We start from the raw sequence: 56,817 nt of genomic DNA, 5'->3' as shown, positions 1-56,817 counted from the left end.
CTGCGGGTCGCCGTCCGAAATCGCGCCGCCCTCGCCGACTCCGCCGGCATCGTCGGGTGCGCCCGGCCCCGTCCAGCCCGCGGCCATCGCCAGGGCCCGGGCCGATCTGCCTGCCGGGTACGAGGTGACCGATCTCGTCGAACCGGTTGCGCCGGCATCCTTTTGGGGTTTCACCTCCGGGTGGGCGGCGGTGCCGGAGCACTGCGGTGAACTCGCCGATCCCGGCGCCGGCACCCCGGTGCGGGGTTGGTCGGCGTCGGGTCCGGGTGGGATCGTCTACGCCATCGTCGCCGGGCCAGGCGCACGGGTGGGCGCTCCGGACGGCTGCGCGGCGTGGTCGCTGACGGGCGGGCACACGAGTGCGGCGGTGACGCTCGCACCCGCCCCGGCGATCCCGGACACGCCGACCGTGGCGATGAGTGCCGTGGCGACCACCACCGTCGAAGGCGGCACCGTGACCCGGATGCATGCCGACACGGTCACCGCGTACCTGGCCGGGGCGTACATCGCCTCCGTCACCGTGATCACCGACCCCGGATCCGCCCAGCAGAAGCTACCCGGCGACACCACGTCACACCTGCTGGCACAGGTGGTTTCGGCGGTCACCAGGTGACGCCGGTAGATTTGGCGTCGATGCTCACTCCACGAGCGGCCGCCCTCGTGGCCTGTGCTGCCGCACTCACCGCGTGCTCCGCCGCCAAGCCGGCCGCCCAGCCCGATATCGCGCACATCGTCGACCTGAAGTCGCAGTTCGGGCCGGAGTTCCACGTGACCACCGTGGCCCCGACCGGTATCGACTCGAAGATGCTCGCCGCCCAGCCGTTGCCGCCGGGTGTCACGATCACACCCCCGGACTGTGCGAAGTTGGCCACCGGGCTGGCCGTGCCACCGGGGGTGAAGGGCAATATGGCGGCGACGACGGCCGAGGGCAACGGCAATCGGTTCATCGTCATCGCGATGGAGACCTCCGACGCCATCGGCTTCAACGATCCCGGACCGGCTTGTCAGAAGGTGGACTACGCCGGCGCCGGCGTCGCCGGGCAGGTGCAGGTGGTCGAATCCCCGAAGATCGACGATGCGCGGGTGTTGGGCACTCATCGGGTGCTACGGACGATGGTGAACGGGGCGCCGCGCACCGGGGAACTGTTCAACTATGTGGCCAGTTTCGGCACGTTTGTGGTGATGGTGACCGCAAATCCGCTGGTGGAGCCGAATAAGCCGGTCGTGCCGGTGGACACCGGCAGGGCGCGGGATCTGCTCACCAAGGCCGTGGCCGACGTGCGCGGCTGACCGCTACCGCACGTCGCGCGGCCGGAACTGGATGCTGATCCGGGGGCCGACGGGCCGGGCCGTCTTGGGCACGGAATGCTCCCACGTGCGCTGACAGGACCCGCCCATCACCAACAGGTCACCGTGGGCCTGCGGCAACCGCAGGCTGCGTCCGCCGGTGCGCGGTCGCATCGCGAAAACCCTTCGCGCACCCAGGCTGACGATTGCCACCATGGTGTCGGCCGTACTGCTGCGACCGATGGTGTCCCCATGCCAGGCCACGCTGTCGTCACCGTCGCGATACAGGCACAGTCCGGCGGTGGTGAAGCGCTCACCCAGTTCACCGGCGTAGATGTCGTTGAGCCGGACCCGTAGCTTGGCGATGCCGGGGTGTGGTGCGGTTTCGGTGGTGAGATCGTGGAAGCTCACCAGCCGGGGGACATCGAGCACCCGTTCGTACATCTGCCGGCGTTCGGCCCGCCACGGGATGGCCGTGAGCAGCTCGTCGAAGAAGCTGTCCTCGCCTTCCGGTGACCCGTTGAGCCAACCGGCCCGGACGTCGATCCAGGCGCCGTCGCCCAGGTAGCGACGCTCCGAGTGGTCGAAAAGCGACCCCTGAACGGCCAGAGACACACGTCGATGTTATCGCACAAGCGTTCGATTGCTAGAGCTTGGCGGCACCCGGTCCGTGTTGGGAGAGCATGTCGCCCGGATTGGACAGGAGGCAGGTCTTCAGGCTCAGGCAGCCGCAGCCGATGCAATCGGCCAGGTTGTCGCGCAGGCGTTCCAGGTGCATGATCCGTTCGTCGAGGTCGCGACGCCAGCCGGCCGAGAGTTTGGCCCAGTCCTTACTGGTGGGCACCCGGTCCGACGGTAACGAGGCCAGCGCCTCGCGGATCCGGACCAGGGGGATGCCCAGTCGCTGGGACATCCGGATGAACGCCACCCGGCGCAGCGTCTCGCGCGGGTAGCGGCGCTGATTACCGCTGGTGCGCCGCGATCCGATGAGTCCCTCGCGCTCGTAGAAGTGCAGCGCCGACACCGCCACACCGCTGCGGTGTGCCAGCTCACCCGGCGTCAGCTCATGGGATTCCATACACCTCAACCATAGTTGAGATAACGTCTGCGGTGTGGAATCGGGTCAAGTGTTGGGATGTAATTCGGAAGTCGGCACCCTCAAGGTTGTCATCCTGCACCGTCCTGGTGCCGAGTTGCAGCGACTGACGCCACGCAACAACGACAGTCTGTTGTTCGACGGTCTACCGTGGGTGGCCAAGGCGCAGGAGGAGCATGACGCCTTCGCTGCCGTGCTGGCCGACCGCGGCGTGGAGGTGCTGCTGCTGGCCGATCTGCTCACCGAGGCGCTGGCCTCGGGCGCGGCCAGGATGCACGGCATCTCCGCTGCCGTCGATGCCCGGCGGCTGGGCATTCCGCTGGCGCAAGAACTTTCGTCCTACTTGCGCACGCTGGACGCCGCGACGTTGGCGCACGTGCTGATCGCCGGGATGACGTTCACCGAGTTGCCGTTCGCGGGCAGTGAGCTGTCACTGGTGCGCCGTATGCACCACGGCGCGGACTTCGTGATCGACCCCTTGCCGAATCTGATGTTCACCAGGGACTCGTCCTTCTGGATCGGGCCGAGAATGGCGATCACCTCGTTGGCACTACCGGCCCGGTCGCGGGAATCGTCGTTGACCGATTTGATCTACGCGCACCATCCCCGCTTCCTCGGGGTGCGACGGGCCTACGAGTCGCGTTCCGCGCCGGTCGAAGGCGGCGACGTGCTGCTGCTGCGGCCGGGAGTGGTGGCGGTCGGGGTGGGGGAGCGCACCACCCCGGCGGGTGCAGAAGCCTTGGCGCGCAGCCTGTTCGAGGACGATCTGGCGCATACGGTGCTGGCGGTACCGATCGCCCAGCAGCGCGCCCAGATGCACCTGGACACGGTCTGCACCATGGTCGACACCGATGCCGTGGTGATGTACCCGAATATCGTCGACTCCCTGTCGGCGTTCACCATGCACCGCACCCCCGAGGGCGGGGTGCAGATCGACGACGAGCGTCCCTTCGTCCGGGCCGCGGCCGATGCCATGGAAATCGACACGTTGCGCGTCATCGACACCGGCCTGGACCCGGTGACCGCCGAACGTGAGCAGTGGGACGACGGCAACAACACCTTGGCGCTGGCCCCCGGGGTGGTGGTGGCCTACGAACGCAACACCGAAACCAATGCCCGCCTTGTCGATTCGGGAATCGAGGTGCTCACCATCGCGGCCTCGGAGCTGGGCAGCGGTCGGGGTGGGCCGCGGTGCATGTCCTGTCCGGCGGCGCGCGACCCGCTGTAACGTCGCCGGTATGCCTACGTTGCTGTGGTTTCGGCGCGATCTGCGCTTGCACGACCTGCCGGCGCTGCTGGACGCCGCAGAACCCGACGGCGAGGTGCTGGCCTGCTACGTCCTGGATCCCCGGCTGAAGGCCAGTTCCGGCCAGCGCCGGCTGCAGTACCTGTACGACGCGCTGCGTGACCTGAACGACCAACTCGACGGCCGGCTGCTGGTGACCCAGGGCCGGCCCGAGAAGCGGATCCCGGCCCTGGTCGAGAAGATCGGCGCCGCCGCGGTGCACGTGTCAGGGGACTACTCGCCGTTCGGTAAGCGCCGCGACGCCGCGGTGCGCGAGGCCTTGGGCGAGGTGCCGCTGGAAGAGTCGGGCTCACCGTATCTGGTGTCCCCGGGACGCGTCACCAAGGACGACGGCGCCCCGTACAAGGTGTTCACCCCGTTCTTCCGGGCGTGGACCGCGCACGGGTGGCGGGCGCCGGCCAAGACCGGACCGTCGTCGGCCCGCTGGATCGACCCGGCAGACGTGGGCGGTGGCGTGGACATCCCGGCCGGCACCGCCGAGCTCGAGCTGCCGGCCGGGGAGACGGCGGCGCGCGCGGCGTGGAAGCGCTTCGTGGGCGACGGGCTGGCCGATTATGCCGATGACCGCAACCGCCCGGATCGCGACGCCAGCAGTCGCATGTCGGCGCACCTCAAATTCGGCACCATCCATCCCCGCAGCATGGCCGCAGATCTCGGGAAAGGCGAAGGGGCGCAAGCCTATCTACGCGAGCTGGCGTTCCGGGACTTCTACGCCGACGTGCTGCACCACTGGCCGCGCAGCGCGTGGTGGAACTGGAACGCCAACTTCGACGCGATCGCCGTCGACGAGGACGCCGAGGCGCGCGAGCGGTTCGAGCTGTGGAAAGCGGGAGAGACCGGATTCCCGATCGTCGACGCCGGGATGCGTCAGCTTGCCGCAACCGGATTCATGCACAACAGGGTGCGGATGATCACCGCGTCGTTCCTGGTGAAGGATCTGCACCTGCCGTGGCAATGGGGCGCGCGATGGTTCCTGGATCAGCTGGTGGACGGCGATATGGCCAGCAATCAGCACGGCTGGCAGTGGGCGGCCGGGTGCGGCACCGACGCCGCCCCGTACTTCCGGGTGTTCAACCCCGACACCCAGGGCAAGAAGTTCGACCCCGACGAGGTATACGTGCGGCGTTGGGTGCCGGAGTACGGCAGCCCCGATTACCCGGCGCCGATGGTGGACCACAAGGCCGAGCGGGCCGAGGCGTTGCGGCGGTACGACGCGATTCGGTAGCGCCGAGATCGACGAAATGCCGAAAACTACTCGGGCGGATTCATACGGCCCAGGCCCACCCTGGACCTCGATACCCCAGCCCAACGTCTTGCCGCCCTCATTAGCCAAACAGCCTGAATGTTTCCCCAACCACTTGACATTGCCTCGCACAAACTGACCCAAACGTGCATTTGGGCGGGGGTTGGGCTCAGCGCCAGCTGGGCAACCAGATCTGCATATTCCACGTCGCCTGCGAAATGGGCAGCCCGGTGAGTATCGGGTACATCCAGGCGAAGTTCGTGATCACCAGCGCCACATAACAACTCACCGCGATCAGCCCGAGCGTCCGTCGTTCGGCATTCTGATTGGGTTGGTGCAGCACATCGCCCAGGATCAGCGCGATCGCCATGATCAGGAACGGCGCCATGGTGGTGGCGTAGAAGAAGTACATCTGCCGGTCGATATCGGCGAACCACGGTAGGAAGCCGGCGAAGTATCCCGTCAGCACCACCGCGTAGCGCCAGTCGCGGCGCACGAACGCCCGCCACAGCGCCCAGCCCAGCACCGGGACGGCGATGAACCACATCGCCGGCGTGCCGACCAGCATCACGGCCTTCACACACGACTGCGCCCCGCACCCGGGCACGTTCTGTTGATCGATGGCGTAGAGCACCGGCCGCAACGACATCGGCCACGTCCACGGCTTGGACTCCCACGGATGGTGGTTGCCTGCGGCGTTGGTAAGCGTGGAATGGAAGTGATAGGCCTGATACGTGTAGTGCCACAGCGACCGCAGGGCGTCGGGCATCCAACTGTCCAGGCCGATCGAGCGACCTTCCTCGTGCCGGTCCACGGCGGTCTCGGAGGCGAACCATGGCGCGTAGGTACCCAGGTACACCAGGAACGGGATGATCCAGAACACGTAGATCGACGGACCCAGGTCGCGGCGCAGGGTGCCCAGCCAAGGCCGCGGCACCCGGTACTGGCGCCGGGCGACGACGTCGAAGGCCAGCGTCATGACACCGAAGAAGACGATGAAGTACAGGCCGGACCATTTCGTCGCACACGCCAGGCCCAGCAGCACCCCGGCGCCGAACCGCCACCAGCGCACGCCCAGCCGCGGTCCCCACGGGGTCTGGGCGATCCGTCCTTCCATCAACGCGGTGTGCATCCGGGACCGCACGTCGTCGCGGTCCACGATCAGTGCCCCGAAGGCGGCCACCACCCACAGCACCAGGAACACGTCGATCAGCGCGGTGCGTGACGAGACGAAGCTGACCCCGTCGGCGATCAGCAGCAGCCCGGCGATGCCGCCGACCAGCGTGGAGCGGGTGATCCGCCGCACGATGCGCGCGGTCAGCACGATGATGATGACGCCGCAGACGGCCGACGAGAACCGCCAGCCCAGCCCGTTGTAGCCGAAGATCCACTCGCCGATCGACATCAGCTGTTTGGACACCGGCGGGTGCACCACCAGCCCGTAGCCGGGGTTGTCCTCGACGCCGTGGTTGCTCAGCATCTGCCAGGCCTGCGGCGCGTAGTGCTTCTCGTCGAAGATCGGGGTGCCCGCGTCGGTGGGCGAACCGAGTCGCAGGAAGCGCGTCAGAGCGGCCAGCGCGCCGATGATGACGGTCATCACCCAGCCCTGCAGGCGATCCGTCGGCCCGAAATCCGGCACGGGAACCAGGGGGCCGGGGCTGATCACGGGAACGGCGCGCTCCGGCTGCACGGTATGGGGAGCGGTCATCACCGACGATCGTAGGCTGTCCTGTTGTGGAACCCCCGGTCACTCCGCTTCTGCCCGCCGAAATGGATGGTGGCCGACTACTGCTGGCGGCCACCCCGCTGGGTCAGCCCGCGGATGCGTCCAGCCGCCTGGTCGACGCCCTGGCGACCGCCGACGTGATCGCCGCCGAGGACACCCGCCGGGCCCGCGCGCTGACTTCGGCGCTGGGTGTCACCCCGGCCGGGCGGCTGCTCAGCGTGTTCGACCAGAACGAGGCCACCCGGGTGCCGGCCCTGCTCGACGAGATCCGCGGCGGCGCGACGGTGGTACTGATCAGCGACGCCGGCATGCCCCTGATCAACGACCCGGGCTACCGGCTGGTGACCGGTTGTATCGAGGCCGGCCTGACGGTCAGCTGCCTGCCCGGCCCATCGGCGGTGACGACGGCGCTGGCGGTCTCCGGCCTGGGCGCCGACAGGTTCTGTTTCGAGGGTTTCGCGCCGCGTAAGCAGGCGGCGCGGCGCACCTGGTTGACGACGCTGGCCACCGAGCAGCGCACCGCGGTGTTCTTCGAATCGCCGCGTCGGCTGGCCGACACCCTGCGCGACGCGGTGGACGTGCTCGGCGCCGAGCGGCGCGCGGTGGTGTGCCGCGAGTTGACCAAGACCCACGAGGAGATCAAGCGCGGCAGCCTCGGGGCGCTCGCGGACTGGGCGGCCGACGGGGTGCTGGGGGAGATCACCGTGGTGCTGGCCGGCGCGGTGCCCAAGGCCGATCTGGCGACACTGGTAGCCGAGGTCCTGGAGCTGGTGGCCGACGGCGCCCGGGTCAAGGACGCGTGTGCGCAGGTGATCGCCGCGCATTCGGGAGCGCCGTCCCGGCGAGAGCTCTACGATGCGGTGTTGAAGGCACGCGACTGAGAGAGCTGACGCACGATCGAGGCGGCTTTGTCGAGGCATTCCTGCCACTCCCGGTCCGGATCCGAGTCGGCGGTGATCCCGCCGCCCACCCCGAGCACAGCCCGTCCGTGCGGGTCGAACTCGACGGTGCGGATCGCCACGTTGAGCTCCGTTCCCGCCGCGGGCGAGGCCAATCCAACTGTCCCGCAATACACTCCACGACTATCCAGTTCCCAGTGCGACAGCAGCTGGCGCGCCCTTCCCTTCGGTGTGCCGGTCACCGACGCTGGCGGGAACGTCGCCTCGAGCACCGTGGCCATCGGCGTCTCGGCCGGGATCGCGGCCGCCACCGTCGACACCAGGTGCCACACCCCGGGCGCGCGGCGCACCCGCAGCAGCTCGGGGACGGTCACCGAACCGATATCGGCGAGCCGGCCCAGGTCATTGCGGACCAGGTCGACGATCATGATGTTCTCGGCGACATCCTTGACCGAGGATCGTAACGCCGACGGTGAATCGGTAAGAGGCAGTGTGCCTTTGATGGGGCTGGAGATCACTCGTCGGCCGTGTCTGCTGAGGAACAGCTCCGGGGATAACGATGCCACCGCGCCCCAATCCCCGGCGATATAGGCGGCCCGCGCCGGTGCGGTGCGGGCCACGGCATCGACGAAGAAGTCCAGGGGGTCGCCGCTGATCCGGCCGGTGAACTGGGTGCAGACGCAGGCCTGGTACACCTCGCCCGCGGCGATCGCTTCCAGGCAGGCCAGCACCCCGGCGCGGTGCGCCGCACGATCGGGAGCGCGCCAGTCGATGGTGTAGGCGCCGGCCGGGGCGGCGGTGATATCGGTCAGCCAGGCGGGGACCGGTGCACCGGAAAGGCTTTCGTACCACCAGTGTCCGTCACTGTCCTGGCGAAGCACGCAGTCCGACCAACCTCCTGCGGCGGCGGGGATGCGGGGCGCCCCGTCGGGGTAGCCCAGGTAGCCGAACCAGCCACCGCCGACATGCGGGCCGTGCCCCGGCCGCACGTCGAACATCCGCTCGCATGGGGTGGCGGTCACGGTGGGTGCGATCACGGCCCGCGAGGCGAACCAGTCACCGATCAGCGCGGCCGGCGGTGGCAACCCGCACCGGCGGCCGGCGTCGGCAACGGCACGCAGCACCCCGGGGGCGTCGCCCAAGTCGGCCAACCGCTCGATCCGCACCGGCCAAGCCTGACAGAAGCTACCTCGTGATCGCGCGGGGGATCGTGACGGCGGCGAGCTTGTCCGGGTTGCGCATGGCGTAGAAGTGGCTGATCTTGCCGTCGGTGATCTCCACGGTGATCACGCCTTCCAACTGCTCGCCCAGGTAGAGCGCGAGGGCGGGGGCGTTGTTGTACGTCGCCAGGTCGACGCGTGCCTCGGCGCGTTCGGCGGCTCCGCGCATCAGGCCCAGCACCAGGCGGGCCACCTTGTCGGCGCCGGTCACCGGCCGGCGCGCCGCGCTGACCTTGCCCGCGCTGTCGGCCGTCCACACCACATCGGGGGCCAGCAGCTCGATCAGTGCGGCCACGTCACCGGTCGCGGCGGTGGTGAAGAACTGTGCGGTGATCTGTTCGCCGACGGTGGCGTCGACGTGGTCGAACCGCTTGCGCCTGGCCTGCACGTGCTCCCGGGCGCGGTGCGCCATCTGGCGCACCGCGGCCGGGGAGCGGCCCACCGCCGCGGCGATCTCGTCATGGCTGAAGCCGAACACCTCACGCAGGACGAAGATCGCGCGCTCGTCGGGGGTGAGCGTCTCCAGCACCACCATCATCGCCATCGACACCGATTCGGCCAGCACCAGATCGGCCGAAGCATCCTCTACCAGAACGGGTTCCGGAAGCCACGGCCCGACGTACTCCTCGCGACGTCGGGCCGCGGCGCGCAGCGCGTTGAGCGACTGCCGGGTCACCAGCTGGGCCAGGTAGGCCTTGGTGTCCGCCACGGTGTCCAGGTCCACCTCGGCCCACCGCAGGTAGCTCTCCTGCAACACGTCATCGGATTCGGTTGCCGAACCGAGGATCTCGTAGGCGATGGTGAACAGCAGGGGCCGCAGCGCGGTGAACCGCTCGGCGTGCTCGCTCACGCGTGCACCGAGTGCACTAGCTCGGCGCGCTTACCGCCCCGCATCCACACGTAGGAACCAGGTTTGGCGGCCTCCCGGCGCAACTGCCACAGCGTGCCCTTGCACACCATCTCCTTGATGGACGCGGCCACCCGGCCACCGATGTAGAACCGGGTCGGCCTGTCGTCGGTGTGCGCGAGCTGGATGGTGCCGTAGGAGCGGCCGATGCTGATGCACTGACCGGCGAACGCCTGGTTCACCGGGACCGGCTCGGTGCCCGCGATCCGGGCCAGCACGGTCCGCGCGGCCTGGGCGGCCAGCGGGATCGCGGCCTGGCAGCTCATCCGCAGCGGCACGCCCGACGGGGCCACCGCGTCACCGGCACCGACGACTCGGTCGTCGTCGATGCTGGTGAGCGTTTCGTCGGTGAGCAGCCGACCCAGTTCATCGGTGCGCAGGCCACTGGCGGCGGCCAGCTCGGGCACCCCGAACCCGGCCGTCCACACGGTGACGGCGCTGGGCAGCGTCCGCCCGTCGGACAGCGTGACGTCTTGTTCACCGACGGTGGTCACCGTCGGGCCCTCGATCACCGTGACGTTCAGCTTGGCCAGTTGCTTGGCCACCGACCGGCGGGCCTGCGCACCCAACGACGGGCCGAGCAACGGGCCGGCGACGAGCGTGACCGGGCGCCCCGACTCGGCGAATTCCGAGGCCGCCTCGATACCCGTCAACCCGCCGCCGACCACCACCACGGGTGCGGTCGCCGGCACGTCCTGCAGCCGCGCGCGCAGCCGGCGCGCACCCTCCAATTCGCTGATCGCGTAGGCCGATTCGGGAGTGGCCCCGGCCGTGCTGCCGACCGCGTAGATCAGGTAGTCGTAGTCCAGCGCGGCGCCGGAGGCCAGTTCGACCCGGCGGGCCGCGGTGTCGATGCGCTCGGCGCGGTCGACCACCAGGCGCACGCCCTCGCCGAGCAGGGTGTCATAACCGGTGGTGGCATCATGTGTCCCCGCCGCGAGTTGGTGCAGCCGGATCCGTTCGACGAAATCGGGCCGGGCGTTGACCAGGGTGACGCTGACCCCTGGGCGCTGCAACAGGTGGTTGGCAGCGTGGACGCCGGCGTAGCCGCCGCCGAGGACGATGACGTGGTGGGAGGTGTTGTTCTCAGTCATGCCCTCAAGACACCGCCCACCCCAGAAGTGTGACAGGACGTGACGCGCATCACGCAGTTGCTGGGACGTCGATATCTACACCAGGGTCGTGAATTCGGCGGATGCGCAGCCCTCACGTAGAAATCGGCGAGCCGCGGCGTGGACCGTGGCTCCACAAATCAGGCCTCGGGTGCCTGGTAGCGCGGGAACACGCCCTCGGGTTTCGGCAGGGCCGTCCCCGGCGCCAGCCGGGTGCCGATGGCGGTGAAATCGCGTTGATCAGCCGGCTGCCCGAGCAGGTCCAGCATCTTGGCCATCGACTCGGGCATCACCGGCTGGCTCAGCAACGCCGCGATTCGCACCGTCTCCAGCGTGGTGTACAGCACGGTCGCGAACCGCTCATCGGCCTCCGGGGTGCCCGCCTTGCGCAGCACCCACGGTTCCTGCGCCGAGAAGTACCTGTTGGCCGCGCCGAGCACCGACCAGATGGCGTCCAGCGCAAGGTGCATCGCCTGCTCGTCGAAGTGGCCGCGTACCCGCTCCAGCAGACCGTCGGCGGCTTGCAGCAGCTCGGTGTCCTCGGCGGTGAAGGCGCCCGGCTGCGGCACCACGCCGTCGAGGTTCTTGTTCACCATCGACAGCGACCGTTGCGCCAGGTTGCCCAGCTCGTTGGCCAGGTCGGCGTTGATGCGGCCGATGATGGCCTCTTCGCTGTAGCTGCCGTCCTGGCCGAACGGCACCTCGCGCAGGAAGAAGTAGCGCACCTGGTCGAGGCCGAACTCGTCGATCAGCACCAGCGGATCGACCACGTTGCCCAACGACTTGCTCATCTTCTCGCCCTTGACGTTGATGAACCCGTGCGCGAAAACCCGTTTGGGCAGCTCGATCCCGGCCGACATCAGGAAGGCCGGCCAGTACACCGTGTGGAACCGGATGATGTCCTTGCCGATCATGTGCAGGCTCGCCGGCCAGTACTTGTCGAAGGCCTCCGACGCGGTGTCCGGGAACCCGACCCCGGTCAGATAGTTGGTCAGCGCGTCCACCCAGACGTACATGACGTGATCGGGGTGGTCGGGGACCGGCACTCCCCAGTCGAACGTGGTCCGCGAGATGGACAGATCGCGGAGCCCGCCGGAGACGAAGCTGACGATCTCGTTGCGCCGGACGTCGGGCCCGATGAACTCCGGGTGCTCGCGGTAGAGCGCCAGCAGTCGGTCGGCGTAGGCGGACAGCCGGAAGAAGTAGGTCTGCTCCTCGGTCCAGGTGACCTCCGTGCCGGTCTCGATCGCGAACCGGGCGCCATCACGCTCCTGGGTCTCGTCCTCGGTGAAGAAGCGCTCGTCACGCACCGAATACCAGCCCTGATAGCTGCCCAGGTAGATGTCACCGGCCTCGTTCATGCGGCGCCAGATCTCTTTGGACGCCTCGTAATGATCGGCATCGGAGGTCCGGATGAACCGGTCGTAGGACACGCCAAGGCGTTCCTGCATCCGCTCGAACACGTCGGAGTTGCGCTTGGCCAGCTCGGGGGCGGTGATGCCGAGCTTGGCGGCCGTCTCGGCCATCTTCAGACCGTGCACATCGGTACCGGTCAGGTAGCGCACGTCGAAACCGTCGAGGCGCTTGAACCGGGCGATCGCGTCGGTGGCGATGTACTCGTAGGCGTGCCCGATATGCGGGTCGCCGTTCGGGTACGCGATGGCGGTGGTGATGTAGAACGGGGCGCCTGGGGTGCGCGTCCCGGCGCCGGGGGAAGACCCAGGAGAAGACGTAGTCATTTGGCTCTCACCTTAAGGTGTACCGGTGAGCTCGAAGCGACAGAAGCCGCCCGCTCCGGAGCCGCTCGCCCCCTTGATCGACGCCCACACCCACCTGGATGCCTGCGGCGCCGAGACCGCGGACGACGTCGCGGACATCCTGGACCGGGCCGGTGCCGTCGGTGTGCAGGCGGTGGTCACCATCGCCGACGACCTGGATGCCGCGCGCTGGGCCGCGCAGGCCGCCGGCTGGGACGACCGGGTGTACGCCGCGGTGGCGCTGCACCCCACCCGCGCCAATGCCCTCGATGACGCCGCCAAAGCCGAACTCGAAACCCTGGCCGCGCAGCAGCGCGTGGTGGCGATCGGGGAGACCGGGATGGACATGTACTGGCCGGGCAAGCTGGATGGCTGCGCGGAGCCTGCCCAGCAGCGCGACGCCTTCGCCTGGCATATCGACCTGGCCAAGCGGACCGGCAAGCCGCTGATGATCCACAATCGCGACGCCGACGCCGAGGTGCTCGACGTGCTGGCCGCCGAGGGTGCCCCGGAGACGGTGATCTTCCACTGCTTCTCCTCCGACACCGCGATGGCCAGGACCTGCGTGGCCAACGGCTGGCTGCTGAGCCTGTCGGGCACGGTCAGCTTCCGCAACGCGCGCGCACTGCGCGAGGCCGCCGGTGCCATCCCGGACGATCTGTTGCTCGTCGAGACCGACGCGCCGTTTCTCACCCCCCACCCGTTCCGGGGCGCCCCCAACGAGCCGTACTGCCTGCCCTACACGGTGCGGGCGCTGGCCGAGCTGACCGGCCGGTCGGCGGCCGAACTGGCCGAGGTGAGCACGGCCAACGCTCGACGCACCTACCGGCTGTCGGCGGCCTAGATTGGCGCCGACCACCGATCTTCGTTACCTTTCTGTGATAGAACGCGGGCGGCCAGCCGGGCCGCGAGTTCCGCGGGCCCGCATGGGTCGAGAGCCGGGGACAACAGACTCTTGAGTGTTTTGAACAGAATCCATGAGGAGCGTTCGCCTGCTTTTCGGCTGCTCGTCGGCGCGCTTTTATTGACGCTCGCGTTTGCTGGCGGCATGGCGGTGGCCTCCCACAAGACCGTGACGCTGACCGTCGACGGGGCGCCCGTCACGGTGACGACGATGAAGTCCAAGGTCATCGACGTGGTCCAGGAGAACGGTTTCACCGTCGGTGACCGCGACGACCTCTACCCGTCCGCCGACACCCCGGTGCACGACGCCGACACCATCGTGTTGAGCCGCAGCCGCCCCGTGCAAATCTCCCTGGACGGTCAGAACAGCAAAGAAGTGTGGACCACCGCGTCCACCGTCCAGGACGCCCTGGCGCAGCTGGCGTTGACCGACACCGCCCCCGCCGCGGCCTCCCGCGGCACCCGCGTGCCCCTGGCCGGGATGTCATTACCCGTGGTCAGCGCGAAAACGGTGCAGATCGATGACGGCGGAGTGAAGAGCACCGTGCATCTCGCCGCTCCCAACGTCGCCGGCCTGCTCGATGCCGCCGGGGCCCCGCTGCAACAGCGCGACACCGTCAACCCGCCCGCGTCGGCGCCCGTCGTCGACGGCATGCAGATCCAGGTGACGCGCGTCCGGATCGAGAAGGTGACCGAGCAGCTGCCGCTGCCGCCGGCCAGTCGGCGCATCGAGGACGCGACGATGAACATGAGCCGGCAGGTCGTCGAAGATCCCGGGACGCCCGGTGTCCAGGACGTCACGTTCGCTGTGGCGAAGGTGAACGGGATCGAGACGGGCAGGTTGCCAGTAGCCAATGTCGTTATCTCCCCGGCGCGCGATGCCGTGCTGCGGGTCGGCGCCAAGCCGGGCACCGAGGTGCCTCCGGTGTCCAACGGCAGCGCCTGGGACGCCATCGCCTCGTGCGAATCGGGAGGTAATTGGGCCATCAACACCGGCAACGGATATTTCGGCGGTGTTCAATTTGACCAAAACACATGGGAGCGGCAGGGCGGTCTGCGGTATGCTCAGCGGGCTGATCTGGCCACCCGTGAGGAACAGATCGCGATTGCTGAAGTAACGAGGGCACGTCAAGGATGGGGTGCCTGGCCGGTGTGTAGTGGGAGGGTCCGATGACAATCCGACTCCTTGGGCGGACTGAGATACGACACCTGGCGCGGGAGATCGACTTCCGGCCACGTAAGGCGTTCGGGCAGAACTTTGTCCACGACGCCAATACAGTGCGCCGCATCGTGTCGGCGTCCGGCATCCATAGACAGGACTGTGTCCTGGAGGTGGGTCCCGGCCTCGGCTCCCTGACGCTCGGACTGCTGGACCGGGGCGCGCGGGTCACCGCCGTCGAGATCGATCCGGTGTTGGCCCACCAGCTGCCCAAGACCATCGCCAACCACTCGCACAGCGAGATCAGCCGGCTGACGGTGCTCAACCGCGACATCCTCACCATCACCTCTGGTGACCTCGATGAGCAGCCCACTGCACTTGTGGCGAATCTGCCGTACAACATCGCGGTCCCCGCGCTCATCCACCTGCTCTCCGAGTTCCCGTCGATCAAGACCGTGATGGTCATGGTCCAGGCGGAGGTCGCCGAGCGGCTGGCCGCCGAGCCCGGCGGTAAGGAATACGGCGTACCCAGCGCCAAGATCCGTTTCTTCGGCAATGTGCGCCGGTACGGCATGGTGTCGCCGACGGTGTTCTGGCCCATCCCGCGGGTGTACTCCGGTCTGGTCCGCATCGACCGGTACGAGACTTCACCATGGCCGACCGACGAGTCGTTCCGCCAGCAGGTGTTCGAGCTCATCGACATCGGTTTCGCGCAGCGCCGCAAGACCTCGCGCAACGCCTTCGCCGAGTGGGCCGGGTCCGGCAACGAGTCGGCCGAACGGCTGCTGGCCGCCAGCATCGATCCGGCCCGACGCGGTGAAACGCTGTCGATCACCGATTTCGTCCGGCTGCTGCAGCGTTCCGGTGAGCTCGCGGCGGAGACGCCGGAGCGACTCGAGTCGGTCGACGACGCCGAGCCGTCGCTCAGCTGAGCGGAGCAGGCCGGACCGTTCTCGTCGTCTTCACCGGCGGCACGATCGGTTCACGACGCTCCGGTGACGTCATCGGGCTGGTGCCCGGTCAGACCCGCCTGCTGTTGGACGCGTACGGGGATGCCGACGGATTCGACGTCCTCGAACCGTTGTCGCTGCTCAGCGAGAACGCCCGTCCCGCGGACTGGACGGCGATAGCCGCCGCCGTCACCTCGGCGGTCGGCCCACAGCACTCCGGCGTGGTCGTCACGCACGGCACCGACACGCTGTCCTACGGTGCCACCGCCCTGGCGTTCGCGCTGACCCAGCTGGATGTGCCCGTGGTCGTAGTCGCCAGCAACCGACCGTTGGATCATCCGGAAGCCAACGGGCACAGCAATTTTCGTGACGCTCTTGAGGTCATCGACACGGTCCCCGGCGGGGTGTACGTGACGTTCCGCAACCCCGACGGTGCGCGGTTGGTGCACGCGGCCGCGCGGCTGCAACCGTCGACACCGCTGCGCCATTACGTACACAGCGACGGCGAGATGCCGATCAGCGGCGTGGACGGGCTGCCGCGCCCGCGGTTCGAGCCGCCGCCCTGGCCAGCCGGCCCCGTCACGTTCGGGGCGCGCGTGCTGTACCTGCGCCCCTATCCCGGCCTCGACTACGCGGCGATCGACCCGGCCGGCTTCGACGCCGTGGTGCACGAGACGTATCACTCCGGCACCGCCTGCACGGTGGGAGAGCCGACCAGCGTCCTGGAATTCGCGCGCCGGTGTGCCGCCGCCGCGGTGCCGGTGTTCCTCGGGCCCGTTCCCGACGACGTCGCCGCCTATGAATCCGTGACCGGGTTTTCCGCGGCCGGGTTGATCCCGTTCCGTTGGATGCGTGCCGAAACCGCTTACGTGAAGGTATCCCTGGGCACCGGTATGGGGTTGACGGGCGACGCGCTCACCGAATTCGTCTGCCGTCGGGAGATTGCCGGCGAGTTCACCCGGTAACCAGGTTGTTGGCCGCAGCCGGTGCCGAGCGAATAAGGTCGTCCCGTGCGCTCATCAGACGGAAACACCGCGTCCGAATGGGTGCCCACCGGTTCGGTCACCGTGCGGGTGCCGGGCAAGGTGAACCTCTATCTCGGCGTCGGCGATCTCCGCGAGGACCGCTACCACGAGCTGACCACCCTCTTCCACGCTGTGTCACTGTTCGACGAGGTGACCGTGCGCAACGCCGACCTGCTGTCGGTGCACATGACGGGGGAGGGGGTGGCCGGGCTGCCCACCGACAGCCGCAACCTGGCCTGGCGAGCCGCCGAACTGATGGCCGACCACGTCGGCCGGGCGCCCGACGTCGCGATCTCGATCGCCAAGTCCATCCCGGTGGCCGGCGGGATGGCCGGCGGCAGCGCCGACGCGGCCGCGGTGCTGGTCGCCATGAACACGCTGTGGGAGCTGGGCGTCGCCCGGCGCGATCTGCACGCGCTGGCCGCCAAGCTGGGCAGCGATGTGCCCTTTGCGCTGCACGGCGGGACCGCGCTGGGCACCGGTCGTGGCGAGCAGCTGGCCACGGTGCTGGCCCGCAGTACGTTTCACTGGGTGCTGGCCTTCGCCGACAAGGGGCTTTCCACACCCGAGGTGTTCGGCGAGATCGACCGGCTGCGCGCGGCGCCGGACCGGGAGGCTCCGGCCCGGCTCGACGATGTCGAGCCGGTGCTGGAGGCGCTGGCCGCCGGTGATCCGCGCGAGTTGGCGGCGCTGCTCGGCAACGACCTGCAGCCGGCCGCGCTGAGCCTGCGCCCGGATCTGCGTCGCACGCTGCGTGCCGGTACCGAGGCGGGAGCACTGGCCGGCATCGTCTCCGGTTCCGGGCCGACCTGCGCGTTCCTGTGCGCGTCGGCGGAATCCGCGGTCGAGATCGGCGCCGCGCTGTCCGGGGCCGGGGTATGCCGCACGGTGCGGGTGGCCAGCGGGCCGGTGCCGGGAGCACGGGTCATCGCCGAAGTGTGACCCACCCCTCATTTCTCGCGACAGTTTGGCAGTTACTTAAGGGTCTCTTAAGATGGCTGACGGTGGAAACTAGCGCTCATCCGGCGGTTCCCTTCGCAACAGAGCCGTTCGAGGGAACTGGATTCGCTGGACCATCACCATTTCGAGACACAACTGCTTCCCAATTGTGTGCGCGCGCCTCTCGAAAACTGTGCGCTAGCAGGCGGAATATAGGGAAACGTGCAATGACACTGGGGTCGACGTCGCCTGCGACGCGCCTCCAGACATTCAGGAGGTTGCCGTGAGCCGTTTTACCGACAAGATGTACCGCAGCGCCAGGGAGAGCGCCCGGGGCATGGTCACCGGTGAGCCGCACGACCCCATCCGCCACACCTGGGGCGAGGTCCACGAGCGCGCGCGCCGGATCGCCGGCGGTTTGGCCGCCGCGGGCATCGGGCCCGGCGACGCCATCGGTGTGCTGGCCGGTTTCCCGGTCGAGATCGCGCCCACCGCGCAGGGCGTGTGGATGCGCGGTGCCAGCCTGACCATGCTGCACCAGCCCACCCCGCGCACCGACCTGGCCGTCTGGGCCGAGGACACCATGACGGTCATCGGCATGATCGAGGCCAAGGCCGTCATCGTCTCCGAGCCGTTCATCGTCGCCATCCCCGTGCTCGAGGAGAAGGGCATCACGGTGCTCAAGGTCGGCGACCTGCTGGCCGCCGAGCCCATCGACCCGGTCGAGACCGACGAGGACGACCTGGCGCTGATGCAGTTGACCTCGGGTTCGACCGGCTCTCCCAAGGCCGTCCAGATCACCCACCGCAACATCTACTCCAACGCCGAGGCCATGTTCATCGGCGCCCAGTACGACGTCGACAAGGACGTCATGGTCAGCTGGCTGCCCTGTTTCCACGACATGGGCATGGTCGGCTTCCTCACCATCCCGATGTACTTCGGTGCCGAGCTGGTCAAGGTCACGCCGATGGACTTCCTGCGCGACACGCTGCTGTGGGCCAAGCTGATCGACAAGTACAAGGGCACCATGACGGCGGCCCCGAACTTCGCCTACGCGCTGCTGGCCAAGCGGCTGCGCCGGCAGGCCAAGCCCGGTGACTTCGACCTGTCCACCCTGCGGTTCGCCCTGTCCGGTGCCGAGCCGGTGGAGCCCGCCGACGTCGAGGACCTGCTGGACGCGGGCAAGCCATTCGGGCTGCGGTCCTCGGCGATCCTGCCGGCCTACGGCATGGCCGAGACCTGCCTGGCGGTGTCGTTCTCCCCGTGCGACGCCGGTCTGGTGGTCGACGAGGTGGACGCCGACCTGCTGGCCGCACTGCGCCGGGCCGTGCCCGCCAGTAAGGGCAACACCCGGCGGCTGGCCTCGCTCGGCCCGCTGCTGCAGGACCTGGAGGCGCGCATCGTCGACGAGGACGGCAACGTGCTGCCGGCCCGCGGCGTCGGCGTCATCCAGCTGCGCGGTGAGTCGGTGACCCCCGGCTACATCACGATGGCCGGCTTCCTGCCCACCCAGGACGAGCACGGCTGGTACGACACCGGCGACCTCGGTTACCTCACCGAGGAGGGCAACGTCGTGGTCTGCGGCCGCGTCAAGGACGTCATCATCATGGCCGGGCGCAACATCTACCCGACCGATATCGAGCGCGCAGCAGGCCGCGTCGAAGGCGTGCGCCCCGGCTGCGCCGTCGCCGTCCGGCTGGACGCCGGGCACTCCCGGGAGACCTTCGCGGTGGCGGTGGAGTCCAACGCCTACCAGGATCCCGCCGAGGTGCGCCGGATCGAGCATCAGGTCGCGCACGAGGTGGTGACCGAGGTCGACGTCCGTCCGCGCAACGTGGTCGTGCTGGGCCCGGGCACCATCCCGAAGACCCCGTCGGGCAAGCTGCGCCGGGCCAACTCGATCGCACTGGTCACCGGCTAGTTCTTGGCACCCGTCGAGGCGTCGCTGCTGAGGTAGCGGCGCCTCGTCGTTTCTGACGTTCTGGCTGTCCGGTGGCCGGGTCGTCGACCACTTCGTCGGAAATGAGCGCTACGCATCGGCCTAGCTGAGTATATATGTCTATACTCAGATGGATGACGGACAAACTCCCCGCGCGCCTCGCCGACCACCCCACCGTGCAGGCGGTGCGCGCCCGGGCCCGCACCGCGGCCCCACAGGTGATCGACGCGCACTGGCTGCGGCGGATTTGTCTGGATGCCGGTGCCGACGATGTCGCGTTCGCCTCCTTCGACGACCCCGCCCTGGCGTCGGAACGCGAGCACGCCGAAACCGCGCTGCCCGGGGTCCGCAGCTATATCTCGCTGGTGGTGAAGATGAACCGGGACAACGTCCGCTCGTCGGAGCGCAGCGTGGCCAATCAGGAGTTCCACCGCACCGGCGAGATCATCAACGAGGCCGCACACCGCATCACCCGCACGCTGGAGGGCACCGGTTACCGCGTCATCAACCCGTCGGCGACGTTCCCCATGGAGATGGACAAGTTCCCCGGGCGTATCTGGGTGATCGCGCACAAGCCGGTGGCGGTCGCGGCGGGCCTGGGCGTCATGGGCATCCATCGCAACGTCATCCATCCAAAATTCGGCAACTTCATCATCCTGGGCACCCTGCTGGTCGGTGCGCCGATCTCCGAATACGGTGCTCCGCTGGACTATTCGCCCTGTCTGGAATGCAAGCTGTGCGTGGCGGCCTGCCCGGTCGGTGCTATCGGCAAGGATGGGGAGTTCGACTTCATGGCCTGCTCGGTGCACAACTACCGGGAATTCATGGGCGGGTTCACCGACTGGGTGCAGACCATCGCCGACAGCACCGACGGGCAGGACTTCCGGTCCAGGGTCACCGATTCGGAGAACGCCTCGATGTGGCAGAGCCTGTCGTTCAAGGCCAACTACAAGGCGGCCTACTGTCTGGCAGTCTGCCCGGCCGGGGAGGACGTGATCGAGCCCTACCTCGACGACCGCAAGGGATTCATGGACCTGGTGCTCAAACCGCTGCAGGAGAAGAGGGAGACGCTGTACGTGTTACCGAACTCCGCGGCCAAGGCGCACGCCGAGAAGCGGTATCCGCACAAGACGGTCAAGGTGGTGGACAGCGGGGTCCGGGGCCGCTGATCAGTAGGCTGGTTCGATGAACCGGGGTTTGCACGTGCTGTTCGGCTGGATCGCGGTGGCGGGCGCGGCGGTGTCCCTGCTGACCGTGCTGGCACTCGACGCCGTGCTCGGCGGACAACCGCTGCGCGGCCGGACGCTGCGTCGCGCGACCATCTCCGAATACGTGTTCACCACCGGCGGTTGGCTTTTCGTGACCGCGGTGCTGGCACTGGCGGCCGGGTCGACGCTGCTGTTGGTCGGGCTGATCCACGCCGGCCGGCTGACCCCGCGCTCACCGGGCTCGGTGTTGTTGGTGCTCTGGGTGATCGGGCTGCTCGGCGTGGTCGCCTTCCCCAAACACAACTGGGCGGTCGGGCCCAGCACCAGCGGGACCGTGCACCGGGTGGCGACGCTGCTGGCGTTCGTCGCACTGCCGGTGGCCGTGCTGGTGATCGCCCGCGGCCGCGAGGTCTGGGCCCGGACCGCGCGCTGGCTGGCCTGGGGGTCGATCGGATGGCTCGGCGTGCTGTTCGGGGCGATCGCGGTGGCCGCGGTAACTGAGCGGTCCTGGTGGCGGATCATCCCGCTCGGACTGGTCGAACGGGGTATCGCGGGGTTCGAGGTGGCCGCGGTTCTCGCGTTGGCGGTGTGGTTGATCCGCAGTGCGCCTCAGGCCGCCATCCGCTCGTAGACGCGCCACACCGCGGCCTCGTGGTCGGCGCCGGTGAGATGTTGGTCGGCCAGGGCGAGCGCCGTGGCATGCCGTTTCAGTTCGGTGAACACATCGGCCGACTCGCGATCGTTCACGCCGGTCATCCGCAGGACTGTCACGGTGCGAACCTCACGCCGGAACTGGTCGACGCACGCCATCGACACCGCGCCCGCCGAAACTGCGGCGAAGGTGGAAAGTGTCAGCGCCGCAACAGCTCCCAAGGTCGGCAGCAGAGCCACCTCCAGTACCAGCCACACCGCCATGCCCCACGTCGGCCAGGCCCGCCAGATTCGCAGGAGCCGGCGCTGCTCGGTGGACAGTCCCGGGGGAAACACCACCAACCGATACCGGGTGACGCCGTAACGGGTGGCGGAGATGTGCAACGACCCCCACGTGCGATCGCCGTCGATCAGGCGATGCCAACGGGTGGTCTGAATGGCGGTGCTCATGGCTACCGGTCTACGCGGTACCCGGGGCCCCGTCGGCGCCGTGAACGGAATCTTTACGGGATGGGCGGCAATCTTGACGCCGGAAAAACGTTGGTGCGTTGTCGGGGTGCCTCGCTACGGTTGGAGTCATGGCCAGGGCGAGCGCAGCGACGGGGGAAGGCGCCAGGGCGAGCGCAGCGACGGGGGAAGGCGACATGCCGGCTATCGAGGCGATCGACCTCGTCAAGGATTTCGGTGCGAACCGGGCGGTCGACGGGGTGAGCTTCACCGTGCCGCAGGGCGCGGTGCTGGGACTACTGGGTCCCAACGGTGCCGGCAAGACCACCACCGTGCGGATGATGACCACCCTGTCGGAACCCACCAGCGGCACCGCGCGCGTCGCAGGCTACGACGTGCGGACCCAGCCCGATATGTTGCGCCGCAACATGGGCCTGACGGGGCAGGCCGCGACCGTCGACGAACTGCTCACCGGCCGGGAGAACATCCGGATGATCGGCGGCCTCTACGGGATCAGCCGCAGGCAGCTCAACCAACTGGGGGACCGGCTGCTCGAGCAGTTCGATCTGGTGGATGCTGCCGACCGCCCGGTGCGTGCGTACTCCGGAGGGATGCGCCGGCGGCTCGACCTGGCCGTCAGTCTGATCGCCGCCCCGCCCGTGTTGTTCCTGGACGAGCCCACCACCGGGCTGGACCCGCGCAGCCGCAGCGACCTGTGGGAGGTACTGCGTGACCTCGTCGCCGGCGGTACCACGGTGCTGCTCACCACGCAGTATCTGGAAGAGGCCGACCAGCTCGCCGACGATATCGTCGTCATCGACCACGGCCGGATCATCGCCAAAGGCACACCGCTGCAACTCAAGCAGCAGGCCGGCAATGCCAGCCTGGTGGTGACGGTGTCACACGCCGCCGACTTGGCCGCGGCCCGCGAACTTCTTGGCCGGTCCGGGGCCGAGGTGCACGTCGACGTCGGCGCCCGGCAGCTCACCGCGGCGGCCGACGGCATCGCCGAACTGACCCGGGTGGCGAACTGGTTGCAGGACAACGCCATCGAGGTCGACGATATCGGGCTGTCCCGGCCCAGCCTGGATGACGTGTTCCTGTCGCTCACGGGGCACCGTGCCGAGAACGCCGAGGAGGTAGACGCGTGACCGCCGTATCGGAGAAGGCCACCGCGCAACCGGTGATCCGGCCCACCAACATCGCCCAGCAATCATGGATTATGGTGAAGCGCAACATGATCCACACCAAGCGCATGCCCGAGATGCTCAGCGATGTCACGGTGCAGCCAATCATGTTCGTGCTGCTGTTCGCGTTCGTGTTCGGGGCCTCGATCGCCACCAGGGGTGGGGCGTCCTACCGGGAATTCCTGCTGCCCGGTATCCAGGCCCAGACCATCGTGTTCACCGCCTTCGTCGTCGCGTCCGGTATCACCGCCGACGTCGAGAAGGGCATCATCGACCGGTTCCGCTCGCTGCCCATCCGCCGGTCGGCGGTTCTCATCGGCCGCAGCGTGGCCAGCTTGCTGCACTCGTGTATCGGCATCGTGGTCATGGCGGTCACCGGCTTGTGTATCGGCTGGCGCATCCGCGGCGGCGTGGCCGACGCCGTGCTGGCGTTCGCGCTGATCCTGGTGTTCGGGTTCGGGATGATCTGGTTCGGCATCCTGGTCGGTTCGCTGATGCGCTCGGTCGAGGCGGTCAACGGCGTGATGTTCACCGTACTGTTCCCGATCACGTTCCTGGCCAACACGTTCGCACCGACCGAGCCGATGCCGCGGTGGTTGCGGGTGGCCGCGGAATGGAATCCGGTGTCCTCGCTGGCGCAGGCGATGCGCGAGTTGTGGGGCAACGGTCCGGCGGCCCCGCCCGATGCGCAGTTACCGTTGCACCACCCCGTGCTGGCGACGGTCTTGTGGTCACTGGTGATGACCGCGGTGTTGGCGCCCTTCGCGCTGCGGGCCTACGCCCGGCGCACGTCGGACTGATTTCCTCACGCGAGCGGCCGTGTTTGCACAGGACACGCCGCGCGGGGTTGGCATTCAGGGGCCGCTCGCGGGAGAAAAAAGCTACCAGGCGTGCACGGTGTTCTGGGCGGCTTCCAGGCCGACCTGCAGCAACAGTTCCGTGGCATCGGCGGCGTTCTCGCACAACAGCGGAACCTCTGGCCGCTCAACCGAATTGAAGGTCTCCAGCACGAAGGCGGCGGGGTCCTTGCGTCCGGGTGGGCGGCCCACGCCGATGCGCACTCGCTGAAAATCCTTGGTGCCCAGGGCGGCGGCCACCGAGCGCAGCCCATTGTGGCCGCCTTCACCGCCGCCCAGCTTGAGCCGGATCCGGCCGAAGTCGATATCCAGCTCGTCGTGCAGCACCACAATGTCGGCGGGCGGCACGGAGTAGAACTTGGCCAACGGCCCGACCTGACGGCCGGATTCGTTCATGTACACCCGGGGCTTGGCCAGCACCACGGACCGGCCCCCCAGCCGGCCCGTGGCGACGTCAGCGCCGGAGCGCTTGTGCAGCTTGAAACCCGAGCCGATGCGACCGGCCAGGATGTCGGCCACCATGAAGCCGAGATTGTGCCGGGTCTTGGCGTAGTTGGGCCCGGGGTTACCGAGCCCAACCACCAGTAACGGCTCGGCCAAATTATTCGGCGGATTCGGCTTCGGCGGCGGGCTCTTCGGCGGCAGCCTCGTCGGCCTCGCCCGCACCCTCGGCGTCCAGATCCTCGGCGCTCGGGGCCTCGACGACGTTGACCACCAGGGTCTCCGGATCGACGATCAGGGTGACACCGTTCGGCAGCTCGATCTGCCCGGCGGTGATCTGGGTACCGGCCTCGAGGCCTTCCACCGACACGGTGACCTGCTCGGGGATCGACAGCGCCTCGGCCTCGACCTGGATGGTGTTGGCCTCCTGGGTCACCAGCGTGCCCGGGGCGGCGTCGCCCTCGACGACGACCGCGATATCGACGGTCACCTTCTCGCCGCGGCGCACCACCAGCAGGTCGGCGTGCACGATGTTGCGCTTGATCGGGTGGATGACGATCGCCTTGGTCAGCGCCAGCTGCTCCTTGCCCGCGATGTCGAGGGTCAGGATGGCGTTGGTGCCCGAGTGCCGCAGCACGGCGGCGAAATCACGGGCGTTGAGCTCCAGGTGCTGCGGATCCTCGCCGTGGCCGTACAGCACGGTGGGCACCTTGCCGTCGCGGCGGGCCTGGCGCGAGGCGCCCTTGCCCGTGCGGGTACGCACGTCGGCGGTCAGCTTGTTGGGGGCCGCATTCTTGGCCATGTGTTGTTCCTCCTGTAACCGGTTCACACACGGCCAGGGTCCAACAGAATGGATTCCCGTCGATAACGGTGGTAGACCACCCTCGCCGTGACGTCAGCAAGGGTAGCCGACACCGCCCTCAGATCTGAAATTCGGTGTCCGTGAGCTGCGCGGACAGCTCCCACAGCCGCTGCGCGGTGCGGGCCGAACGAGCCAACGGGCTGCGCGGTCCCGGACCCGTCGGCCCGCGCATCCCGAACCGCGGCCCGATGAAACTGTCACCCGGCACATCCTGGGAGACCGCGTACAACGTCTGCCTCGCCCCGAAATCGGCGTCGGTGGCGATCTTGTTGGCCGCCAGCCACACCTTGGTGCCGATAGGGTGACCGGTCTGGCCCTGCAGGTTGGTGGCCGAGTATCCGGGGTGGGCGGCGATCGCCCGGACCGGTGAACCGGCCGCGGTGAGCCGGCGCTGCAGCGCACTGGTGAACAGCAGGTTGGCCAGCTTGGACTGACCGTAGGCCGGCCAGGCCAGGTAGGGGCGCGAGCGCCAGTTCAGGTCCTTGAGGTCGATCCACCCGATCAGATGCATCAGCGAGGCCACCGTCACGACGCGGTCGGTGATCTTGGGCAGCAACAGATTGGTCAGCGCGAAATGACCGAGGTGATTGGTGCCGATCTGGCTCTCGAATCCGTCGGCGGTCAACGCGTACGGCACCGCCATGATGCCGGCGTTGTTCACCAGCACGTCGACGCCGTCCACACCCGCCGCGAACTCCCGGATCGAGGCCAGGCTTTGCAGGTCCAGCTTGCGCACCGTGACGTCGCCCGGCATCTGCGCGGCGGCGGCGTTGCCTTTGTCCAGATTGCGCACCGCCAGCGTGACCGACGCCCCGACGCGGGCCAGCTCACGGGCGGTGACCAGGCCCAGCCCGCTGTTGGCCCCGGTGACGATGACGCGACGCCCGGTGAAGGACGGCAGCTCTGCGGCGGTCCAGCTCATGGTGGGAGCGTAGCCAACCCGCTCCTGCCCGCCGCACCCTACTTGGCCGCCACCTTGAACCCCGAGATGATGCCCTCGATGTCCTTGCCCTGCTTTTGGGCCTCCTCGGCATAGCTGGTGATGGTCAGCTGGACCAGATAGCGCTGGCCGGGCGCCCCCGGCGGGGTCTTGGGCGGTGTCCCGGTCGGGAAGATGATGCGGTTGTAGCTCTGCATCCGTCGCCCGTTGAGGTCATAGGTGCCCTCGATCATCGACGACGGGAAGCCGCGGAAATTCTCGCTGGAGCCGTTGAGCTTGGTGAAGTTCTGCGACAGATCCGCGTCGGCGTCGGCATGTTTGAGGGCCTCGGCGACGTCGAAATTGCCGGTCAGTTTGAACACCATGAGCATCGCGGTCGGATAGGTGTCGCCCTTGGCGATCACCCGCGTCCCCGGTGACAGGTTGATATTGCTGTAGGCCTGCCAGCCGGCCGGACGCGGCAGTTCGACGGTCAGGTCGGTGAGTTTCTCCGGGGCGACGGGGTCGCCGGTGACCCCGACACTTTCCAGGTACTGCGAAATCGGCACCGGTTTCTGGGCGCCGGGTGCGGCACTGGTCGTCGTCGTGGTGGTGGTCAACAGCGACTGATAGTCCGGGACGTCATCGCCGCAGCCCGCGAGCAGGACGGCGACCGCCGCCAGCCAAACCGCACGCCTCACAGAATCTCGCGAACCCGATCGATGGGCCGGGCCAACCGGGTGCCCTTGTCGGTCACCACCAGCGGGCGCTCGATGAGGATCGGGTGCTGCGCCATCGCGTCGAGCAACTCGTCATCCGAGGCGTCGGCCAGGCCCAGCTCGGTGTACAGCGATTCGCGCTTGCGTACCGCCTCGCGCACCGGGATACCCGCGTCGGCGATCAAAGCCGCCAGCTCGGCACGGGTCGGTGGCGTCTTCAGGTACAGCACGATCTCCGGTTCGATCCCGTTGTCCCGCAACAGCTCCAGCGTCTTACGGGACGTCGAGCATTTCGGGTTGTGCAAGATGCGGGCCGTCATACCTGAAAGCTACTCCTCGCGCGAACGCTCGCTGTTACGCGGAGCCGTCGAAAAGGCTTGTCACCGAACCATTGTCGAACACCGCGCGGATCGTGCTGGCCAGCAGTGGTGCGATGGACAGCACGGTCAGCTGCGGGAACTGCTTGTCCTCGCCGATCGGCAGCGTGTTGGTGACGATCACCTCGCGGGCACCCGAGTCGGCCAGCCGCTGCGCGGCGGGATCGGACAACACCCCGTGCGTGGCGGCGATGACCACATCCTCGGCACCGTCCTGCTTGAGCAATTTCACCGCGCCGGCGATGGTGCCGCCGGTGTCGATCATGTCGTCGGTCAGGATGCAGGTCTTGCCCTTGACGTCACCGACGACGCGGTTGGACTTCACCTGGTTGGGCACCAGCGGGTCGCGGGTCTTGTGGATGAAGGCCAGCGGCACACCACCCAGCGAATCGGCCCACTTCTCGGCGACCCGGACGCGGCCCGAATCGGGGGAGACGACGACCTTGTCGGCGTCGGCGTACTTCTCGGCGATGTAGCCGCACAGCAGCGACTGGGCGCGCATGTGGTCCACCGGGCCGTCGAAGAAGCCCTGGATCTGGTCGGTGTGCAGATCCACCGTGACGATGCGGTCCGCACCCGCGGTCTTGTACAGGTCGGCGACCAGTCGCGCGGAGATCGGCTCGCGACCGCGGTGCTTCTTGTCCTGCCGCGCGTACGGATAGAACGGCAGGATGGCGGTGATCCGCTTGGCGCTGCCGCGCTTGAGCGCGTCGATCATGATCAGCTGTTCCATCAGCCACTGGTTCAGCGGCGCGGGATGGCTCTGCAGGACGAAGGCGTCGCAACCGCGCACCGACTCGTCGAAGCGGACGAAGATCTCGCCGTTGGCGAAGTCGCGGGCCGTCTGCGCGGTGACGGGAACATCGAGTTCCTTGGCCACCTGCTCAGCAAGCTCGGGATGAGCCCGGCCCGAGAAGAGCATCAGGTTTTTTGGGTTGTCGGTCCAGTCGTGGCTCACTGTTGTGCCTTCGCCGGTCGGGGTCGAATACGCGCCAATCGTACGTAGTGCGTTCGGGCAGGCGTTGCCGGGTTACCAGATTGCCAACGGAAGCTGTCGAATCACTCGTCGTCGCTGGTCGCTTGACGGGCCGCCGGATCCTCATTGGCGGCTCGCGCCGCGGAAGCAGCGGCGGAGTCCGGTCGCTTGCGCAGCACCCACCCCTCGATATTGCGCTGGGGGCCGGCCGAGACGGCCAGCGCACCGGGCGGAACATCCTCGCGCAGCACCGTCCCGGCCCCGGTGTAGGCCCCGTCACCGACGGTGACCGGCGCGATGAACATGGTGTCCGAGCCGGTCCGGACGTGGGAGCCGACGGTGGTGCGGCGCTTGGTCTGACCGTCGTAGTTCACGAACACGCTGGAGGCGCCGATATTGCTGTGCTCGCCGATGTCGGCGTCGCCGACGTAGGTCAGGTGCGGCACCTTGGTGCCGGTGCCGATCACCGCGTTCTTCGTCTCGACGAACGCGCCCAGCTTGCCCTTGGCGCCCAGCTCGGTGCCCGGCCGCAGATAACTGAACGGGCCGACGGTCGCGCCGGCGCCGATCACCGACAACTCGGCATGCGTGCGGATCACCGAGGCGCCGTCGCCGACCTCCATCGAAGTGAGCGTGCTGTCCGGCCCGATGGTGCAGTTCGGCCCGATCGAGGTGACCCCGAGCACCTGGGTGCCGGGATGGATGACGGTGTCAGGCCCGATTTCCACGTCGGCGTCGATCCAGGTGGTGGCCGGGTCGACGACGGTCACGCCGGCACGCTGGTGGCCCTCGACGATGCGACGGTTCAGTTCGGCGGCCAGCACCGAGAGCTGGACACGGTCGTTGACGCCGGCGACCAGCGTGCTGTCGGCGACATGCTGGGCCCGCACCGGCAGACCGTCACCGCGCACCAGGGCGATGGCATCGGTCAGGTAGAGCTCCTGCTGGGCGTTGTCGGCGCTCAGCCGGCTCAGTGCCGATCGCAGCGCCGCCGCGTCGAAGGCGTACACCCCCGAGTTGATCTCACCGATGGCCCGCTGACGCTCGTCGGCATCGGCCTGTTCGACGATCGCCAGGACGGCGCCCGTCTCGTCGCGCAGGATGCGTCCGTACCCGGTGGGGTCCGCGACGGTGGTGGTCAGGATGGTGGCCCCGCCGTCCCGGTGCGTGCGCACCAGCGCTGCCAGCGTCTCGCCGTCGAGCAACGGCACATCCCCGGAGGTGACCACCACGGTGCCGGTGAAATCCTCGGGCAGGCCGGACAGCCCGACGCCGACCGCGTGGCCGGTGCCCAGCTGCTCCTCCTGCACGGCGGTGGCGATATCGCGGCCGGCCCGTTCGGCGATGCGGCCGACTTCGGCGGCGACATGTTCGCGGCCATGGCCGACGACGACCACGATGTGGCGGGGTTCCAGGGCGGTGGCGGCGAGCAGGGCGTGGGCCAGCATGCTGCGTCCGGCCAGCGGGTGCAGCACCTTCGGGGTGGCCGAGCGCATCCGGGTGCCCGCGCCGGCCGCCATGACGACGACCGCGATATCGGTGGTGGACACGATTCTCTCCTCCTCCCGCGAGCGACCGTGTCTGTACGCGGACACGCCGTCAACGCTGTCAGTTAGGGGTCGCTCGCGGTATGGGATTGCTCCGTCGCCAGGACTCGAACCTGAACTATCTGAACCAAAATCAGAGGTGCTGCCGATTACACCACGACGGACCGATCAATCCGAGACTCTAGTCGACCGGATCAATGGTCCCGGCAGGGCAGCGGGGAAGCGTCGCGGCGTTAGGCTGGGCCAGTGGCAGCACCGGAGAAGGAGGCCCGCATCCCGCGCGCCAGGATGACGGGCACCGAGCGCCGCCAGCAGCTCGTCGAGATCGCCAAGTCGCTGTTCGCCGAACGCGGATACGACGGCACCGCCATCGAGGAGATCGCGCTGCGCGCCAATGTCTCCAAACCGGTGGTCTACGAGCATTTCGGCGGGAAAGAGGGGCTGTACGCCGTCGTTGTCGACCGGGAGATGTCCGCGCTGCTGGACGGCATCACCTCCTCGCTGACCAACAACCGGTCCCGGGTGCGCCTGGAGCGGGTGGCGCTGGCCCTGCTCACCTATGTCGAGGAGCGCACCGACGGGTTCCGCATCCTGATCCGCGATTCACCGGCGGCCATCACCTCGGGCACCTATTCGACGCTGCTCAACGACGCCGTCAGCCAGGTCGCCTCGATCCTGGCCGGTGATTTCTCGCGCCGGGGCCTGGATCCCGACCTGGCGCCGCTGTACGCGCAGGCCCTGGTCGGTTCGGTGTCGATGGCCGCGCAATGGTGGCTCGACGTGCGCCAGCCCAGTAAGGAAGTGGTGGCCGCCCACCTGGTGAACCTGATGTGGAACGGGCTGACGCACCTGGAGGCCGATCCGGTGCTGGAAGCCGACTAACTCAGCTCCCGGCACAGCAGATCGGCCGTGGTCTCGCGGCGCACCGACAGCTGCGCCCGCCGATCGCGCACCGTCACGACCGGGGGCCGCGCCGTCAGCGCGGCGCCCGACGGCATGGGTCCGACGACGGCGAGCAGATCGCCGGGATGCAGATCGGCCGGCAGGGTCACCTGTGCGCAGACCAGCTCGCCGGTGCGGCCGACGACGGTGACCGGCCGGGTCGGGCCGAGCGGATGCCGGTTGGCCAACGCCACGGTGCCGGTTGCCGACCCGTCCACCGTCACCAGACCGTCGCGCACCGCCACCACCCGCGCGCAGCTCACCAGGGCCCGGCCGGCGACGGCCCGCCCCGGTTCCACCACGACGACCGGACGCGGGAACCGTTCGGCTGCGCACGCGTCGTCCAGGGCGTTGTCGATGGCCTCGTCGAGATCGATCAGATCGGCGTCGACACCGATATCGCCGATGTTCAGTTCGGTCAGCGTGACGCCGTGCCGGTCGCGGATGTCGGCCATCGCCGACACCGCCTGCTTGATCTCGTCGGCCGCGCAGCGCAATCCGACCAGTCGCAGCATCGGCTGAGCCAGGACGCGGGCGGCCAGGTCGGCCGAGCCGGTGAGCACCTGTTGCGGTCGGCTCAGCTGGGAGGCCAGCAGCGCGATCTCGGTGCCGCAGCTCAGCACCATGCGGCCCACCCCGGCGGCGGCCCGCAAGTCGGCGGTGGTCTGGGCGCACCCGTGCGCGACGATGCGGTCGCGGTCCACCCCGGCACTGAGCCCGATCGCCAGTTCGGCGGGCGTGCGCACCGCCAGACCTGCGCCCTCCTCGGCGACCCACCGGGCCACCGCCTTGGTCAGTAGGGCGTGGCCGGCGTACACCGTGCGCCGTTCCGGCAGCCGTACCCGGAATCCGCGGATCCGGTACCGGAATTCTGCCTCGTCGAGCACCTGCAGCGGGGCCCCGAATTGGTCGGCGATCTCGGTCAGCGCGACCCCGCCGACACCCAACCGGCCCTCGACGTCGACCTGCGCCGTCACCGGCCACACCGCGGGATCGATCCGTTGGGAGGCCGCCCTGCGCAACGAGTGCACCGCATCGAGAAGAGTCATGCCCCGACGGTGCCGGTGCACACCCGGGCCAGTCGAGGACTTTGACGGTCTCTTGACGTGCCGTGGCGAATTCTTGACGGCCGGCGCGCAATTCGAGTAGTCCACTACTCGGCTGCCCGGCCGCCTTGGGCTCGAGCATGGGGGCATGATCGAGCTCTCCGAACCGATGGCGGCGCGGGCGTCCGCCGTCGCGCTGGAATCCGTTCGCGTCGCCGGATTGCTCGACGGGAAACGCCACGCAGTTCTCGGAGTGGGCATGCGTTCCCTGGACCGCTCACGGGAGGTGCCCGTCGTGACCATCTACAACTACACCGACGATCTCGCGCTGGAGGTGCTCATCGATGTCGATGCGCGGGAGGTGCTCGCGGTCTCGGCCGCGTCGGCGGTCCCGGCGCTGGGGGCCGCCGAGCAGAGCCGGGCGCTCGACATCGTGCGGCGCGACGGCCGACTCACCGAGTCCGGGGTGGACGTGGACACCGGCACCGGAATCATCCTGGAAGAAGTGAACTTCGGTGATCCACGACACGGTCATCGACTGGTCGACCTGCGCTTCCGACCCCGTCAACACCGGGTGCCGCCGGCCTTCGCCGTCGTCGATCTCAGCGCCGAAGAACTGGTCACGGTAGGCGTGTTGCCCCTGGAGCAGTGACGCGTCGGCCGGTGATCACCGGCCGTGCCGAAGCCATCGCCTACCGGCGCCCGGCCAGGTTTCGTGATCACACCGCCCGGTTACGATGGTGGCATCATGACCGCACCGGGGCACCCTTCTGTCGAGACCCCGCTGGCGGGCCTCATCGATCTGGCATTGACCGATCCCGGCCTGCGCGGTGTGGCTGACCGCACAGCCGAACACGACCTCGTCGCACCCGCCAGCGCCCGCCCATTCGTCGCCGCGGCCGCCGCACAGGCCGGACCGTTGCTCGTCGTCACCGCCACCGGCCGGGAAGCCGACGACCTGACCGCCGAACTGCGCGCCGTGCTGGGCGATGCCGCCGCCCTTTTCCCATCCTGGGAGACGCTGCCGCACGAACGGCTCTCACCCGGGGTCGAGACCGTCGGCGCCCGGCTGCGGCTGCTCCGCCGGCTGGCCCATCCCGATGACGAACGCCTCGGTCCGCCGCTGCGGGTGGTGGTCACCACCACCCGATCACTGCTGCAGCCGATGGCTCCGGAGCTTGCCGACGTGGAACCGGTCACCTTGACCGTGGGCGGGGAGGTGGACTTCGACGAGACCGTGGCCCGGTTGGTCGAATTGGCCTACACCCGCGTCGACATGGTGGCCAAGCGCGGCGAGTTCGCCGTTCGCGGCGGCATTCTCGACATCTTCGCGCCCACCGCCGAGCACCCGGTGCGCGTGGAATTCTGGGGTGACGAAGTGTCGGAGATGCGCATGTTCGCCGTCGCCGACCAGCGGTCCATCCCGGAGATCGCGATCGACACCCTGATCGCCATGCCGTGCCGGGAGCTGCTGTTGACCCCGGACGTGCGTGAGCGCGCCGGGCAGCTCGCGGGGGCGCGCCCCGAGACCGACAACACGATCGCCGGGACCGTCGGTGACATGCTGGCGAAACTGGCCGAGGGCATCACCGTCGACGGTATGGAGGCGCTGGCGCCGGTGCTCCGCCCGGACGACCTGGTCCTGCTGACCGATCACCTGCCCGCGGGCACGCCGGTGTTGGTGTGTGATCCGGAGAAGGTGCGGGCCCGCGCCGCCGACCTGATCAAGACCGGTCGGGAGTTCCTGGAAGCGTCCTGGTCGGTCGCGGCGATGGGCGGTGACGCCCCGATCGACGTCGAGCAGCTGGGTGGTTCGGGCTTCCGTGAACTCGACCAGGTGCGGGCTGCTGCCCGTGCCGCCGGGCATCCGTGGTGGACGCTGAGCCAGCTGACGGGCGAAGACGCCACCGAATTGGATCTGCGGCCGGCCCCGTCGGCGCGCTCACAACAGTCGCTGGACGAGATCTTCGCGATGCTGCGCGCGCACGTTGCCACCGGTGGGTATGCCGCCGTCGTCACGCCCGGCACCGGTACCGCGCAGCGCGTCGTCGAACAGCTCGGCGAATCCGAGATCCCGGCAACACTTCTCGCCTCCGGCGCGGCGCCGACCGCGGGCGTGGTCGGCGTGCTCAAGGGCCCGCTGCACGACGGCCTGGTTTTGCCAGGGGTGAACCTGGTCATCATCACCGAGACCGACCTGACCGGTAACCGGGTCACCGCCAGTGAGGGCAAAAGGCTTGCAGCCAAACGGCGTAACGTCGTCGATCCGTTGGCGTTGACGGCCGGCGACCTGGTGGTGCACGACCAGCACGGCATCGGAAAGTTCGTCGAGATGACCGAGCGGGTGGTGGGTGGCGCCCGCCGCGAATACCTGGTGCTGGAGTACGCGTCGGCCAAACGCGGCGGCGGCACCGACAAGCTGTACGTGCCGATGGACTCGCTGGACCAGTTGTCCCGGTACGTCGGTGGGCAGGCGCCCACCCTGAGCCGGCTCGGCGGCAGCGACTGGACCAACACGAAGACCAAGGCGCGCAAGGCGGTTCGCGAGATCGCCGGGGAGCTGGTGTCGCTGTATGCCAAGCGTCAGGCTGCACCGGGGCATGCGTTCGGGCCGGACACCCCGTGGCAGGCCGAGATGGAGGACGCGTTCGGGTTCACCGAGACCGTCGACCAGCTGACCGCCATCACCGAGGTCAAGGCCGATATGGAGAAGCCCGTCCCGATGGACCGGGTGATCTGCGGCGACGTCGGTTACGGCAAGACCGAGATCGCGGTGCGCGCCGCGTTCAAGGCCGTGCAGGACGGCAAACAGGTCGCCGTGCTGGTGCCCACCACGCTGCTGGCCGACCAGCATCTGCAGACCTTCACCGCGCGGATGGCCGGGTTCCCGGTGACCGTGAAGGGGTTGTCCCGGTTCACCGATCCGGCCGATTCCAAGGCAGTCATCGACGGAATGGCCGAGGGCACCGTCGATATCGTCATCGGCACACACCGGCTGTTGCAGACCGGGGTGCGCTGGAAGGACCTCGGCCTGGTGATCGTCGACGAGGAACAGCGCTTCGGTGTCGAGCACAAGGAACACATCAAGAGCCTGCGCACCCACGTCGACGTGCTCACCATGAGCGCCACCCCGATCCCGCGCACGCTGGAGATGAGCCTGGCCGGCATCCGGGAGATGTCGACCATCCTGACCCCGCCCGAGGAACGCTTTCCGGTGCTGACCTATGTCGGTCCGCACGACGACAAGCAGGTGGCCGCCGCGCTGCGCCGGGAGTTGTTGCGCGACGGGCAGGCGTTCTACATCCACAACCGGGTGAAGTCGATCGACCAGGCCGCCGCCCGGGTGCAGGCGATGGTGCCGGAGGCCCGTGTCGTGGTGGCGCACGGCCAGATGAACGAGGACGCGCTGGAGAAGACCGTCGAGGGGTTCTGGAACCGGGAATACGACATCCTGGTGTGCACCACCATCGTCGAGACCGGCCTGGACATCTCGAATGCCAACACGCTGATCGTGGAACGCGCCGACACCTTCGGCTTGTCCCAGTTGCATCAGCTGCGCGGCCGGGTCGGGCGCAGCCGGGAACGCGGTTACGCGTATTTCCTGTATCCGCCCGAGGTTCCGCTCACCGAGACCGCGCATGACCGGCTGGCCACCATCGCGCAGAACAACGATCTGGGCGCGGGTATGGCCGTGGCGATGAAGGATCTGGAGATCCGCGGGGCAGGCAACGTGCTGGGCGTCGAGCAGTCCGGGCACGTCGCCGGGGTCGGTTTCGACCTGTACGTGCGACTGGTCGGTGAAGCGGTGGAGGCGTACCGGGCCGCGGTCGACGGCCAAACCGTTGTCGGCGTTGAGGAACCGAAGGATGTCCGCATCGACCTGCCGGTGGACGCGCACCTGCCGCCGGATTACATCGGCAGTGACCGGTTGCGGCTGGAGGGCTACCGGCGCCTCGCCGCGGCGGCTGACGAGGCGGCCGTCCGTTCGGTCATCGAGGAGCTCGTGGACCGGTACGGGCCGCTGCCCGAACCGGCGCAGCGACTGGTCGCGGTGGCCAGGCTGCGGCTGCTGTGCCGCAAGTACGGCGTGACCGAGGTGTCGGCGATCTCGGAGTCGACGCTGCGGGTGGCGCCGCTGACGCTGCAGGACTCCCAGCAGCTGCGGCTCAAGCGGGTGTACCCGGGTGCGGCGTACCGCGCGACGACCTCGACGGTGCAGATCCCGATCCCGCGGGCCGGCACCAACGTTGGCGCACCGCGCATCCGCGACCTGGAGTTGGTTCGCGCGGTGGCCGGATTGTTGCTGACGTTGGACGGACGGCCCGCCGACGAGGTGGACGAGGTCATCGGGGGCGCGACTGTGGGCGCCCGTGCCGGAGGCGCGAAATGACGGTCGTCCTGGTGGATCCGCGCCGGCCCGCCCTGGTGCCGGTGGACGCCGTCGAACTACTGGCCGGGGACGTGCAGTACACCGAGGAGATGCCGATCAAGGTGCCGTGGTCACTGCCGTCGGCCCGGCCCGAGTACGACGGTGAACCGGCCCCGGTGCTGTTGTCGTCTGATCCGGAGCATCCCGCGGTGAAAGCCCGACTGGCGGCGGGGGAGCGGCTGATCGCCGCCCCGGCGCCGCAGCCCGGTGAGCGACTGGTCGACGCGGTGGCCATGATGGACAAGCTGCGCACCGACGGACCCTGGGAGAGCGAACAGACCCACGATTCGCTGCGCCGCTACCTGCTCGAGGAAACCTACGAACTGTTCGACGCCATGCGCGGCGGCGACGCCGACGAACTCCGCGAGGAGCTCGGGGATGTGTTGCTGCAAGTGCTCTTTCACGCCCGCATCGCCGAAGACGCGCCCACCCACCCGTTCGGCATCGACGATGTCGCCGACGCGCTGGTGCGCAAATTGGGCAACCGCGCCTTCGGTGTGCTTGCCGGGCAATCGGTTTCGCTGGAAGAGCAGCTGGCGCAGTGGGAGGAGCGCAAAGCGGCCGAGAAGTTGGCCAAGGCGCGCAATTCCTGCATGGACGACGTGCCGACCGGTCAGCCGGCTCTCGCCTTGGCGCAGAAGATCGTGGAACGCGCCACCGGCGCCGGGCTGCCCGAGGACCTGGTGCCGGCCGATCTGCGTGAAGTGCGCATCGATATCGGTGGTGACCCCGAAAACGAGCTGCGCGCTGCGGTTCTGGAATTCATCGACACCGTCCGCGCGGCCGAGCGGGCCGTGTTGGCCGATCGCCGTGGTGATGGCATCGCCGACGCCCCACTCGCCGCGATCACCGCGGACGAGTGGCGCGCGCACTGGCCGTCAACCGAGTAGCGACTGCCCCAGGTACCCGCCGGCCGCCGCCCCCGGCAGGATCGCGAATGTCGCCGAGCCGATGGTGGTGACCCACTTGTTCAACGCGTCGCCGGCCGCGAGCCTACGTTGCACCGGGATGAAGCTGGCACCCGGATCCCGTTGGTAGGCGGCGAACAACAGCCCGCTGTCGGTGGTCACACCGGCCGGTGGCGGGTCGTCGTAGTTGTACGGCCGCCGCAGCATCAACTCGTCGGCCGTGCGGTGCCGGGCCAGCGCGATGTGCGCGTTGGGCGGGATGACCGGGATCCCGCCGACCTGGGCGCTCAGATCCGGATCGTCGGATTCCCGCTGCCCGGTCAACGGAGCGCCGTTGCTCAACCGGCGCCCGACGGCGAATTCCTTGCTCTCGCGGTCGAGTTCATCCCAGGTGTCCATCTCGGCCCTGATCCGGCGTAGCACCAGCACGGTACCGCCGGCGAACCAGGGCTGCCCGGCGCCGTCGTCCCAGACCTGCCGGTCGAATTCCGCAGCGGTGCGCAGATTCGCCGTCCCGTCCACCTGTCCCATCAGATTGCGCATGGTGGCGCCGGATCGGTCGGCACCTGCGGCGTGCCGGAATCCGCTCTGCCGCCACCGCGGCACCACCAGGCTGCGCACGTTCTTCAGCAGCACCCGGGCCGCATGCGCCAACGCCATCGGATCGTCGGCGCACAGTTGGAGTAACAGATCGCCACCACACCAACGGGATTCGAGGCGATCGGAGCTGAAGGCCGGCATCTCGTACACCGTGGGCGGCAGGCGATGCCCCAATCCGGCCTTGGCGAACACCGTCGGGCCCAGACCCACCGTGACGGTCAACCTGGCCGGGCGCAGCGCCAGCTCGGGTTCGGTGTCGGCGAGGGCCGGCACCCCCTGGGTGAGGCGGGCGGCGTCGACGCTCCACAGTCGCAGCACCGCCGGGAGCTGGTGGCGGCCGTCCCCCGGTTTCAGGTCGAGGGCGAGGAACAAGGCGTGCGCTTGCGGCGCGGTGGCGACCCCGGACTGGTGTGTGCCGTGGAACGGCTCGATCTGGGCGCCGAATTCACCGTTCAGTGTGGCCGATTGAGCCGATCCGCTCTGGGTGAGCGCCGCGCCGGCGGCGAGCGCGGCGGCGCCCCCGGTCAGGAGGCGCCGCCGATTCAACTCAGCCATGCGGTTGGTAATTCTCGTTGGCCCCGGCGAAATCGCGGACCTGTGCCGTGATGTCGAGGGTGGAGCCGTCCTCGAATGTCACCGTCACCGGGACGTCGGCACCCGGTGTCAACGGTGCCTTGAGATCCATCAACATCAGGTGATCACCGCCCGGGGCCAGCTCGTGGGTTCCGCCCGGCGGTATCACGATGCCACCCGCCTTGGGATGCATGGTCTTGGTGCCGCTCGCGTCGGCGCTCACCTCGTGCACCTCCATCCGGCCGGCGACCGGCGAGGTGGCCGAGACGATCCGAGCGTCGTGGTGTCCGTTGTTGGCGAAAGTTCCGAACACCGCGGCCATCCCGGTATCGGCAGCACTGGCCCATTGATCCCGGACGGTCACCTCGGCCGCCATCGTCTGTTCCCGATGCGTGCCGGTGCAGCCCGCGAGCAGCACGGTCAGCACGACCAGCACCATCACCGCCGTGCGCTTACCCATGACGCTTCACCGCCCCGATGACGAGGTCGGCGATGAGGAAGGCCACCAACGGGATTCCGAACAACGGCAGGAACCAGCCGACCGCCACGGCGGAGACCACAAGCGCCACCAGCGCCGCGGGATGGAGCTTACGCAGCGCACCGCGCACCGGTGGCCTGCCGACGGCCCAGGCCGAGCCGCGGGTCGGGCGGCGCTGCCACCACATCCGATAGCCGCCGACGATGACTGCCACCAGCGCCACCGCGACGCCGAGCAGCAGCAGCTGATTGAGCAACCCGAACAGCAGACCCATGTGCGCGCGGATACCCCAGTCGGCCAGCATGGCCACCACCGAGTAGTCGCGCCAGTAGTCCAACGTGCCGGTCACCGTGCCGGTGGCCGGGTCGACGGTGGCGGCGTTGGTGGTCAGCCGGTAGGGCTTGTCCAGCTCGGTGACGGCGAGCCCGGCGCCTGGTTCGGTGGGCAGGGCCACCTCGACCGGCAGCCGGACCCCGGCGCTGCCGGCCGCCCGCACCGCGGCGTCGTAGTCGATGGTCGCCGGGTCGGTGCCGGTCGCCGTGCTGCCGGCGGCCGAACTCAGCACCGGCCGTTGCCAATCGAACGCGGCGCGGATATCGGTGACGTGCGCCCCGGCATAGGTGGACCAGGTGATACCGGTCGCGGACAGGAACAACAGCGCGGCCAACAGCCAGACCCCGGTGGCGCCGTGCCAATTGAGGGTGCGGGCGCGGCCCTTGAGACCGCGGGCCACCGTCATGATGCGCCCGCGCCGCAGCAGCCACAGCGCCAGCCCGCCGAGTGCCACCACCCACAGCCACGACGCCGCGACCTCGCTGTAGATCCGGCCCGGTTCGCCGAGTTGGAGATGCCGGTGCAGGCCGTCGAGGAAGGTGCTGACGGGCAGATACCCCAACCAGGTGGGTTCGTCGCCGAGCACCCGCGCGGTGTACGGGTCGACGAAGACGGCGCGGCGGAACTCCGCGTCGAGGCTGGGATCGGCGAAGTAGATGCGGGTGGCTTCATCCGCATCGGCCGGTGGCCGCAGCCCGGTCATGCTCAGCTCCGGGTGGGCGGACCTGGCGGCGGTGACCTGGTCCCTCAGCGGGATCGGTTGGCCGGACGGTTCGACGTACAACAGGTCGCCGTAGGCGAACCGTTCGATACTCGGTGCCATCGCGTACAGCCCGCCGGTGACGGCGGCCACGACGATGAACGGGGCCACCAGGATGCCGGCGTAGAAGTGCAACCGCATCAGCAGCGGCCGCCAGCTGCGCCGGGGTGGTGGTAGGTCGGTGGGTTCGGTGGTGGACGTTTTTTCGGGAATGGTCATGAAACGTGCTCTCTGAAATCACTGCGAAAGAAGAAGGGGCGCGCGGGTATACGCGCACGACCGCAGCCCCGAGGGGGTCTGCGGTGAGGTGAAAAAGGCGGACCGCGCTACGCGGTTGGGACAGCCGCGAACGGCGGCGCGCGCATCCCCAGCCCCGGACGCAGCAGCACGGGACGGACGACGACGGGCTCGGCCCACCGGATGGGCGGTGCGGTCGGCCGCGGGGTGCTGACCGCGAACAGTCGCAGCCAGGTCAGCAGGTTGGCACAGACGGTGTAGAGGTGTTCGACCACCGCGATGGACAGCCCCAGTACCACCGCAGCGCCGGTGTGGGCGGCGATCATGGCCGGCGTCAGGCCCATGCCGGCACCGGCGTGCTGGTGGCCGCCGGTGACGGCCAGCGTGACGTGGCTGAGGAACTGCGCGGCGCACAGCGCGGCGAACACCGCGACGGCCCTGGCATGGCGGGTGCGCAGGTCGACGGCGCCGACGGCGGCTCCGGCCGTCGCACACACCAGCAGCGCGGCGATCAGCGCGGCACCGTGCGGGAGCGCACCGGCCGCGCCGGTGTGCGCCGAGGTGGCCAGCACGGCCGAACTCCCACCGACCAGCCCGCCGCGCAGCCAGTGCGCGTGGGCTTTCGGCGGGTTCACAGCCGGGACTTTACCGGGTGGCAGAGCTACCGGTTACCCGCCGATCATTTGACGCATGCGGTGGCCGACGTCGCGTCCATCCGGCTGAGCTGTGTCGGCGCGGGCGCCGACGGGCCCGGGCCGGTGGCCGCGACGACTTCGGGCCCGGCGACCGGAGTGGAGTCTGCGGCGGTGTCGGCTGTGTCGGCGCTGCCGAAGTGATCCGCGACCAGGCGCCGCAGCGTAGCCACATCGACGAGATTGATGTCCGAGCCCTGGGCGTCCTGGCCGAAGTCGGTGATGGGCAGCGTGTACAGCGAGATCGGTCGCTCGACCAGGTGTGCCGCCTGCGTGACGAACTCACCAAGGTCGAATCCGGCGTCGACCGCCATGTCCCGGTGGGCGATGTCCAGCAGCCGGGCCAGGTTCACCGGATCGGCCATGCCGTGGCCACGCCGCACCGCGCCCAGCAGGGAGACCAGGAATGCCTGCTGCCTGCGGGTGCGATCGAGGTCGGTGAACGATCCGTCGGTGTCGTCGCGGCGTTGCCGGACGAAGGCGACGGCTTGGGCGGCCGACAGGTCCTGCACGCCCTGGCGGAAGTTCGCTCCCGAATAGTCGTCGGAGGTGTCGGCATTCAGGCAGACGGTGATCGGTTGGGTCAGCGCGGCCACCTGGAAGAAACCGGCCAGGGTCACTTCGACGAAGTGGTCGAGATGCACGCCGAGCAGGTTCTCGACGGTGTCGACCTCGGCTCGGCGGCCGGCGTCCCTGGCCGACTGCTCCCGGGTGGCGGTGTCGACGTCGGCGGTGGCGGGGATGTTGTCCAAGGCTTGCGCGTACGCCAGTCCGTAGGCCTGTTTCACCTTGGCCTGGCACTGTCCCTCTGGACACCCCGGGACGTCGACGTAGTCGTCACGGGGCACCGATACCGCGGTGATCGCACCGCTTTTCGGGATGTGCACCACGATGAGCACGTTCGCGTTGTAGCCGCCGGCGCTGTCGTCGCCGGCGTGCAACGCCTCATACATCTCCTGCGGCAGCGGGTGCCCTTCTTCGTCCAGCCGGCTGTCCAGGCCGAGCAACAAGAGGTTCTGGTCCTGCTGCGACGTATCGGCCGGATCCAGGCGCAGCTGCGAGGTGACGACGGCGCCCATCGCCGTGTGGAAGCACGCCCAGCCGGCGCCGCAAGCCACCAGCACGCACGCGGAGAGGGCGGCCAGTGACCGCAACGGAGTCATAGTTGTATAACTGTACAAGTGATGTAACGTGTGCCCGGATGGCGACGCGCGGAGCGGACGAGCACGATTTCGACACGGCGGAAGGGCTCGCGGGAGAACTATGACGGTCGCAACACTGGGCCCGATCTCGCTGTCCGGCTGGCAACATCCGGTGTTTCTCGCCCTGCTGGCGCTGCCGCCCGCACTGGCATGCGGCTACGCGTGGGTCCAGTTGCGCAGGCGCAAGCGGCTGGCTCGATTCGCCGACCGGGCTCGCTGGGGCAGCGTGCGCCCGCGCCCGCCCACGGTGAGCCGGCATCTGCCGATGGTGCTGATGATGTCGGCGGTCACGGCACTCGTCGTGGCGATCGCCTGTCCCACAACCGAAATCCGCACACCACACAACCGCGCGGTCGTCATGGTGGCCATCGATGTCTCACAGTCCATGCAGGCCACCGACGAAGATCCCACCCGGCTGGAAGCGGCCAAGCGCGCGGTCGCCCGGTTCGCCGCCCACCTCACCGCGGGCGTCAACCTGGGGTTGATCTGCTTCGCGGGCACCAGCAGCGTCCTGGTTTCCCCGACCCCGGATCACCAGGCCACCGTTGCTGCCGTCGACCATCTGACACCGCAGGATTCGACGGCGATCGGTGCGGCCATCTTCGCCGGGCTGGACTCGGTCCGAACCGTCGCGGCGGTTCTCGCTGCGCCGAAGAGCGCAACGCCGGCCCGCATCGTGTTGTTGTCCGACGGGGCGGAGAACACGCCGTCCAATCCCGATGCCCCCAAAGGTGCCTACACCGCGGCCCGTTCGGCGCGTGATGCGGGGATCCCGGTGTCCACCATCGCTTTCGGGACCGCAGGCGGCCGGGTGAAGCTGGGGGACACCATGGCGGCGGTTCCCGTCGACGACGTGATGCTGCAGCGGATCGCCGAGTTGTCGGGCGGCCAGTTCTTCCGGGCGTCGAACGCCGCCGACCTGGATCGCAGTTACGCCGCGGTCACCGACCAGTTCGGTTACGTGAGCAGTCGTGGACCCGCCGATGTTGCCTGGCTGCGGCTGGCGGTACTGTTCGCCACGGCCGCAACGATTCTGGCGCTGGTGCTGAATCGGCGTGTCCCGACGTGACAGCCCTGAGCCTATCCGGGTTCACCGATGGGTGGATGTTGCTGTTCCTGGTGGTTGTCGCCGGTGTCGTCTTTGCCTACTGGTTCACGACGCGGCGCACCCGACGCCGGGTGTTGCGCTTCGCCAATCTGGAACTGCTGCAGGCAATCGCCGCCGGGCGGCGTCCCGATCGTCTGCGCCATCTGCCGGCCGTCGCGCTGACCGCTGCCCTGGTGTTTCTCACCATCGCGATGGCCGGTCCCACCCGCGATATCCGGACACCGCGAACCCACGCGGTGGTGATGCTCGTCATCGACGTGTCGGAATCGATGGCCGCGGTCGATGTGGCGCCCAGCCGGATCGAGGCCGCCAAACAGGCGGGCAAGCAGTTCGCCGACGGTCTCACCGCTGGGATCAGTCTCGGCCTGGTCGAATTCTCCTCGGGTGCAACCCTTCTGGTGTCGCCCACCGCCGACCACGCCGAAGTGGCCAAGGCGATCGACACTCTGCGGCCACAACCGCGGACCGCGACCGGTGAGGGGATCTTCACGGCCTTACAGGCCATCGCAACGACGACGGCGGTGCTCGGGGGCGGTGACGGGCCACCCCCGGCGCGGATCGTGCTGGAATCCGATGGGAAGGAGACCGTTCCGGCCGACCCGGATGATCCACGTGGTGCCTTCACCGCGGCGCGAGCCGCCAACGAGCAGGGGGTGCAGATCTCCACGATCTCGTTCGGCACGCCCGCCGGCGTGGTGGACTTCGACGGTCAGCACATTCCCGTGCCGGTGGACGACCAGACGCTGGAGCGCATCACCGAGATCACCCACGGACAGGCGTTCCACGCCGGCAGCCTGGCCCAGCTGTCGCAGGTATACGAGACACTCGACCGGGATATCGGCTATCAGACGATTCGCGGCCCGGCCCGCGCGGGCTGGATGTGGCTGGGACTGCTGGGTTTGGTTGCGGCGACGGTGACGGGTCTGCGGCGGAACCGGCACCTACCCGACTGACGCGCGGTGCCGGTACGGCCTCAGAGCGACGGGGCGGCGGAGGCGACGACCGGTGCCGGCAGCCCAGTCTCGGGTGCCATGGTGGCGCCCATGTTCATCGACGGCGTGGTCGGCGTGGTGTACGGAGTGGAGATGCCGACCGTGTTGATGCTGGAGTGGCTGAACATGCTGTCCTGCGGCGCATCCGGGGCGCGGTCGACCGATACCGCGATGATCAGCATGGCTGCCGTCGCGCCGATGCCGGTGGCGAAACGCAGGTGCTTGGCCCGCACACTGCCAAGGGAAAAGTATCGAGAGTCCATGACCACCATTCCTACACTTGTACAGTAATATGAATGTTAGTATGACAGCCGTCAGTGGCCCTGCCTGCCGGCAAGGCGAACTCACAGCAGTTCCGGAGCGATCCGCCAAAAACTCAGGCGAAGATGCCCGAGCCCCAATACGCGGACTGGTCACCGTCTTTCAACCCGGGCGGGCAGGCGAACACGCCGGTGCCGTTGGTGAAGATGTACTCGTTGAGCGCATCGGAGGACATCTTGGAGATGACCGGCACGAAATGCGTCCGCGGATTCCTGGTGAAGGCGATGAAGAACAAGCCGGCGTCCAGATGCCCGAAGCCGTCCGAGCCGTCGGTGAAGTTGTAGCCACGACGCAGCAACTCGATGCCGTCGTTGTGGTCGGGATGCACCAGCCGGACATGGGCGTCCCGGTCGATCATCGGGTCACCCTTGGCGTTCTTGAGGTCGAAGTCCAACGGGGCGAACTCGTCGTCGTAACCCAGCGGGGCGCCGGTGCCCTTGGTGCGGCCGATCACCCGCTCCTGCTCCTTGAGCGTGGTGCGGTCCCAGGCCTCGATCCGGTTCCGGATGCGCCGCGTCACCAGATAGGTGCCGCCGGTGTGCCAGTCCGGTCCGTCGCCCTCGGCGACCCAGACGTTGCGGTTCAGCTTGTCGGTGTCATCGGCCTTCAGGTTGTTGGTGCCGTCCTTGAACCCCAACATGTTTCGCGGGGTGGACTGATCCCGCGTGGTGGACGAGGTGCGGCCGAAGCCCAGCTGTGAATAACGCACCGCTGCGGTGCCGAATGCCACCCTGGCCAGGTTGCGTACCGCGTGCACGGCAACTTGGGGATCGTTGGCACAGGCCTGGATGCAGATGTCGCCGCCGCACCGGGCCGGGTCGAGGTTTTCGTTGGTGAGCTTGGGCAGCGGATTCAGATCGGCCGGTTTCTTGTCCGCGATGCCGAACCGGTCCTTACCGTCCTTGATGAAGAACGTCGGGCCGAAGCCGATGGTCAGCGTCAGCTGCGACGGTGGAAGACCAAGGGCCTCACCGGTATCCGCGGGCGGGGCGTACGGGTTCAGGCCTACGGCGCCGTCCTTGACGGCGTCCTCGCCCTTGGTCATCCGTTCGGCCATGGCGGTCCACTCCTGCAGCATCGCCACCACGTCGTCGCGGTTGTCGGTGGTGACGTCGAAGGTGCAGAAGTGCATCCGGTCCTGGGCCTCGGTGATGATGCCGGCCTGCCGCTCGCCGCGGAAGACCACCGCGCCGTGCGGCTCCCAGCCCCGGTCCCGGGTGCTGGTGGCCGAGGCGCGCCCGGCCAGTGCACCCGCACCGGCCGCGCCGACCACCGCGGCCGTCACCCCGGCGGCGCCGAAGAGCTTGCGCCGGGACAGCCCCGATACGGGTGGGGTCTGCTCGGCTGATTCGTCGGCGGAGTTACTGGGGCGCGATGACACCTTGCACCTGGCTCACCTCTTTGGACAGCGCGTCGATCGCGCGGGACAGTTCCTGGCGCTGCGGCTCGGTGACCGTGTCGTAGAGCACGAAGCCGTCACCCTTGCGGTACTTGCCCAGCAGCGCTTCGACATTGGCGAACTGCTGGTCGACGCGCTTGCCCAGATCGGGATTGCGCTCGTCGAGGATCGGCCGCACCGAGGCCACCGCGGTCTGGCTGCCCTGCACGTTGGCGTTGAAGTCCCACAGATCGGTGTGGCTGAAGATGTCCTCTTCACCGCTGATCTTGCTGGCGCCGACCTCGTCGAGCAGGCCCTGTGCGCCACCGGCGATCTGGGTCGAGTCGATGGTCCAGTCCGGCGCCTTCACCCCGGCGTCGAGTTCCTTGACATCGGCGAGCAGTTGATCGGCCAGCGCGTTGGCGTCGGGCTGCAACCCGGTGACCCACAGCTGCTTCTCCAGGGCGTGGAAGCCGGTCCACTTCTGGCCCGGTTCGAGGTCGGCCTCGCGCAGGTCGATTCGCGGGTCCAGGTCGTCGGGGAACGACTCGGCGACGGGCTCGATGCGCTCGTAATAGGTGCGGGCGATGGGGAACTGGGCCTTGGCCGCGTTGACGTCCTTCTTCTTGATGGCGTCGACGAAGACCTGGGTGGCCGGGATCAGCGCGTCGGTCTGGCTGTTGACGTAGCGCTTGTAGCTGTCGGCGGCTTCCTTGAACTTGCCCTCGGTGTCGACCTGGACGGTGTCGCCGGAGACCTTGAAGTCACCCCGGATGCCGTCGCCGATCATGCCCGGCTTGCACGCGGTCTGATAGGTGCCGGGTTCGGCCAGCTGCACGATCAGTTTGCGCTGCAGGCCGGGAGAGATGTTCTCCACCTCGCCCATCACCCGCTCGCCCTCGCCGTAGACGTAGAACTCGGTGACCTTGGTGCCGTTGTTGGTGATGTTGAACGTGACGGGACCGGTCTTTCCCTCGGTGCCCGACAGTTCGCACTTGTCGTCGGTGGCCGTCACGGTGATCGTCGAATCGCCTGCGGCACCGGCCTTGGACGGATCGCTGGAGTTGGCGGTCTCCTTGGCGGTACAGCCCGCCACGAAGAGGCCCGTCAGACCGGCCAGCATCGCGGCGGTCAGAGCGGTGCGATTGTTCACGTGGGCGACCTTTCAGTGCTTTTCTACGGTGGTGGACGGTTCCGGAGCCGGAACCGTGTCAGACGAGGAGTTGTCGGGCTGGGGTGCATCGGCAGGCTTGGCCGGCGTCCCCGTCGGCCGCAGGAACACGGCCAGCACGATGACCAGATACGCCAGCCACGCACCGAACTGCAGCACGGTGGGGGTGGGCGCGATGTTGAAGACGCCCTGGATGACCTGGCCGTACCACGACGACCAGTTGAACCAGGTGCTGATGTCGAAGGCCTTGTTGGCCAGGCCGGGCAACCAGCCGACCGTCTGCAGTGCACCGACGCCGTAGGACAGGATCCCCGCGGCGACGAGGATGAGGAACACGGCCGTGTACTTGAAGAAGCTGGCCAGGTTGATGCGGACCGCCCCGGCATACATCGCGTAGGCGATCGCGATCGCGATGAGCACCCCGACGACCAGACCGACCAGCGGCCACAGGGTCTCGGCCTCGGCGAAGCCCACCATGAACAGCGCGGTCTCGACGCCTTCCCGGCCCACGGCCAGGAAGGCCAGGGCGGCGACGGCCAATCCGCCGGTTTCCAAGGCCCTGGCCATATTGCTGCGCAGTTCGCCCGACATGGTCGCGGCCGCCGCTTTCATCCAGAGCACCATCGTGGTGACGATCACGACGGCGACCAGGGAGGCCACCCCGGCGATGGCTTCGGCGCCCAACCCGGACACCGTGTAGGCGCTGAACTGGATGGTGAGAAACACCCCGATGGTCATCGCGATGGCCCCGGCGACGCCGAGCCACACCCATTTGAGGGCGTCGCGGCGGCCGGATTTGACCAGAAACGCCACCAGAATCGAGACGACGATGCTGGTCTCCAGGCCTTCGCGCAGACCTATGAGCCCGCTGCCGAAAAGCTGTGAGGTCAGGTTGGGGGCGGCGGCCAGCAGCGTGGCCGGATGTCCCGCCAGAGCCGTCATGGTGTTGTCCTCGCTACCCGGTGATACTGAGCTTTGGCTTGCCAAAGATAGGTGTGGCGTACCTTATCAGGGGTGTCTGGGGCAAGGGGCCGCCCACCGCAGGCCACCGTGTGACTGAGCGGCATCACAGCCGGCGCATGGGACGATGGCAGCAAGTTGAGCGGTTTGAGGAGTCCGGTGTTGCCAGTGCGTTGGCTGCGGGCTGTCGTGGTGATCGGCGCGACGGCCCTGTTGATGGCCTCGAGCTGTTCCTGGCAGACGGGCATCCCGATTCCCGACGGGGTCCCGCCACCGGCCGGTGATCCGGTGCCGTTGGTCGACACCCACGCCAAGGGACGGCCAGCCGACGCGCTGCACGCCTGGGCTGCCGAACGCGCGCCCGCGCTGGGTATCCCGGTGACGGCCCTGGAGGCGTACGCCTATGCCGCGCGGGTCGCTCAGGTCGAGAACCCCACCTGCAATCTCGCGTGGACCACCCTGGCCGGGATCGGCATGGTCGAAAGCCACCACGGCACCTACCGCGGGGCCGTCGTCGCGCCCAACGGTGACGTGCGGCCGCCGATCCGCGGGGTGCAGCTGGACGGCACCATGGGCAACATGAAGATCCCGGACACTGACGAGGGCAAGCTCGACGGTGATGCCACCATGGATCGCGCGATGGGGCCCATGCAGTTCATCCCCGAGACCTGGCGGCTGTACGGGGTGGATGCCAACAACGACGGGGTGGTCAGCCCCGACAACATCGACGACGCCGCGCTGTCGGCGGCCGGGTACCTGTGCTGGCGCGGAAAAGACCTGTCCAAGCCGCGCGGCTGGATGGACGCGTTGCGCGCGTACAACCTTTCCGACCAGTACGCCCGCACGGTGCGGGACTGGGCGACGGCCTATGCCGCCGGGCATCCACTCTGAAGCCGCCGGGCACCCACTCTGAAGGCGCCGCCGGCGACCCCACCCTTTAGGCTCTTGGTCGAGCGCATGACCCGTCACGCCCGTCATAACTAGGAGGACCCGTGCCCATCATCGAACAGGTCGGAGCCCGCGAGATCCTCGATTCGCGCGGTAACCCCACCGTCGAGGTCGAGATTGCCCTGATCGATGGCACCATCTCCCGCGCCGCGGTGCCCTCGGGCGCGTCCACCGGCGAGCACGAGGCGGTGGAGTTGCGCGACGGCGGCGCTCGCTACGGCGGCAAGGGTGTCGAGAAGGCGGTCGAGGCTGTGCTCGACGAGATCGCCCCGGCCGTCATCGGGCTGAGCGCCGATGACCAGCGCCTGGTCGACCAGGCCCTGCTGGATCTGGACGGAACGCCGGACAAGTCGCGCCTCGGTGCCAACGCCATTCTGGGTGTCTCGCTGGCGGTCGCCAAGGGTGCCGCCGAGGCGGCCGGGCTGCCCCTGTTCCGCTACCTCGGCGGCCCGAACGCCCATGTGCTGCCCGTCCCGATGATGAACATCATCAACGGCGGCGCGCACGCCGACACCGGGGTGGACGTGCAGGAGTTCATGATCGCTCCGATCGGCGCGCCGTCGTTCAAGGAAGCACTGCGCTGGGGTGCCGAGGTGTACCACTCGCTGAAGTCCGTGCTCAAGAAGCAGGGCCTGTCCACCGGCTTGGGGGACGAGGGCGGTTTCGCCCCCGACCTGCCGGGCACCAGGGCCGCGCTGGACCTGATCGGTTCGGCGATCGAAGCCGCCGGCTTCAAGGTCGGCACCGATGTGGCGCTGGCGCTGGACGTGGCCGCGACCGAGTTCTACACCGACGGAACGGGTTACGCCTTCGAGAAGGAAACCCGCACGGCCGAGCAGATGGCCGAGTTCTACGCCGGCCTGCTCGAGGCTTACCCGCTGGTGTCCATCGAGGATCCGCTGTCCGAGGACGACTGGGACGGCTGGGTGGCGCTGACCGCCGCGATCGGCGACCGCGTCCAGCTGGTCGGTGACGATCTGTTCGTCACCAATCCCGAGCGCCTGGAAGAGGGCATCGAGAAGGGGGCGGGCAACGCGCTGCTGGTGAAGGTCAACCAGATCGGCACCCTGACCGAGACGCTGGACGCCGTCGCCCTGGCACACAACAGCGGCTACCGCACCATGATGAGCCACCGGTCCGGGGAGACCGAGGACACCACCATCGCCGACCTCGCGGTGGCGGTGGGCAGCGGCCAGATCAAGACCGGCGCCCCGGCCCGCAGCGAGCGGGTGGCCAAGTACAACCAGTTGCTGCGCATCGAGGAAACCCTCGGCGACGCCGCTCGGTATGCCGGTGACCTGGCGTTCCCGCGGTTCTCGCCGGTGAGCCAGTAACTTCGCAGCTATGCCCGACGCGAAACGGCCCGACCAGCGGCGGCGAGGCCCGGCCCCCCGGCCGGGTAAGCCGGGTGCCGCCCGGTCGCGTGCCGTTCCGCGTCGGATCGAGCCGCGGCCGGCCGATGCGGGGCAAAATCCGGCGGAATCCGCCGAACCGGTCGCCGAGAGCGTCGCCGAGTCGATTCGCAAGGCGGCCGCCGAATCGCTGGACACCCAGTCCGAGCAGCGGTTCGGGTCGGCCGCCCGGCGAGCGGCGATCCTGGCGGTGGTGGTGTGCGTGCTGACGCTGACCATCGCCGGGCCGGTGCGCACCTACTTCGCGCAGCGCGCGGAGATGAATCAGCTCAAAGCCGCTGAAACCCAATTACGTTCCCAGATCGAAGATCTTGAGCAGCAGAAGGTGAAACTTGCCGATCCGGTGTTCATCGCCGCGCAGGCGCGGGAACGCCTGGGCTTCGTCATGCCCGGCGATATCCCGTATCAGGTGCAGCTGCCTCCGTCGGCGGCCCAGCCCGTCGCGCCGGGCACCGCGGAGACACCGGTGAAGTCCAACGATCCCTGGTACACCGCGTTGTGGCACACCATTGCCGATGCGCCGCATGGTATTTCGCCGGTCATGACACCCCCGCCGGGCACCCCGCCCGGCCCGGATGCCCCGCCCGCCGGTGGTTGAGCCAGCGGATCTGGATGCCGTCGCCCAGCAGCTCGGGCGCGAGCCGCGCGGTGTCCTGGAGATCGCCTACCGCTGCCCCAACGGGGAACCGGGTGTCGTCAAGACCGCACCGCGGCTACCCGACGGCACCCCGTTCCCGACGCTGTACTACCTGACCCACCCCGCGCTGACCGCGGCCGCCAGCCGGCTGGAATCCTCGGGCTTGATGCGGGAGATGACCGAGCGGTTGGCCGCCGACACCGAGCTGGCCGCCGGTTACCGGCGTGCGCACGAGTCCTACCTGGCCGAACGCGATGCCATCGAATCGCTGGGCACCACGTTCTCCGGTGGCGGTATGCCCGACCGGGTGAAATGTCTGCATGTGCTGATGGCCCACGCGTTGGCCAAGGGGCCCGGTGTGAACCCGTTCGGCGACGAAGCTCTCGCACTGCTGGCCGTCGAACCCGCGATGGCCGGCATCCTGGACCCGGAGGTGTGGACGTGAGAGTAGGGGCCGTGGACTGCGGTACCAACTCCATCCGGTTGCTCATCGCCGACGCCGAACCCGGCGGACTGCGCGACGTGCACCGTGAGATGCGCATCGTGCGCCTCGGTGAGGGCGTCGACGCGACCGGCGAGTTCGCCCCGACCGCCTTGGCCCGCACCGAAGCCGCGTTGTCCGACTACGCGGAAACCATGAGCGCCCACGGTGTCGAGCGGGTGCGGATGGTCGCCACCTCGGCTGCCCGCGACGCCGCCAACCGGGACGAGTTCTTCGCGATGACGGCCCGCCTGCTCGGCGAGGTGGTGCCGGGCACGGTGGCCGAGGTGATCACCGGCACCCAGGAAGCGGAGCTGTCCTTCCGCGGGGCGGTCGGCGAACTCGACCCTGCCGCAGGGCCTTTCGTCGTGGTGGACCTCGGTGGCGGCTCCACCGAACTGGTACTCGGTGAGTCCGCCGTGACCGCCAGCTATTCTGCGGATATCGGCTGTGTGCGTATCAAAGAGCGCTTCCTGCAGACGGATCCACCCACCGCCGCCGAGATCGGGGAGGCGCGCGCCTTGGTGCGCGAACGGTTGGACGACGCGCTGCGGGCGGTGCCGGTAGGCCAGGCCAGGACCTGGGTGGGAGTGGCCGGGACGTTCACCACGCTGGCGGCCCTCACGCACGGCTTGCATATCTACGACCCACAGCTGATCCACCTGTCGCGCACCGGTTTCGGCGATCTGCTGGCAATGTGCGACACCCTGATCCGGATGAGCGCGACCGAACGTGCGGCGCTGGGGCCGATGCACGAGGGCCGCGCCGATGTCATCGGCGGCGGCGCGATCATCGTCGAGGAGTTGGCCGCGGTCCTGGGTGAGCTGGCCGGCATCGACGAACTCGTCGTCAGTGAGCACGACATCCTGGACGGTATTGCGCTGTCCATCGCTTAGTTTGGTGGGGTGACTGCCAAGGAGGTTCCTGCGTGAGTACGCCAGGGTCATGGGATGGTGGCGGACCGCCGCCGGTGATTCCGCGGCCGGCGCCCCCGCGGCGCGGTGCGAACATCGGCATCATCGTCGGCGCGGTGGCGGCGGTGGCCGCGGTCGGCGCCGGAGCCGCCTTCCTGCTGATGCGGTCCTCCGGTGATTCCGGTGCACCTGCGGCGCCCGCGCAGCCCAGCACATCGTCGTCGCCGTCGGGTACCGGTGCGCCGCCCAGCGACCCGACATCCCGGCTGATGCGTGTGCTCCCTGCGGGTTATCCGGCCGGTGCGTGTAAGCCGGTGGTGCGGCTGGAGGGAGCGATGGCCACCGTGGCCTGCACCGCCAACACCGACGCGGGTGGGCCGGTGTCGGCCACCTATTCGCTACTGGTGGATTCGGCGGCGCTGCAGAAGGCCGCCGACGAATTCGTGAACACCTCGACGGTGGTGGACTGCCCCGGCCGGATCCAGTCGCCGGGGCCGTGGCGGCACAACGCGTCGCCGCAGGAGGTCAGCGGCACGCTGGTGTGCGGTATCCAAGGCGACAACCCGGCCGTCGCGTGGACCGATATCGACAAGCAGTTGTTCAGCGTGGTGCAGGGCCGCCCAGGTGGTCCGACGCTCGATCACCTCTACGCCTGGTGGACGTCGCACTCCTGAGCGACCCTGCAGTTGCTATGGGGCCCTGGTGAGGCTTTAGCCGGCCGGCGGGGCCACCACGACGGTCGTGGTCGGTGCCGCACCCGCGGGCAGCGGCGTGCCCGCGCTGCCGCCCGGTGCCGGAACCGCTTCGGCAGGAGCGGCCTCGGCCGGAGCCGGGACCGCGGCGGCGCCGGCCTCGGGAGCCGCGGCGGGCTGGGTGCCTGCCGGGACCAGTGCGGGGGCCTGCTCACCGGCGGGCAGCGGGGTGCCTGCGCTACCACCGGGGACCGCCGCGGTCGTGGCGTCGGCGGGCAACGGCGTGCCGGCGCTACCGGCGGGTGCCGGGCTGGTGCTGGCGGCCGGTGACGTCGTCGGGGCGGCGCTGGTGGTGGGTGCGCCGCTGGTGGTGGGAGCCGCCGAGGTCGAGGTGGTGGGGCTGGTGGACGTCGTGGCGGCCGGGGTCTGCCAGGAGCGCGGCGCCGAACCGGTCGCGGGGCTCTGCACCGGTGCCGGCTTGAGCCAGACGATCAGATCCTGATCGGCGTTGGCGTACACCACGCTGTCGGGGGCCTCGCCGGTCACGTCGAAATAGATCTTGCCCGTGGTCTTTTCGCCCTGCGGCAGGGTGGACGGGTTGACTCCCTGCGGCGTGGCGACACCGAACAGTGCGCGGTACGTGTCGCCGTTATGGGCGCGGGCATTGAAATTCGAGACGATGGGCGTGACGCTGCCCTGCAACGCCTCATCGGTCGCGGTGGCTTCCCACAGGGTGCCGTGCGGCTGGTAAGGGATGGTGTCGGTGCTGACCTTGAGGCCGGTGACCGTCCACCCCTGGACGATATCGCCATTGGTCAGCTTGGCCTGGCTGCCCAGCTGGGAGGTGGTGGTCTCGTTGTCGGCGGTCGCGATGGGTGCACTGAAAGCGGCGAATGCCCCCGCGGCGGCAATTGCCGCCGATGCGAACCCCGCTGTGATGGTCCTGAACTTCACCGTGTTCCACTCCTGAGGTCGACGCGGCTCCCCCCGTGGGGCCGCCCTGTGAGCGAAATTAGCAGGCCCTGAAGGTGCGCGGAGCGGGCGCTCGAAATCGGAGGACCGGAAGTATCGAGCTCACGCACCGGTTCTGGTGAGCAACTCGTCTCCTAGCAAACATCGCCGATCTGATGGTGGCCGATGGTCGACCGGTGATCACCGCCGCCGACATGTTCGGCAAACCACAACGGTGCCTTTACCGGTCCGTCGACCGGTAAAGGCACCGTTGGTGAGATCAGCGACGGATATTGCAGTTCGGGGGATTACCGCAGTGGTGGCCACCATCGCAGGCATTGCAATGACAGGTGCATCCGGATCCGGCGCGGTTGGTGACGGGCTCGACCATTGCTGCTCAACTCCTCGGTGTCCGATGACGGACTCGGTGGAACATCAACATATGACAACATCACCATAGTTCGGCTCAGCGCGAAAATAAAGGTGCTGAGCTGCGAATTGCCTTGTCGGGCGGGGTTTTGAGGTGCGTTGCGAACCCCGTCGCTGCGCTCGCCTTATGCGGTGTCGCGGGCACCGAGCCGCAGGTGCTCGATGTGATACACGGCCTCGTCGAGCAATTGGGCGACGTGGTCGTCGTAGAGGCGGTAGACGATATTGCGGCCGGACCGGTCACCGGCGACCAGACCGAGGGTGCGCAGCAGGCGCAGCTGGTTGGAGACCGCGGGCTGTTCCATGCCGACGGCGGCCGACAGATCGGTCACGGTGCACGCCGAGTGCCGCAGCCGCGTCAGGATCAACAGACGGTTCGGTGAGGCCAGTGCTTGCAGTGTTTCGGCGACCTTCACCGCCGATGCCGCGTCGAGCGACGCCGCGGGCGCGGTACGCCCTTCGACCCCGTGTCCCATACGTCCATTCAAGCATGGTCAGCCTCGATAACTTGACACATTTAAAACTGTACATGTTTAGATGTATGGGTGATGACAGCGACGATGGCGACTTCGGTGCAGCCCGCGGCGGCACGGCGATCGACGATGTGGACGCTGCCTTCGGTGCGGTGGGCGACGCTGGCGTTGGCCTTGTTCGTCGCGGGCGTGGCCGCCCAGCTGGTCGGTGCACCCGAGTTCGTTTGGTGGACTGCATATTTGACTTGCTATGTGGCCGGCGGCTGGATGCCGGCCCGGGACGGCCTGCTGGAGCTGGTGCAGCGCCGTCTGGACGTGGACCTGCTGATGATCGCGGCGGCCATCGGCGCCGCCGCCATCGGGCAGGTGTTCGACGGGGCGCTGTTGATCGTCATCTTCGCGACATCGGGGGCACTGGAGGATCTGGCCACCCGCCGCACCGAGGACTCGGTGCGTGCGCTGCTGGATCTGGCCCCGGAACAGGCGGTGCGCCTCGATGGGCACGGCGCCGAGGAGGTCGTCGCCGCTGCGCAGCTGGAAGTCGGGGATGTCGTGTTGGTGCGTCCGGGGGAGCGGATCCCCGCCGACGCGGCGGTTTTGGACGGTGCTTCCGATGTCGATCAATCCTCGATCACCGGGGAACCGGTGCCGGTGGCCAAATTTGCCGGTGACGAGGTGTTCGCCGGCGCCCTGAACGGGGCAGGGGCGTTGCGGGCCAGGGTGATTCGCGATCCCGCCGACAGTGTGGTGGCCCGTATCGTCGCACTGGTTGCCGAGGCGTCGGCCACCAAGGCCCGCACCCAGCTGTTCATCGAAAAGGTCGAGCAGCGGTATTCGGTGATCGTCGTGGTGGCCACCGTGACGCTGTTCACCGTGCCGCTGCTGTTCGGGGAAGATCTGCGCGGCGCGCTGCTGCGGGCCATGACCTTCATGATCGTGGCGTCGCCGTGCGCGGTGGTGCTGGCCACCATGCCGCCGCTGCTGTCGGCTATCGCCAATGCCGGCCGGCACGGTGTGCTGGTGAAATCCGCGGTGGCGATGGAACATCTGGCCGATATCGATATCGTCGCCTTCGACAAGACCGGCACGTTGACCCTGGGGCGGCCCGAGCTGACCGCTGTCGAGGCGGCCGATGGATTCGAGCGCACCCAGGTGCTGCGGTTGGCCGCCGCGGCCGAGCAGTACAGCGAGCATCCACTCGGGCGGGCGGTGACCGCGGCGGCCGGGGCGCAGGGCATCGCCGTTCCCGCGGTCGCGGACTTTCTGGCCATTCCGGGTCGCGGCGTGCGTGCCATGGTCGGGGGCGCGCTGGTGCAGGTGCTCACCCCGGCGGCGGTCGCCGAGGAGCTGCCGGCGGTGCGGCGATTTGAGCAGCGGGGTGCCACCGCGGTGGTGGTGGTCGTCGACGGTGTGGTGGCCGGAGTGCTGGCCCTGTCGGACGCCGTTCGCCCGGGTGCGGCCGGGGCCGTCGATGCGCTGAGCGAGCTGACCGGACCCGCGCCGGTCCTCCTGACAGGCGACAATGAGCGGGCCGCAATCCAACTCGCTGCGCAGGTGGGAATCGACCGGGTGCATGCGGGGCTGCTGCCCGAAGACAAGGTCGACATGGTCCGGATGCTGCCCGGGCGGGTGCTGGTGGTCGGCGACGGCGTCAACGACGCCCCGGCCATGGCCGCGGCGCACGCATCGGTCGCCATGGGTAGGCATGGGGCCGATCTCACCCTGCAGACCGCCGACGTGGTCACCGTCGCCGACGACCTGAACGCCATTCCCGCCGTCGTGGCCCTGGCGCGCCGGGCCCGGCGGATGGTGGTGGCCAACCTGGCGATCGCCGCGTCGTTCATCACGGTGCTGGTGATCTGGGATCTGTTCTGGTATCTGCCATTACTGCTCGGGGTGGCCGGCCATGAGGGTTCCACCATCCTGGTGGCGCTCAACGGGCTGCGGTTGCTGCGGCGGCGCGCCTGGCGGGTTTAGTCGCGCAGGATGGGTTTCAGCGTGTCGAGCACGGCCGGATCCTCGATGGTGGACGGCACCGGCTCGTCCCGGCCATCGGCGATGCCGCGCATGGTCTTTCGCAGAATCTTGCCC

The 56,817-nt window shown here is 68.6% G+C and carries 55 protein-coding genes, 1 tRNA gene and 1 pseudogene (2 of these 57 running past the window's edge); 28 read left to right on the top strand and 29 right to left on the bottom strand.

The features are described 5' to 3' along the window. Both SBI67_RS00855 and SBI67_RS00850 read left to right on the top strand, forming a co-directional pair. Nucleotides 1-613: the 3' portion of a DUF5642 family protein gene (locus SBI67_RS00855; RefSeq protein WP_318978753.1), read on the top strand. 77 nt of this gene lie to the left of the window's left edge; only the last 613 of its 690 coding nucleotides appear in the window; the start codon falls outside the window, past its left edge; the stop codon is at nt 611-613. Between the two features lie 20 nt (nt 614-633). Further along, on the top strand, nt 634-1,290 hold the full coding sequence (locus tag SBI67_RS00850; RefSeq protein WP_318978752.1) for a DUF5642 family protein: 657 nt from the start codon (nt 634-636) through the stop codon (nt 1,288-1,290). Nucleotides 1,291-1,293: 3 nt separating this feature from the next. On the opposite strand, the gene SBI67_RS00845 is transcribed toward SBI67_RS00850, so the two are convergent. Continuing rightward, entirely contained in the window at nt 1,294-1,902 is a 609-nt protein-coding gene (locus SBI67_RS00845) for an alpha-ketoglutarate-dependent dioxygenase AlkB (protein WP_266048785.1), read from the bottom strand. A gap of 31 nt (nt 1,903-1,933) precedes the next feature. Next, a complete protein-coding gene (gene soxR / locus SBI67_RS00840) occupies nt 1,934-2,365 on the bottom strand; it encodes a redox-sensitive transcriptional activator SoxR (RefSeq protein WP_318978751.1) in 432 nt (143 codons plus the stop codon). Nucleotides 2,366-2,399: 34 nt separating this feature from the next. Here soxR and arcA point away from each other — a divergent pair, with 34 nt between their 5' ends. Beyond that, on the top strand, nt 2,400-3,611 hold the full coding sequence (gene arcA, locus SBI67_RS00835; RefSeq protein ID WP_266048783.1) for an arginine deiminase: 1,212 nt from the start codon (nt 2,400-2,402) through the stop codon (nt 3,609-3,611). Between the two features lie 10 nt (nt 3,612-3,621). Next, on the top strand, nt 3,622-4,914 hold the full coding sequence (locus SBI67_RS00830; RefSeq protein ID WP_318978750.1) for a cryptochrome/photolyase family protein: 1,293 nt from the start codon (nt 3,622-3,624) through the stop codon (nt 4,912-4,914). Nucleotides 4,915-5,101: 187 nt separating this feature from the next. On the opposite strand, the gene SBI67_RS00825 is transcribed toward SBI67_RS00830, so the two are convergent. Continuing rightward, the gene (locus tag SBI67_RS00825; protein WP_318978749.1) at nt 5,102-6,640 is read right to left on the bottom strand and encodes a dolichyl-phosphate-mannose--protein mannosyltransferase; all 1,539 of its coding nucleotides are present in this window, start codon (nt 6,638-6,640) and stop codon (nt 5,102-5,104) included. A 62-nt stretch (nt 6,641-6,702) separates the two neighbouring features. On the opposite strand from SBI67_RS00825, the gene rsmI reads away from it, so the two are divergent. Next, nucleotides 6,703-7,539, top strand: coding sequence for a 16S rRNA (cytidine(1402)-2'-O)-methyltransferase (rsmI, locus tag SBI67_RS00820; protein WP_318979534.1), 837 nt, complete (start codon nt 6,703-6,705; stop codon nt 7,537-7,539). Here the strand turns inward: rsmI and SBI67_RS00815 are convergent. The 4 genes from SBI67_RS00815 to metG form a co-directional block, all read right to left on the bottom strand. After that, the gene (locus tag SBI67_RS00815) at nt 7,509-8,723 is read right to left on the bottom strand and encodes an aminodeoxychorismate synthase component I (RefSeq protein ID WP_318978748.1); all 1,215 of its coding nucleotides are present in this window, start codon (nt 8,721-8,723) and stop codon (nt 7,509-7,511) included. The genes rsmI and SBI67_RS00815 overlap by 31 nt on opposite strands. 19 nt (nt 8,724-8,742) lie before the next feature. Next, nucleotides 8,743-9,627, bottom strand: a complete 885-nt coding sequence (locus tag SBI67_RS00810) for an RNA polymerase sigma-70 factor (RefSeq protein WP_318978747.1) — start codon at nt 9,625-9,627, stop codon at nt 8,743-8,745. Then, entirely contained in the window at nt 9,624-10,778 is a 1,155-nt protein-coding gene (locus SBI67_RS00805; protein WP_318978746.1) for an NAD(P)/FAD-dependent oxidoreductase, read from the bottom strand. The genes SBI67_RS00810 and SBI67_RS00805 overlap by 4 nt, the downstream gene beginning before the upstream one ends. A 158-nt stretch (nt 10,779-10,936) precedes the next feature. Beyond that, nucleotides 10,937-12,535, bottom strand: a complete 1,599-nt coding sequence (gene metG, locus SBI67_RS00800) for a methionine--tRNA ligase (RefSeq protein ID WP_318978745.1) — start codon at nt 12,533-12,535, stop codon at nt 10,937-10,939. A gap of 25 nt (nt 12,536-12,560) precedes the next feature. On the opposite strand from metG, the gene SBI67_RS00795 reads away from it, so the two are divergent. The 8 genes from SBI67_RS00795 to SBI67_RS00760 all read left to right on the top strand — a co-directional run bounded on the left by SBI67_RS00795 (nt 12,561) and on the right by SBI67_RS00760 (nt 21,307). Further along, a complete protein-coding gene (locus tag SBI67_RS00795; protein WP_318978744.1) occupies nt 12,561-13,397 on the top strand; it encodes a TatD family hydrolase in 837 nt (278 codons plus the stop codon). 111 nt (nt 13,398-13,508) lie between these two features. After that, nucleotides 13,509-14,630, top strand: a complete 1,122-nt coding sequence (locus SBI67_RS00790) for a resuscitation-promoting factor (protein WP_318978743.1) — start codon at nt 13,509-13,511, stop codon at nt 14,628-14,630. Next, complete coding sequence (rsmA, locus tag SBI67_RS00785; RefSeq protein ID WP_318978742.1) at nt 14,627-15,547, top strand: 16S rRNA (adenine(1518)-N(6)/adenine(1519)-N(6))-dimethyltransferase RsmA; 921 nt, start codon at nt 14,627-14,629, stop codon at nt 15,545-15,547. Before SBI67_RS00790 ends, rsmA begins: the two co-directional genes overlap by 4 nt. Continuing rightward, nucleotides 15,544-16,530, top strand: a complete 987-nt coding sequence (locus SBI67_RS00780) for an asparaginase (protein ID WP_318979533.1) — start codon at nt 15,544-15,546, stop codon at nt 16,528-16,530. The genes rsmA and SBI67_RS00780 overlap by 4 nt, the downstream gene beginning before the upstream one ends. Before the next feature lie 45 nt (nt 16,531-16,575). Continuing rightward, on the top strand, nt 16,576-17,532 hold the full coding sequence (locus SBI67_RS00775) for a 4-(cytidine 5'-diphospho)-2-C-methyl-D-erythritol kinase (protein ID WP_318978741.1): 957 nt from the start codon (nt 16,576-16,578) through the stop codon (nt 17,530-17,532). A gap of 280 nt (nt 17,533-17,812) precedes the next feature. Next, nucleotides 17,813-19,450: a fatty acyl-AMP ligase gene (locus SBI67_RS00770; protein WP_318978740.1), complete on the top strand. Its 1,638-nt coding sequence runs from the start codon at nt 17,813-17,815 to the stop codon at nt 19,448-19,450. Between the two features lie 152 nt (nt 19,451-19,602). Beyond that, nucleotides 19,603-20,637: a 4Fe-4S binding protein gene (locus SBI67_RS00765; protein ID WP_318978739.1), complete on the top strand. Its 1,035-nt coding sequence runs from the start codon at nt 19,603-19,605 to the stop codon at nt 20,635-20,637. A gap of 16 nt (nt 20,638-20,653) precedes the next feature. Continuing rightward, entirely contained in the window at nt 20,654-21,307 is a 654-nt protein-coding gene (locus tag SBI67_RS00760) for a DUF998 domain-containing protein (RefSeq protein WP_318978738.1), read from the top strand. Here the strand turns inward: SBI67_RS00760 and SBI67_RS00755 are convergent. Further along, on the bottom strand, nt 21,286-21,777 hold the full coding sequence (locus SBI67_RS00755) for a DUF6611 family protein (protein ID WP_318978737.1): 492 nt from the start codon (nt 21,775-21,777) through the stop codon (nt 21,286-21,288). The two genes, SBI67_RS00760 and SBI67_RS00755, sit on opposite strands and share 22 nt — an antisense overlap. Before the next feature lie 194 nt (nt 21,778-21,971). Between SBI67_RS00755 and SBI67_RS00750 the strand changes: the two genes are divergently transcribed. Both SBI67_RS00750 and SBI67_RS00745 read left to right on the top strand, forming a co-directional pair. After that, nucleotides 21,972-22,925 carry an efflux ABC transporter ATPase subunit, DrrA-related gene (locus tag SBI67_RS00750; RefSeq protein ID WP_318979532.1) on the top strand — a complete coding sequence of 318 codons (954 nt, stop codon included), beginning with the start codon at nt 21,972-21,974 and terminating at the stop codon, nt 22,923-22,925. After that, a complete protein-coding gene (locus SBI67_RS00745; RefSeq protein ID WP_318978736.1) occupies nt 22,922-23,761 on the top strand; it encodes an ABC transporter permease in 840 nt (279 codons plus the stop codon). Before SBI67_RS00750 ends, SBI67_RS00745 begins: the two co-directional genes overlap by 4 nt. A gap of 81 nt (nt 23,762-23,842) precedes the next feature. Here the strand turns inward: SBI67_RS00745 and pth are convergent, their stop codons facing one another. The 8 genes from pth to SBI67_RS00705 form a co-directional block, all read right to left on the bottom strand. Then, entirely contained in the window at nt 23,843-24,418 is a 576-nt protein-coding gene (gene pth, locus SBI67_RS00740) for an aminoacyl-tRNA hydrolase (protein WP_318978735.1), read from the bottom strand. Between the two features lies 1 nt (nt 24,419). Next, nucleotides 24,420-25,061, bottom strand: coding sequence for a 50S ribosomal protein L25/general stress protein Ctc (locus SBI67_RS00735; protein WP_318978734.1), 642 nt, complete (start codon nt 25,059-25,061; stop codon nt 24,420-24,422). 118 nt (nt 25,062-25,179) lie between these two features. Beyond that, the gene (locus tag SBI67_RS00730) at nt 25,180-26,043 is read right to left on the bottom strand and encodes an oxidoreductase (RefSeq protein WP_318978733.1); all 864 of its coding nucleotides are present in this window, start codon (nt 26,041-26,043) and stop codon (nt 25,180-25,182) included. 38 nt (nt 26,044-26,081) lie between these two features. Next, a complete protein-coding gene (locus tag SBI67_RS00725; RefSeq protein WP_318978732.1) occupies nt 26,082-26,741 on the bottom strand; it encodes an LpqN/LpqT family lipoprotein in 660 nt (219 codons plus the stop codon). Then, nucleotides 26,738-27,079, bottom strand: coding sequence for an arsenate reductase (glutaredoxin) (arsC, locus tag SBI67_RS00720; protein WP_318978731.1), 342 nt, complete (start codon nt 27,077-27,079; stop codon nt 26,738-26,740). The genes SBI67_RS00725 and arsC overlap by 4 nt, the downstream gene beginning before the upstream one ends. Nucleotides 27,080-27,113: 34 nt before the next feature. Further along, nucleotides 27,114-28,094, bottom strand: coding sequence for a ribose-phosphate diphosphokinase (locus SBI67_RS00715; protein WP_024455359.1), 981 nt, complete (start codon nt 28,092-28,094; stop codon nt 27,114-27,116). Between the two features lie 101 nt (nt 28,095-28,195). After that, the gene (gene glmU / locus SBI67_RS00710) at nt 28,196-29,665 is read right to left on the bottom strand and encodes a bifunctional UDP-N-acetylglucosamine diphosphorylase/glucosamine-1-phosphate N-acetyltransferase GlmU (RefSeq protein WP_318979531.1); all 1,470 of its coding nucleotides are present in this window, start codon (nt 29,663-29,665) and stop codon (nt 28,196-28,198) included. An 86-nt stretch (nt 29,666-29,751) separates the two neighbouring features. After that, nucleotides 29,752-29,823: transfer RNA gene (locus SBI67_RS00705), tRNA-Gln, on the bottom strand. A gap of 124 nt (nt 29,824-29,947) precedes the next feature. Between SBI67_RS00705 and SBI67_RS00700 the strand changes: the two genes are divergently transcribed. Continuing rightward, on the top strand, nt 29,948-30,541 hold the full coding sequence (locus tag SBI67_RS00700; protein ID WP_318979530.1) for a TetR/AcrR family transcriptional regulator: 594 nt from the start codon (nt 29,948-29,950) through the stop codon (nt 30,539-30,541). Here SBI67_RS00700 and SBI67_RS00695 read toward each other — a convergent pair. Next, nucleotides 30,538-31,650 (bottom strand): diaminopimelate decarboxylase family protein, encoded by a 1,113-nt coding sequence (locus SBI67_RS00695; protein WP_318978730.1) that lies wholly within the window; start codon nt 31,648-31,650, stop codon nt 30,538-30,540. The two genes, SBI67_RS00700 and SBI67_RS00695, sit on opposite strands and share 4 nt — an antisense overlap. 145 nt (nt 31,651-31,795) lie before the next feature. Here SBI67_RS00695 and SBI67_RS00690 point away from each other — a divergent pair, with 145 nt between their 5' ends. From SBI67_RS00690 to SBI67_RS00680, 3 genes are all read left to right on the top strand, one after another. Next, nucleotides 31,796-32,299, top strand: a complete 504-nt coding sequence (locus SBI67_RS00690) for a hypothetical protein (RefSeq protein WP_318978729.1) — start codon at nt 31,796-31,798, stop codon at nt 32,297-32,299. A gap of 96 nt (nt 32,300-32,395) precedes the next feature. Beyond that, on the top strand, nt 32,396-36,037 hold the full coding sequence (gene mfd, locus SBI67_RS00685; RefSeq protein WP_318978728.1) for a transcription-repair coupling factor: 3,642 nt from the start codon (nt 32,396-32,398) through the stop codon (nt 36,035-36,037). Continuing rightward, a complete protein-coding gene (locus SBI67_RS00680; protein WP_318978727.1) occupies nt 36,034-36,966 on the top strand; it encodes a nucleoside triphosphate pyrophosphohydrolase in 933 nt (310 codons plus the stop codon). The genes mfd and SBI67_RS00680 overlap by 4 nt, the downstream gene beginning before the upstream one ends. On the opposite strand, the gene SBI67_RS00675 is transcribed toward SBI67_RS00680, so the two are convergent. The 5 genes from SBI67_RS00675 to SBI67_RS00655 form a co-directional block, all read right to left on the bottom strand. Further along, nucleotides 36,955-38,139 carry a Dyp-type peroxidase gene (locus SBI67_RS00675; protein WP_318978726.1) on the bottom strand — a complete coding sequence of 395 codons (1,185 nt, stop codon included), beginning with the start codon at nt 38,137-38,139 and terminating at the stop codon, nt 36,955-36,957. The two genes, SBI67_RS00680 and SBI67_RS00675, sit on opposite strands and share 12 nt — an antisense overlap. Beyond that, nucleotides 38,132-38,617 carry a copper chaperone PCu(A)C gene (locus SBI67_RS00670; RefSeq protein WP_318978725.1) on the bottom strand — a complete coding sequence of 162 codons (486 nt, stop codon included), beginning with the start codon at nt 38,615-38,617 and terminating at the stop codon, nt 38,132-38,134. The genes SBI67_RS00675 and SBI67_RS00670 overlap by 8 nt, the downstream gene beginning before the upstream one ends. Beyond that, nucleotides 38,610-39,947 carry a PepSY-associated TM helix domain-containing protein gene (locus SBI67_RS00665; protein WP_318978724.1) on the bottom strand — a complete coding sequence of 446 codons (1,338 nt, stop codon included), beginning with the start codon at nt 39,945-39,947 and terminating at the stop codon, nt 38,610-38,612. The genes SBI67_RS00670 and SBI67_RS00665 overlap by 8 nt, the downstream gene beginning before the upstream one ends. Nucleotides 39,948-40,054: 107 nt before the next feature. Further along, nucleotides 40,055-40,600: a hypothetical protein gene (locus SBI67_RS00660; RefSeq protein ID WP_318978723.1), complete on the bottom strand. Its 546-nt coding sequence runs from the start codon at nt 40,598-40,600 to the stop codon at nt 40,055-40,057. 44 nt (nt 40,601-40,644) lie between these two features. After that, nucleotides 40,645-41,820: an LCP family protein gene (locus tag SBI67_RS00655; RefSeq protein ID WP_318978722.1), complete on the bottom strand. Its 1,176-nt coding sequence runs from the start codon at nt 41,818-41,820 to the stop codon at nt 40,645-40,647. Nucleotides 41,821-41,920: 100 nt separating this feature from the next. Here SBI67_RS00655 and SBI67_RS00650 point away from each other — a divergent pair, with 100 nt between their 5' ends. Continuing rightward, nucleotides 41,921-42,928, top strand: coding sequence for a VWA domain-containing protein (locus SBI67_RS00650; RefSeq protein WP_318978721.1), 1,008 nt, complete (start codon nt 41,921-41,923; stop codon nt 42,926-42,928). Further along, nucleotides 42,925-43,920, top strand: coding sequence for a VWA domain-containing protein (locus SBI67_RS00645; protein ID WP_318978720.1), 996 nt, complete (start codon nt 42,925-42,927; stop codon nt 43,918-43,920). The genes SBI67_RS00650 and SBI67_RS00645 overlap by 4 nt, the downstream gene beginning before the upstream one ends. 20 nt (nt 43,921-43,940) lie before the next feature. Here SBI67_RS00645 and SBI67_RS00640 read toward each other — a convergent pair whose 3' ends face one another. The 4 genes from SBI67_RS00640 to efeU all read right to left on the bottom strand — a co-directional run bounded on the left by SBI67_RS00640 (nt 43,941) and on the right by efeU (nt 47,771). Continuing rightward, nucleotides 43,941-44,222: a hypothetical protein gene (locus SBI67_RS00640; RefSeq protein ID WP_318978719.1), complete on the bottom strand. Its 282-nt coding sequence runs from the start codon at nt 44,220-44,222 to the stop codon at nt 43,941-43,943. Between the two features lie 113 nt (nt 44,223-44,335). Continuing rightward, complete coding sequence (efeB, locus tag SBI67_RS00635) at nt 44,336-45,661, bottom strand: iron uptake transporter deferrochelatase/peroxidase subunit (protein ID WP_318978718.1); 1,326 nt, start codon at nt 45,659-45,661, stop codon at nt 44,336-44,338. Next, on the bottom strand, nt 45,642-46,781 hold the full coding sequence (gene efeO / locus SBI67_RS00630; protein ID WP_318979529.1) for an iron uptake system protein EfeO: 1,140 nt from the start codon (nt 46,779-46,781) through the stop codon (nt 45,642-45,644). The genes efeB and efeO overlap by 20 nt, the downstream gene beginning before the upstream one ends. A 42-nt stretch (nt 46,782-46,823) precedes the next feature. After that, on the bottom strand, nt 46,824-47,771 hold the full coding sequence (gene efeU / locus SBI67_RS00625; RefSeq protein ID WP_318978717.1) for an iron uptake transporter permease EfeU: 948 nt from the start codon (nt 47,769-47,771) through the stop codon (nt 46,824-46,826). Between the two features lie 177 nt (nt 47,772-47,948). Here efeU and SBI67_RS00620 point away from each other — a divergent pair, with 177 nt between their 5' ends. The 6 genes from SBI67_RS00620 (at nt 47,949) to SBI67_RS00595 (ending at nt 52,855) form a co-directional block, all read left to right on the top strand. Next, entirely contained in the window at nt 47,949-48,680 is a 732-nt protein-coding gene (locus SBI67_RS00620; RefSeq protein ID WP_318978716.1) for a lytic transglycosylase domain-containing protein, read from the top strand. A gap of 101 nt (nt 48,681-48,781) precedes the next feature. After that, the gene (gene eno / locus SBI67_RS00615) at nt 48,782-50,071 is read left to right on the top strand and encodes a phosphopyruvate hydratase (protein ID WP_318978715.1); all 1,290 of its coding nucleotides are present in this window, start codon (nt 48,782-48,784) and stop codon (nt 50,069-50,071) included. 10 nt (nt 50,072-50,081) lie between these two features. Continuing rightward, entirely contained in the window at nt 50,082-50,747 is a 666-nt protein-coding gene (locus tag SBI67_RS00610; RefSeq protein WP_318978714.1) for an FtsB family cell division protein, read from the top strand. Then, on the top strand, nt 50,740-51,231 hold the full coding sequence (locus SBI67_RS00605) for a DUF501 domain-containing protein (protein ID WP_266048743.1): 492 nt from the start codon (nt 50,740-50,742) through the stop codon (nt 51,229-51,231). Before SBI67_RS00610 ends, SBI67_RS00605 begins: the two co-directional genes overlap by 8 nt. Further along, nucleotides 51,222-52,163, top strand: coding sequence for a Ppx/GppA phosphatase family protein (locus SBI67_RS00600; RefSeq protein ID WP_318978713.1), 942 nt, complete (start codon nt 51,222-51,224; stop codon nt 52,161-52,163). Before SBI67_RS00605 ends, SBI67_RS00600 begins: the two co-directional genes overlap by 10 nt. A gap of 32 nt (nt 52,164-52,195) precedes the next feature. Beyond that, nucleotides 52,196-52,855, top strand: a complete 660-nt coding sequence (locus SBI67_RS00595) for a hypothetical protein (protein ID WP_318978712.1) — start codon at nt 52,196-52,198, stop codon at nt 52,853-52,855. 36 nt (nt 52,856-52,891) lie between these two features. Here the strand turns inward: SBI67_RS00595 and SBI67_RS00590 are convergent, their stop codons facing one another. Together SBI67_RS00590 and SBI67_RS00585 are read right to left on the bottom strand one after the other, a co-directional pair. Then, the gene (locus SBI67_RS00590; RefSeq protein ID WP_318978711.1) at nt 52,892-53,827 is read right to left on the bottom strand and encodes an MPT63 family protein; all 936 of its coding nucleotides are present in this window, start codon (nt 53,825-53,827) and stop codon (nt 52,892-52,894) included. 551 nt (nt 53,828-54,378) lie between these two features. After that, nucleotides 54,379-54,729 carry an ArsR/SmtB family transcription factor gene (locus SBI67_RS00585; RefSeq protein ID WP_318978710.1) on the bottom strand — a complete coding sequence of 117 codons (351 nt, stop codon included), beginning with the start codon at nt 54,727-54,729 and terminating at the stop codon, nt 54,379-54,381. An 84-nt stretch (nt 54,730-54,813) separates the two neighbouring features. Here SBI67_RS00585 and SBI67_RS00580 point away from each other — a divergent pair, with 84 nt between their 5' ends. Further along, nucleotides 54,814-56,703 (top strand): heavy metal translocating P-type ATPase, encoded by a 1,890-nt coding sequence (locus tag SBI67_RS00580; protein WP_318978709.1) that lies wholly within the window; start codon nt 54,814-54,816, stop codon nt 56,701-56,703. Here the strand turns inward: SBI67_RS00580 and SBI67_RS00575 are convergent. Continuing rightward, nucleotides 56,700-56,817: pseudogene (locus SBI67_RS00575) on the bottom strand (propionyl-CoA synthetase) (it continues 1,751 nt past the right edge of the window). The gene SBI67_RS00580 and the pseudogene SBI67_RS00575 overlap by 4 nt on opposite strands.

Origin of the sequence: Mycolicibacterium chengduense (assembly GCF_033741155.1) — a bacterium.
In the GTDB taxonomy this organism is placed as follows: Bacteria; Actinomycetota; Actinomycetes; order Mycobacteriales; family Mycobacteriaceae; genus Mycobacterium.
Note: the sequence above shows the minus strand (reverse complement) of the source record. Positions and strands in the feature narration are given on the sequence as shown.

What these genes read in the sequence shown, in the direction of transcription:
- SBI67_RS00850 (WP_318978752.1), top strand. Translation starts at nt 634, where the DNA reads ATGCTCACTCCACGAGCGGCCGCCCTCGTGGCCTGTGCTGCCGCACTC.
- soxR (WP_318978751.1), bottom strand. Translation starts at nt 2,365, where the DNA reads ATGGAATCCCATGAGCTGACGCCGGGTGAGCTGGCACACCGCAGCGGT.
- SBI67_RS00830 (WP_318978750.1), top strand. Translation starts at nt 3,622, where the DNA reads ATGCCTACGTTGCTGTGGTTTCGGCGCGATCTGCGCTTGCACGACCTG.
- SBI67_RS00825 (WP_318978749.1), bottom strand. Translation starts at nt 6,640, where the DNA reads ATGACCGCTCCCCATACCGTGCAGCCGGAGCGCGCCGTTCCCGTGATC.
- rsmI (WP_318979534.1), top strand. Translation starts at nt 6,703, where the DNA reads ATGGATGGTGGCCGACTACTGCTGGCGGCCACCCCGCTGGGTCAGCCC.
- SBI67_RS00805 (WP_318978746.1), bottom strand. Translation starts at nt 10,778, where the DNA reads ATGACTGAGAACAACACCTCCCACCACGTCATCGTCCTCGGCGGCGGC.
- metG (WP_318978745.1), bottom strand. Translation starts at nt 12,535, where the DNA reads ATGACTACGTCTTCTCCTGGGTCTTCCCCCGGCGCCGGGACGCGCACC.
- rsmA (WP_318978742.1), top strand. Translation starts at nt 14,627, where the DNA reads ATGACAATCCGACTCCTTGGGCGGACTGAGATACGACACCTGGCGCGG.
- SBI67_RS00765 (WP_318978739.1), top strand. Translation starts at nt 19,603, where the DNA reads ATGACGGACAAACTCCCCGCGCGCCTCGCCGACCACCCCACCGTGCAG.
- SBI67_RS00760 (WP_318978738.1), top strand. Translation starts at nt 20,654, where the DNA reads ATGAACCGGGGTTTGCACGTGCTGTTCGGCTGGATCGCGGTGGCGGGC.
- SBI67_RS00755 (WP_318978737.1), bottom strand. Translation starts at nt 21,777, where the DNA reads ATGAGCACCGCCATTCAGACCACCCGTTGGCATCGCCTGATCGACGGC.
- SBI67_RS00750 (WP_318979532.1), top strand. Translation starts at nt 21,972, where the DNA reads ATGCCGGCTATCGAGGCGATCGACCTCGTCAAGGATTTCGGTGCGAAC.
- SBI67_RS00735 (WP_318978734.1), bottom strand. Translation starts at nt 25,061, where the DNA reads ATGGCCAAGAATGCGGCCCCCAACAAGCTGACCGCCGACGTGCGTACC.
- SBI67_RS00730 (WP_318978733.1), bottom strand. Translation starts at nt 26,043, where the DNA reads ATGAGCTGGACCGCCGCAGAGCTGCCGTCCTTCACCGGGCGTCGCGTC.
- arsC (WP_318978731.1), bottom strand. Translation starts at nt 27,079, where the DNA reads ATGACGGCCCGCATCTTGCACAACCCGAAATGCTCGACGTCCCGTAAG.
- SBI67_RS00700 (WP_318979530.1), top strand. Translation starts at nt 29,948, where the DNA reads ATGACGGGCACCGAGCGCCGCCAGCAGCTCGTCGAGATCGCCAAGTCG.
- SBI67_RS00695 (WP_318978730.1), bottom strand. Translation starts at nt 31,650, where the DNA reads ATGACTCTTCTCGATGCGGTGCACTCGTTGCGCAGGGCGGCCTCCCAA.
- SBI67_RS00690 (WP_318978729.1), top strand. Translation starts at nt 31,796, where the DNA reads ATGATCGAGCTCTCCGAACCGATGGCGGCGCGGGCGTCCGCCGTCGCG.
- mfd (WP_318978728.1), top strand. Translation starts at nt 32,396, where the DNA reads ATGACCGCACCGGGGCACCCTTCTGTCGAGACCCCGCTGGCGGGCCTC.
- SBI67_RS00680 (WP_318978727.1), top strand. Translation starts at nt 36,034, where the DNA reads ATGACGGTCGTCCTGGTGGATCCGCGCCGGCCCGCCCTGGTGCCGGTG.
- SBI67_RS00675 (WP_318978726.1), bottom strand. Translation starts at nt 38,139, where the DNA reads ATGGCTGAGTTGAATCGGCGGCGCCTCCTGACCGGGGGCGCCGCCGCG.
- SBI67_RS00670 (WP_318978725.1), bottom strand. Translation starts at nt 38,617, where the DNA reads ATGGGTAAGCGCACGGCGGTGATGGTGCTGGTCGTGCTGACCGTGCTG.
- SBI67_RS00665 (WP_318978724.1), bottom strand. Translation starts at nt 39,947, where the DNA reads ATGACCATTCCCGAAAAAACGTCCACCACCGAACCCACCGACCTACCA.
- SBI67_RS00655 (WP_318978722.1), bottom strand. Translation starts at nt 41,820, where the DNA reads ATGACTCCGTTGCGGTCACTGGCCGCCCTCTCCGCGTGCGTGCTGGTG.
- SBI67_RS00650 (WP_318978721.1), top strand. Translation starts at nt 41,921, where the DNA reads ATGACGGTCGCAACACTGGGCCCGATCTCGCTGTCCGGCTGGCAACAT.
- SBI67_RS00640 (WP_318978719.1), bottom strand. Translation starts at nt 44,222, where the DNA reads ATGGACTCTCGATACTTTTCCCTTGGCAGTGTGCGGGCCAAGCACCTG.
- efeO (WP_318979529.1), bottom strand. Translation starts at nt 46,781, where the DNA reads ATGCTGGCCGGTCTGACGGGCCTCTTCGTGGCGGGCTGTACCGCCAAG.
- efeU (WP_318978717.1), bottom strand. Translation starts at nt 47,771, where the DNA reads ATGACGGCTCTGGCGGGACATCCGGCCACGCTGCTGGCCGCCGCCCCC.
- SBI67_RS00610 (WP_318978714.1), top strand. Translation starts at nt 50,082, where the DNA reads ATGCCCGACGCGAAACGGCCCGACCAGCGGCGGCGAGGCCCGGCCCCC.
- SBI67_RS00585 (WP_318978710.1), bottom strand. Translation starts at nt 54,729, where the DNA reads ATGGGACACGGGGTCGAAGGGCGTACCGCGCCCGCGGCGTCGCTCGAC.
- SBI67_RS00580 (WP_318978709.1), top strand. Translation starts at nt 54,814, where the DNA reads ATGGCGACTTCGGTGCAGCCCGCGGCGGCACGGCGATCGACGATGTGG.